Genomic DNA, 52,702 nt, shown 5'->3' with positions numbered 1-52,702 from the left:
GCGGGCCTTTCCGTTCGACTTGCATGTGTTAAGCACGCCGCCAGCGTTCGTCCTGAGCCAGGATCAAACTCTCCATGAAAAAACACTGAAACACAAAAGGTTTCAACACAATCAGGAAAGCAAAACCTGACAAAAACAATCCAAAAAAACTGGCAAAAAAAATGTCCGACACCAACCATAAAAGCTGGTGTCACAAAATCAATGCCACAAAAAATATGGCATCAAACAATCCACCAATACACTATCGAGTTCTCAACGAACACACACCTACCGATACCTCCTCAATCAAGAGGCGTTCATCAGCAAGCTGTTCTGTAGAAGTTGTTGCGTCCGTCTCCGGGGCAACTCTTCCAAGCTACCAGACCTGGTTTCCGTCAGCAACTCTGTCGCTTTCGGATATCAGACCCGGCTTCCGCAGCGTCCTCGACCTCTCGATCTTGGGCACTTCGCTTCGCCCGGTCCGTGTCGGCCCCGGGGTCTTGCTCTCTGCGGTGCGTCGATTAAGTTACACAGACGCGAACAACGCGTCAAATCGCCTGGTCAGAGCGTTACCTTTGCGCCGGCGAAGGACTTCTTCCCACGTCGCACGACCAGCCATCGTCCGTGCAGCAGGTCCGAGTCGGCCGGCTGCCATTCCGGATCACTGATCTTCACGTTGTTGACGTACGCGCCACCGTCACCGATCGCCCGTCGTGCGGCTTTGTTGCTCTCGGACAGTCCGGTGTCGACCAAGAGCTGAACCAGGGTCGGGCGGGCCTCGTCGTACTCCGCAACCGAGGTTTCGCCGACGGCCGCGGCGAGTGTCCCCTCGTCGAGCCCGGACAGTTCGGCCCGACCGAACAGGGCCTGACTGGCCAGCTCGGCAGCCGCCGTGTGCTCGGCACCATGGATGAGCGTCGTCATCTCGGCGGCCAGACGTTTTTGTGCGATGCGCAGGTGCGGCGTCTCTGTGGTGGCCGTCTCGAGCTCGGCGATCTCGTCGCGCCCGAGGAAGGTGAACCACTTGAGGTAACGCACCACATCCGCGTCGGCGGTGTTCACGAAGTACTGGTACCAGGCGTAGGGACTGGTCAGTTCGGGATTGAGCCAGAGGCTTCCGCCACCGGTCGACTTACCGAACTTCTTGCCGTCGGACGACGTCACGAGCGGCACGGTCATCGCGTGCAGGGTGCTGCCGTCGATGCGTCGGGCCAGGTCGACACCACCGACGATGTTCCCCCACTGATCGGATCCGCCGATCTGCAGAACGCAGCCGTATCGGCGATTGAGCTGTACGAAGTCGTTGGACTGCAGCAGGAGGTAACTGAACTCGGTGTAGCTGATGCCGTCGGATTCGAGTCGTCGTCGGACGGTCTCGCGCGCGAGCATCACGTTCACCGAGAAGTGTTTGCCGATGTCACGGAGAAACTCGATGGCCGAAAGGTCTCGCGTCCACTCCATGTTGTTCGCCATCACCGCACCGTTGGCCGAGTCGTCGATGGTGACGAAGCGTCGTAGCTGGTCGACGATGCCGTCGGCCCATTCGGCGACGGTGTCGGCGGAGTTCATGGTGCGTTCTCCGACGTCGCGCGGGTCTCCGATGAGTCCGGTTGCGCCGCCGGCCAACACGATCGGGCGGTGCCCGGCGAGCTGGAATCGGCGCAGCGTCAGTAGTGGGACGAGATGGCCGGCGTGCAGGCTCGCGGCGGTCGGATCGAACCCGGCGTAGAGAGTGATGGGTCCGCGGGCGAGTTCTGCGCGGAGTTCGCCGAGGTCAGTGGACTGGGCGATGAGGCCACGCCACTCGAGTTCGGCGAGGATGCCGGCGGTGTCAGACGTCTCGGTGCTCACGCAACCGATCTTGTCACCCTCGCATCAACCGCGGTCGGCCAGGCGTGCGTGCTCGGCCTCGTCGACCGATCGTGCCTCGTCGGCGAGCATCACCGGGATGCCGTCTTCGTCGATTCGGTAGGCGACTCGCAGTCGCGGGTTGTAGAGCTCGTCGCCGGCATCGAGCAGCGGACCGTGATCTTGCGGGCAGACGAGTCGCTCGCGGGTGATGGGATCGATGGCCTCGGCGCGTGATGTCACGGTGTCAGTCTAAGTGGTCCGTCAGCTCTGCGACGACACGGTCTCGAGCGCCGCCTGAACATCCCAATTCACTTCTGCGGCAGCTGTTCTGGTGTACCGGCGATACCTGCCGTCGCTGTCCCGGAACCATACGCGGGCGCCGGGGTGCGGCAATCCGCGACGGGCTAGAGCGGTGACGAGCGGCCGGTAGGAGTCCGAGACCGGTATCTCGTCGACCACCCACACCAGGTGCGGGCGCAATTCGGCGGGCAACAGGCCGAGACCGATCCGCAGGGACGACACGGTCAGTGACTCGGCGCGTCCGTCGCCGCGGCGGAGTGTGACAGCGGCGACGGCGACCTGGTGTCCCGGTTCGCCGATGCCGTAAACCACCACCTGGTCGATGGCTTTGACCTGGGACAACGCGAACTCGATCGGTGGTACGTAGACAGGTCCGCCGGCGCTGTGGACGACAGTGTCGATGGAGCCGAAGTACCACAGATCACCGTTGAGGTCGCGCCGGAACATGTGCCGGGACACCTCCCAGCGATCCTTGGCGGTGAAGACGTCGCGGAGCACGGTCGCCGAGGTCTCGGTCCGGTGCCGCGCCTTGGTGAGCAGCAACCCGACCTCGTCGAGGCCGGCCTTGCGGACATACCCGCGCTCGTCGACGATGAGCCGATCTTCGTCGACGTCGTAGGCGGCGATCTCGACCGGATTGGTCTCGGGCAATGCGCGGCCCATGGAACCGATCTTGTCGCCGGAGACGTTCGCCAGCATCGCCGACCCGTCCGCCGTGGCGAAGAACTCGAGTACTCGGGCTCGTGGGAAGGATTCGGCGACCTCGGTCCAGAGGCCGGCCGGCATGCCCGACCCCATGAACAGCCGGATCGGGTTGTACTGACTGATCTGCAGTTGTTCACCGCGGACGATCTCGCGCAGCATCGTCCACGTGTAGGAGACGACGGTGACGCCGTAGCGGTGCACCTCGGTGGCGAAGTTCGCCGCGTCGATCCGCTCGGACAGCGCGATGCGGGAACGCCCGACGACGGTCGCGCCGAGCGTGGTGAGCAGGCCTGACGCGTGATGTAGCGGCGGCAGGCAGTAGACAGTGTCCCGATCGGTGAGGCCGGCGGCCGATGCGGCGCCGAACGCCGACATGGCGAATCGGTGATTGGTGACCGGCCACGGTGCGAGGCTGGAGAGCCCGACCCCTGAGCGGGTGAACAGGATGAACGCCAGGTCGCCGGCGAGGCCTGGGTCCCGCCGGTACCACGTGGGGAACTCGACGGCCTCGGGATCGATCTGTTCCATGTCCACGATCGTGGTGCCGTCCGCGTCGATGTCGCGGCCGTCTTCGTGCGAGCCGCCGAGCACCAGCACCCGTTCGCAGTGCTTGGCCGCGGCGTCGACGTGAGTGGGATCGGCGACGACGACCGCGGTGTCGGAGAGTCGCAGCATCTCGGGGACGTCGGCGTCGGTGGCCAGCAAGACGGCCACCGCACCCAGCCGCGAGAGTGCCGCCACCACGACCAGTGCGCTGGGGCGGGTGTCCATCATGACGCCGACGTGCACGCCGGGTCGGATGCCGCAGTCGATGAGGCCGGCGACCACGTTGTCGATGCGGGTGTTGACCTGGGCGTGGGTCAGCACCCGGTTCTCGAACAGGAACAGCTCGCCGTCGGGTGTGCGCTTGCAGTTCTCCGACATCAGTTTGCCCAGCGAGATGCGGGTACCCGACTGGATCTGCCCGAGTCGCAGCAGTCGCGGTACGGTGCGCACCGATTCCTGTGCGACCGCACGTGAGGTGCGCTGCAGCGAATTGGCCGCGCCCAAGATCTCGCGGGACACTCCTGCACCCGCGTCGGTCACCGAGCTGAGGCCATGGGTGATCCGGGAGGACAGACTCACGCCGGTACCGCGGTCGAAGTTCTCTGCCATCTGCTCGATGGCCGCGGGACGGTCGCCCGCACCCGCTTGCCACCGGATCCATTGCGCGGTGGTCGGCCACGTCTGCGTTCCCGACGTGCTGCCGACGACCAGTCCGAAATGTCCTACCGGGACACGTGCTTCGTAGACGTCGGCGCGGGGGGCCGCGCGCACGATGCCGCGCACCGCCAGCGGTTGGCCGATGTCGTCTGCCTCTCCGAGGAAAGCCAGGATGGGGCAGGTGATTTCGGCCAATGACACGAGGTCACCGTTGATCACGAAGCCGCCGGACATCATCCGGTTGTGCACCACGAACTGACGCAGCAACTCGGCGACGGCCGGCCCCGACCAGGCCACCCATCCCTCGGCCTCGATGAAGCGACGCTGGTCCTCGCGCGGGAGCAGCGCGTCGCGGTCGTGGAGTTTGCGGAGGAAGTCGATGCGGCTGCGCGCGGTCTTGACGGGGTCGACGAGTTGGAAGCCGGCGCGGGCCATCCAGCCGGGCACCCAGAGTCGGTTGAAAACCTTGTCCGCCAACAGTTCCGCGCCGGGAACGACGAGTCCGGCCGGCAGTCCGAGCGGTAACGCGGCGAGCACGTCGACTGGGCTGCCGAAGGTCACCAGACTCGCGATGCCTTTCGAATGCCGGTAGGCCGCGGCCTGGTAGGCGAACATGCCGCCTTGCGAGTAGCCGCCGAGGTGCACGTCCTTGCCGGTGTGCTCGATGACCAGGTCGATCGCACGACTGATCGCCGTCACGTGGTCGGCGAGGTCACGTTCCATCCCGCCTTCTTCGGAGTCGGGAGACCCGAAGTCGATGACCCAGGGGGTGATGCCTTGACGGTGCAGTACCGACACCGCACCGTTGTGCTCGGTGACGTCGTAGACGTTCGCCGAGACCATCATCGGTGGGATGAGAACGACCTGCGGTCCGTCGGCGGGGCTGTCGGGAAAGTAGCGCCGCAGCCGGAACATCTTCTCGTTCTCGACGACGGTGAACGAGGCGGGCTTGGTGCCGGTGTCGAGGCCGCCGAAGCGCAGTACCTCGAGCCCGTTCTGCGCAGTGGCGACCACCCGTTCCACGGCCGCCGGTATATCGGGCAGACCTGGGAGTCCGACCATGACGCGCTATCCCCCTCCGACCATGTCGATCTGGCACATCCCCCCGCGATGGAGACACTGTACCGGCTTCGTCGCGGACCAACCGGTGGAGTGGGTCACATGTCTAGGACCACCGGGCCCGACGCTCCGCCACCTCGTCGGCGAGGACCGCCAGTTGTCGCTGCACCTGGACCGAGGCGGTACCGCCGTGCGCGTTGCGCGACTCGATGGAGCCCCGGACGGTGAGCACGTCGCGGACCTCCGGGGTGAGGTTCGGGTCGATCTGGGCCAGCGTCTCGTCGTCGAGGTCGGCGAGACCGATGCCGCGCTCCTCCGCCGCACGCACACTCGCGCCGGCGACCTCATGCGCCACCCGGAACGGAACACCTTGCCGGACAAGCCATTCCGCAATGTCAGTGGCCAAGGTGAAGCCGGCGGGCGCGAGTTCGGCCATGCGGTCCTCGTGGAACTCCAGCGTCGCGACCAGCCCGGTGATCGCCGGGAGCAGCAGTTCGAGCTGGGCGACCGAATCGAAGACCGGTTCCTTGTCCTCCTGCAGGTCACGGTTGTAGGCCAGCGGCTGCGCCTTGAGGGTGGCCAACAGTCCGGTGAGGTTGCCGATGAGCCGGCCTGCCTTGCCGCGGGAGAGTTCGGCCACGTCGGGGTTTTTCTTCTGCGGCATGATCGAGCTGCCGGTGGACCACGCGTCGGCCAGGGTGACGTACCCGAACTCGGGCGTGCTCCAGACGATGATCTCCTCCGACAGTCGGGAGAGGTCGACGCCGATCATCGCGAGGACGAAGGCCCCCTCGGCGGCGAAGTCCCGCGACGACGTCGCGTCGATGGAGTTCTCCGCGGGCCGGTCGAAGCCGAGGTCGGCGGCGATGGCCGCCGGGTCCAGACCGAGCGACGACCCGGCCAGCGCTCCCGAACCGTACGGCGACACCGCGGTTCGACGATCCGCGTCGGCGAGCCGGTCGATGTCGCGGATCAGCGGCTGCGCGTGTGCGAGCAGATGGTGCGCGAGCAGAACGGGTTGCGCCGCCTGCAGGTGGGTCTTACCCGGCATCACCGCATCGGGGTGGGCCGTGGCCTGGGCGATCAGCGCGTCGACGACGTCGAGCAGGCCGACGGCGATGCGCCGCATCGCCGCGCGCAACCACATCCGGAAGAGGGTGGCGACCTGGTCGTTGCGGGACCGGCCGGCGCGGAGCCGGCCACCGAGTTCGGGGCCGACCCGTTCGATCAGTCCGCGTTCGAGCGCACCGTGCACATCCTCGTCGGATTCCGCCGGGCCGAAGGAGCCGTCGGCGACGTCGGCCGCGAGGCGTCCGAGGCCGTCGAGCATGGCGGTCAGATCGTCGTCGGTGAGTAGGCCCGCCCCGTTGAGGACCCGCGCATGCGCCATCGAGGCCTCGATGTCGTACGGCGCGAGTACCCAGTCGAAGTGCGTGGACTTGCTCAGGGCGGCCATGGCGGCGGCCGGTCCGCCGGCGAACCGGCCGCCCCAGAGTGAACCCTCGTTGGTGCCGTGGGAGGTCACAGGTTCAGGTCACGCTTGGCGGCGATCTTCGACGAGAGGCCATGGAGCTCGACGAAACCGCGTGCCGCGGACTGGTCGAAGCTGTCGCCCTCGTCGTAGGTGGCGAGGTTGAAGTCGTAGAGCGACTCGTTGCTGCGGCGGCCGTTGACGGTGATGTGTCCGCCGTGCAGGACGAGCCGGATGTCGCCGGAGACGTGCTCCTGGGTGGAGTCGATGAAGGCGTCGAGCGACCGCTTCAGCGGCGAGAACCACAGGCCGTCGTAGATCAGCTCGCCCCACTTCTGGTCGGTACGCCGCTTGAAGCGGCCGAGTTCGCGTTCGAGGGTGACGTGCTCGAGTTCCTCGTGCGCGGTGATGAGCACCATCGCGCCGGGTGCCTCGTAGACCTCACGGCTCTTGATGCCGACGAGGCGGTCCTCGACGACGTCGAGGCGACCCACGCCCTGCGCACCGGCGCGGCGGTTAAGTTCCTCGATGGCCTGCAGGACGCTGACGGGGCGGCCGTCGATGGCGACCGGACGGCCCTTGTCGAAGCTGATGATGACCTCGTCGGGCGTTTGGAAGTGGACGGTCGGGTCCTCGGTGTAGGAGTACACGTCCTTGGTGGGCGCGTTCCACAGGTCCTCGAGGAAACCGGTCTCCACCGCGCGGCCCCACACGTTCTGGTCGATCGAGAACGGCGACTTCTTGGTCACGTTGATCGGGATGTTGTTCTCTTCGGCGAAGGCGATGGCCTTCTCCCGGGTCCAGGCGTAGTCGCGGACCGGGGCGATGACCTCGAGTTCGGGTGCCAGCGAGGCGAATCCGACCTCGAAGCGAACCTGGTCGTTGCCCTTGCCGGTGCAGCCGTGGGCGACGACGGTGCCACCGTGGTCACGGGCCGCGGTAACGAGATGCTTGGCGATCAGCGGCCGCGAGAGCGCCGAGACCAGCGGGTAGCGGTCCATGTAGAGGGCGTTGGAGGTGATGGCCGGCAGGCAGTAGTCATCGGCGAACTCGTCGCGCGCGTCCACCAGGACGGCCTCGACCGCACCGCAGTCGATGGCGCGCTGGCGCACGACCTCCATGTCCTCGCCACCCTGGCCGAGGTCGAGCGCCACCGCGACGACCTCCTTGCCGGTTTCCTTGCCGATCCAGCTGATCGCGACCGAGGTGTCGAGTCCGCCCGAGTACGCGAGTACGACGCGTTCCGCCATGTCTGTTCTTCTCCTGTGTGCTGCCGGTCGGAAAACCGGTCTTGTTCAGATTGTGTCGTGTTGGCTGTGGGTTTGGGGCCGCGTTTACACGAGGCCCTCGATTCGTCGAGAGAGTTCCGCGCCGTCGGCGGGTTCGCGGGCCACGACGAAGATCGTGTCATCCCCCGCGATGGTGCCCACCACGTCGGGCAGGTTGGCCCGATCGATGGCGCTGGCCAGGTAGTGTGCGGCGCCCGGCGGGGTCCGCAGTACGGCGAGGTTGCCGCTGCTGTCGGAGGAGACCAGCAGTTCCGACAGCAGTCGGGCGAGGCGGTCGGTGCCGCCGAACACACCGCGCACCGGGGAGCCGTCCTCGGGGACCACGTAAACCCCCGCGCCACCGTCGGCAGACCGCAGCTTCACCGCACCGAGCTCGTCGAGATCGCGCGACAACGTCGCCTGCGTGGCGTCGATTCCCTGTGTGGCCAGCAGACGCTGCAACTCCGACTGGCTGCGCACCTGGTTGACCGAGAGCAGCTCGATGATGCGGGCGTGCCGGCCCGCTTTGGTGGCCGCGAGCCGGGTCTCCGAGTGTTCGGGCGACGCGGTCACGACTGCCTCAGCAGCCAGATGAGCAGCGCCTTCTGCGCGTGCAGCCGGTTCTCGGCCTCGTCGAGCACGACGCTGGCCGGGCCATCGATCACCTCGTCGGTGATCTCTTCCCCGCGATGCGCCGGAAGACAGTGCAGCACAATCGCTTCCGGATCGGCGACGGCGAGGAGGTCGGCGTTGATCTGATACGGCCGAAACGGCGCCTGCCGGTCCTTGCCGTCACTCTCCTGCCCCATCGAGACCCAGGTGTCGGTCACCAGGACGTCGACGCCGCGCGACGCCTCGACCGGGTCGGACACAATGCGCAGTGATCCACCCGTGAACTCGGCGCGAGCGTTGATGGCTTCCACCACCGCCGGGTCCGGTTCGAAACCCGTTGGTGCGCTGATGGTGACGTGCATGCCGGCGGTCACGCCGCCCAGTCCGAGCGAATGCGCCATGTTGTTCGCGCCGTCGCCGAGGTACGTCATCGACAGGCCCTGGGTTCGGCCCTTGCGTTCGATGATCGTCTGCAGATCGGCGAGGACCTGACACGGGTGGAAGGTGTCGGAGAGGGCGTTGACGATCGGGATCGTCGCCGTCGATGCCATCGCCTCGAGGCGGTCCTGTCCGAAGGTGCGCCAGACAACGGCGTCGACGAAGCGAGAGAGCACCCGTCCGGTGTCCTCGATGGTCTCATCTCGACCCAACTGTGTGGTCGTGCCGTCGACGACGACCGCGTGGCCGCCCATCTGCGCGATGCCCATCTCGAAGGAGAACCGGGTGCGCGTGGAGTTCTTGTCGAAGATCACGCCGACGCCGCGGGGGCCGTCCAGCGGCCGGTGTTTGAACGGCTCGGCCTTGACCTCCGCGGCGAGCGCGAGTACCTCGGCCTGCTCGTCGGGGGTGAGGTCGTCGTCACGCAGGAAGTGCCGGGTCATGAGTTCCCTTCCTGGGCAGCTGCGGTCGCGGTGTCGAGGATGCCGGGCAGAGCGGTCACGAAACCCGTTGCCTGCTCCTCGGTGAGGATGAGCGGCGGAGCCAGTCGTAGCACGTCCGGCGCGGGCGCGTTGATGAGGAAGCCCGAGTCCCGCGCGGCCGCTTCGGCTTTGGCGGCGATCGGACTGTTCAGCGCGATACCGAGCAGCAGGCCCGCGCCGCGGACATGGGAGATCTGCGGGTGGTTGAGTTCCTCGACCCCGGCGGTGATCGACTTACCCAGCGCGGCAACATGATCGACGAGTCCATCGCTGTCGATCACGTTGAGCACCGCGAGTGCGGCGGCCGCGCAGGTGGGGTTGCCACCGAAGGTGGTGCCGTGCTGGCCGGGCTGGAACAGGTCGGCGGCCGGGCCGGTCGCGATGCACGCGCCGATCGGCAGTCCGCCGGCCAGGCCCTTGGCCAGGGTCATCACGTCGGGCACCACACCGGCCTGCCGATGGGCGAAAAAGGTTCCGGTGCGGGCGATCCCGGTCTGCACCTCGTCGAAGACGAGGAGCGCGCCCCGTTCGCTCGTGATCCGCCGAGCGGCCGCGAGATACCCCTCGGGGGGCACCACGACCCCGCTCTCGCCGAGGATCGGTTCGAGGATGACCGCGGCGGTGTTCTCGGTCACCGCGGCGTCGAGCGCATCGACGTCGCCGTAGGGCACGAACCGAACACCGGGCGGCATCGGTTCGAAGGGTTCACGTTTCGCGGGTTGCCCGGTCATCGCGAGCGATCCCATGGTGCGGCCGTGGAACGCCTTCTCGGCGGCGACGATCTCGGGTCGTCCGGTGCGGCGGGCGAGTTTGAACGCGGCTTCGTTTGCCTCGGCGCCGGAGTTGCAGAAGAACACGCGGCCCGGGTGGCCGAACTTGTCGAGCAGCTTCTCGGCGAGTTCCACTGCGGGCGGACTGATGTAGAGGTTCGAGACGTGGCCGAGTGTCTGCAACTGGGTGGACACTGCCTCGACGATCGCCGGATGGCCGTGGCCCAGGGCGTTGACAGCGATGCCGCCGAGCAGGTCGAGGTACTGCTTGCCGTCGGCGTCGGTGACCATCGCGCCGTCGCCGGCGACCAGTGCGAGCGCGGGGGTGCCGTAGTTGTTCATCATGGCGGCCGACCACCGCTGCTGTAAGGGCTGAGTCATACTGTGCCACTTTCGGAGTCGTCGACGACGGTGGTGCCCGTCGAGGCGCTGGTGAGCAGTTGGGCGAGGACAGAGTGCGGGATGCGGCCGTCGATCACGTCGGCCTGCGCCACGCCGCCGGTGACCGCACGCAGGCAGGCCTCCATCTTGGGGACCATGCCGGCGTCGAGCGAGCCGAGCAGGCCGGTCAGTTCAGTGCTGCCGATCCGCGACACCAGCGAGGTCTTGTCCGGCCAATCGGTGTAGAGGCCTTCGACATCGGTGAGCATGACCAACCGCGACGCGCCCAGCGCTTCGGCGAGCGCACCGGCGGCGGTGTCCGCATTGATGTTGTGCACCACTCCATCTCGATCGGGAGCGATCGTCGAGACGACGGGAATGCGGCCGGCGCCGACCAGGTCGAGCACGGCGGAGGTGTTGACCGACGTGATGTCGCCGACGAGTCCGATGTCGGTGGCGACGCCGTCGACGAGCACAGTGCGCCGGCTCGCGGTGAACAGATGCGCGTCCTCGCCGGTGATGCCGACCGCGTAGGGGCCGTGCGCGTTGATCAGTCCGACTAGTTCCCGGCCGACCTGCCCGAACAGCACCATGCGGGCCACGTCCATCACCTCGGGGGTGGTGACGCGGAAACCGCCACGGAATTCGCCTTGCAGACCAAGCTTTTTCAGCATCGCCGAGATCTGCGGACCGCCACCGTGCACGACGACCGGGTGGAGGCCGCACGCTCGCAGGAACACCATGTCGGCGGCGAAGGCACTTTTCAGGTCATCGTCGATCATGGCGTTACCGCCGTACTTCACCACGATCGTCGCACCGTGCAACGCCTGCAGCGCAGGGAGCGACTCTGCAAGGACCGCAGCCTTTTCCAAGGCGCCGAGTTCGGTACCCGTCATGACGAATACGCCGAGTTCTCTTCGACATATGCGTGCGAGAGATCCGTCGTCCGGATACTTGCCGACGCGTCCCCCAGACCGAGGTCGATGTCGACGGCGATGTCGGCGCCGGACAGATCCACGTCGCGGGCACCGGGCGCCCCGCAGCCGTTGACGCACACCGGGGACCCGTTGAAGGAGACGGTGATCCGGTCGGGATCGATGGTCACCGGCGCAATCCCGACGGCGGCGAGTACCCGGCCCCAGTTGGGGTCGGAACCGAACAGTGCAGTCTTGACCAGCGAGTCACGCGCGACCACGCGGGCGACGGTGACGGCGTCGTCCTCGGTGTGCGCGCCGGACACGGTGATCACCACGCGCTTGGTGACGCCTTCGGCGTCGGCCATGAGTTGGGCGGCGAGGTCGTCGCAGACCGCGAACACCGCGGCGTCGAGGTCAGCTTGCTCGACGGGGATCTGGCTGGCACCCGAACTCAGCAGCAGCACAGTGTCATTGGTGGACGACGACCCGTCGACGTCCAGCCGATCGAAGGTGGTGGCGGTGGCCTTGCGCAGCGCCTCGTCAAGCTGTTCGGCACTGGCCCGCGCGTCGGTGGTGAGCACGACGAGCATGGTCGCCAATGATGGCGCCAGCATGCCCGCGCCCTTGGCCATGCCGCCGACGTTCCAGCCCTGCGGATGATGCAGCGCAGCCTGTTTCGGCACGGTGTCGGTGGTCATGATGGCGTAGGCGGCGTCGGTGCCGCCGGAGAGTCCGCCACCCATCTCGTGGACGATCTCGGTGACACCGGCGAGGACCTTGTCCATGGGGAGTCGGTCGCCGATGAGGCCGGTGGAGCAGACGGCGACCTCGACGGCGCCGGTCTCGGTGCCCCAGTTGCTCAGTTCCTCGGCGACCTTCTCCGCGGTGGCGTGGGTGTCCTGGAACCCGCCCGGGCCGGTGCAGGCGTTGGCTCCGCCGGAGTTGAGGACAACGGCGCGCAGTCGGCCGGTGGTCAGCACCTGTTGGCTCCACAACACTGGTGCCGCCTTCACCTGGTTACGGGTGAAGACGCCGGCGGCGGCGTAGTCGGGTCCCTCGTTGAATACGAGTGCGAGGTCTTCCTTGCCCGACGCTTTGATGCCGGCGGCGATACCTGCGGCGCGGAAGCCGAGCGGTGCGGTCACACCCTGTTCACGCAGCAGCCGCGGCGCGTCGAGCGGAGCTCCCGGGGTGATCCGGTCGTCGGCGGTGGAATCCTGAGAGGTCGTCACGGCGCGACTCCTACGGTGCTCAGTCCTTCGGCCTCGTCCCAGCCGAGTGCCAGATTCATCGATTGCACGGCGGCTCCGCCGGTGCCCTTGGTCAGGTTGTCGATCGCGCCGACCGCGACCATGGTGCCGGCCCGTTCATCGACGGTGACGGCGATCTGCACGGCATTGCTGCCCAGCACCGAACCGGTGGTCGGCAGCACCCCCTCGGGGAGCAGGTGCACGAAAGTTTCGTCGCCGTAAGCCTTTTCATAGGCAGATCGGATCTCGGCGGCCGTCGCGGTGGTGCGCGCGGTGCAGGTGGCGAGGATGCCCCGTGACATCGGCACCAGGACGGGGGTGAAGGACACGGTGACCGGTGCGTCGGCGGCGGCTGACAGCGCCTGGGAGATCTCCGGGGTGTGCCGGTGGACCCCGCCGACCCCGTACGCGCGCGACGACCCGATGACCTCGGCGGCCAGCAGGTCGACCTTCGGTGCGCGGCCCGCGCCCGAGGTGCCGCTGACCGCGACGACCGTCACGTGCGGCTCGATGAGTCCGGCGGCCATCGCCGGCCGCAGCGAGAGGACGGACACCGTCGGATAGCAGCCCGGGACCGCGATCCGACTCGCGTCACGCAGCACGTCACGGTTGCCGGGGAGTTCGGGAAGTCCATAGGGCCAGGTGCCTGCGTGGTCGCTGCCGTAGTAGTCGACCCAGTCCTGCGCGTTCTGCAGCCGGTGGTCGGCACCGCAGTCGATGATGAGGGTGGCCGGCGGCAGAGCGTCGGCGATGGCACCGGAGGTGCCGTGCGGCAGACCGAGGAACACCACGTCGTGACCGGCGAGAATCTCCGGGGTGGTGTCCTCGAGTACTCGATCGGCCAGCGGCAACAGGTGCGGATGCAGCGATCCGAGGGTGCTGCCCGCATTGCCGCCTGCGGTCAGCGCACCGATCTCGAGGTCACCGGATCGCAGACGTGGGTGATTGCACAGGAGTCGTAGGATCTCACCGCCCGCGTAGCCGCTCGCACCGGCCACCGCCACCTTGGTCGTCATGCAATCATTATGCACGACGATGCAAATAGATTCATAGATGCCCCGGTGAGCGGGAGCTTGCTCAGCGCAGCCGTGCTCCGATGACCGCATCGGCGTGGGCGACGGCCGCCATCTTCGCTTCGTTGGCCTCTTCCTCGGTCAGCGTGCGGTCGCTCGCACGGAACCGCAGCGCGAAGGTCAGCGACTTGCTCCCCTCGCCGACCTGCGCCCCGGTGAACACGTCGAACAGCTCGATCGACTCGAGGAGCTCACCGGCACCCTCACGCAACGCCGCAGCCACATCCGCGGCGGACGCGGTCTCCGCGACGACGACCGCAACGTCCTGCAGCACGGCCGGGAACACCGACACGCGGGGTGCCGGCAGGTTCTCGGTCAGCGGCAGCGCATCGACCTCGAGTTCCACCGCGCACAGCCGTTTCGGCAGGCCTGCGCGCTCGAGCACCGCCGGGTGCAGCTCACCCGCGTACCCGACGGTGACGCCGTCGACGGTGACCGCGGCGCAGCGGCCGGGATGCCACGGACGGTGCTCGGCGGCGGTGAAGGTGACCTCGACGCCGGCGGCGCGCCCGATGCTGCGGGCCGCCTCGAACGCGTCGAGGTAGTCGGCGGCGCGCCCAGGCCCCCACGGACCGGCCGGCTCGTAGAGTCCGGTGACGACCACCGCGACGTGCAGCGGCTGACGCGGGAGCGACGCGTCGAGTGCGGCGATTTCCTCGTCGGTGGGTCGTCGGGTGACGTCGAGAGCGGCCATCGCGGTGACGTTATCGCCGGCGAACTCCACCTGCCCGATCGTGTACAGCGACAGATCTCGTTGTCCGCGTGCGATATTGCGCGATGCCATCTCGAACAGGCCGGGCAGCAGTGTGGTGTTGAGCTCGGGTCGCTCGGCGTCGAGCGGGTTGAGGACCTTCACCGTGTGGCGGCGCGGGTCGTCGGCCGGAAGGTCCCACTGGTCGAAGACGCCGGCCGGCATGAACGGGTACGGCAGCACCTCGACGAATCCGTCCAGGGCCAGGGTCCGGCCGATGGCGCGACGACGACGCTGCGCTGGGGTGAGTCCGGTGCCCGCGGGCGCACTGGGCACGATGGCCGGGATGCCCTCGAGACCTTCGAGTCGCAGCACCTCTTCCACCAAGTCGGCGCGCTGCTTGAGGTCCGGGCGCCACGACGGCGGGGTGACGGTCAGCGGGTCGGTGCCGGTCACCGTACAACCGACTTCGTCGAGGCGGCGGGCGGTGGTGCCGGCGGGATACCCGATGCCCGCGGTGCGATCGGGTTCGTCGGCGGGGATCTCGATGTTCGGCGTCGGCGGTACCTCGACACGAGCTTCGGACAGCGGCGACGCGATGGTGCCGCCGGCGATCTCCACGATCAGCTGTGCCGCGCGATCCGAGGCGACGGCCGTGATCTCCGGGTCGACGATGCGCTCGAACCGCTTACTGGCCTCCGACGTCAGCTTGTGGCGCTTGCCGGTGCGGAACACGCGCACCTGGTCGAAGGTCGCCGATTCCAGCAGCACGGTGGTGGTGGCATCGCTGACCTCGCTGCTGCCGCCGCCCATGACGCCGGCGAGTGCGATGGGTCCACTGTTGTCGGCGATCACGACGTCTTCGGGATCGAGGACGCGGTCGACGCCGTCGAGGGTCGTGAGCTTCTCCCCCGCCGTGGCCGAGCGGACGGTGATGGTGCCCGACAGTTTGTCGGCGTCGAAGGCGTGCAGCGGCTGACCGAGTTCGATCATCACGTAGTTGGTGATGTCGACGATCGCGGAGATCGGGCGGATGCCGGCGACCATGAGCCGCTTCTGCAGCCACCACGGCGACACCGCGGTCGCGTCGACGCCGGTGATGGTCCGGGCGGTGTAGCGGGTGGCCTGCGAGTCGTCGTCGATGGCGACGGGCCAGCCGTCGCCGGTGGCGGCGGCCGGGGGCTCGGACTGGGCGGGCGCGGTCAACGCGGCCGTCGCGAGGCCCGGATCGACGAACGGTACGCCGAAGCTGCCGGCGAGCTCACGTCCGAGTCCGCGCACGGAGAACGCGTAGCCGCGGTCCGGGGTGACGTTGACGTCGATGGCGGCGTCGTCGAGGCCGAGCACCTCCCGCGCGTCGGCACCCGGTTCGGCGGTACCCGGCGCGAGCACCAGGATGCCGCTGTGGTCGTGACCGATGCCGAGTTCGGACACCGAGCAGATCATGCCGTCGGAGACCCGCCCGTACGTCTTGCGCGAGGCGATCTCGAACGGACCGGGCAACACGACACCGGGCAGCGCGGCGACGATCAGGTCGCCCTCGGCGAAGTTCCGTGCGCCGCAGACGATGCCGCGTGGCTCGGCCTCGCCGACCTCGACGGTGCAGAACCGGATCGGCTTCTTGAACTCGGTGAGTTCTTCGATGGTGGCGACGCGGCCGATGACGAGTGGTCCGGTGATCGTCGGGAACGGTTCGATGTCCTCGATCTCGAAGCCGACCCGGACAAAGCCCGCGTCGATCTCCTCGGTGGTCGCCGACCACTGCGGATCTCCCTGCCGGAGCACCTCGGTGTACCAGGATTGTGGGGCACGCACGTCAACCATCTACTTTCATCGGATCAGGTTTGCGGGCAAGGCAAGTGGCGCCTGCGGTCAGGCCGCGGGGCCGAACGGCAGGGTGAAGCGGATGTCACCTTCGACCATGTCACGCATGTCGGAGATGTCATTGCGGAACATCAGGGTGCGTTCCAGACCCATTCCGAAGGCGAAGCCGGAGTACACGTCGGGGTCGATTCCGCTGGCGCGCAACACATTCGGATTCACCATGCCGCAGCCGCCCCACTCGACCCAGCCCGGTCCGCCCTTCTTGCCGGGGAACCAGACGTCCACCTCGGCCGAGGGTTCGGTGAACGGGAAGTAGCTCGCACGCATGCGGGTGGTGGTCTCCGGGCCGAACAGTGCGCGGGCGAAGACCTCCAGGGTTCCGCGCAGATTGGCCAGGGTCAGGCCCTTGTCGACGGCGATGCCCTCGATCTGGTGGAACACCGGGGTGTGGGTGGCGTCGAGTTCGTCGGTGCGAAAGGTGCGGCCCGGGCAGGCGACGTAGATCGGCAGGTCGCGCGAGAGCATCGAGCGCACCTGGACCGGTGAGGTGTGCGTGCGCAGCACCTGCCTCGACCCCTCGGGTGCGATGTAGAAGGTGTCCTGCATCGAGCGGGCCGGATGGTCGGGCAGGAAGTTGAGGGCGTCGAAGTTGTGGTGCTCGGTCTCGACCTCGGGCCCCTCGGCGATCTCCCATCCCATGCCGACGAAAACATCGGCGACCTGCTCGGCGATCACGGTGATCGGATGCCGGGCGCCGACCCGCCGGCGACCGCTGGGCAGGGTGACGTCGACCGACTCGGCGACGAGAACCGCGGCGTCGCGTTCGGCGTGCAGGGTCGCGGTGCGCAGATCCAGCGCCGCACTGACCCGGCCACGCACCTCGTTGACGAGTTTGCCGCCGGCCGACCGCTGATCCTTGGGGAGACTGCCCAGCGCGCGGCGGGCGAGCGCGATCGGTGAGCGATCACCGAGGTGGGCGGTCTTGGCCACCGCGAGCGCGTCGAGATCGGCGGCCGCGTCGAAGGCCGTGACCGCGGCGGCTGCCGCGGCGTCGAGTTCGGCGGGTTCGGGGAACGTCGGCGGCGTCGCTGGGGCGTCGTCGTCTGAGTTGGCCATCCTCGGCGGTCTCCTCGGTCGGGTGGGACTGTCGGTCCGGCCGTGAGCACGGCGGACACTCGACGTTCTAGGGTAGTCGACCGCTCTGACGTGGTGGATTGCGCCTCGCGCAGTCAGTCCGGGACGGCAGCCCCGTCCCCGACCACGACGGCGAACAGATCGGCCATCGCCGCGAGGCTGGCTGCCTGCATGTCGGCGGAGGCGACCTGTGTGCCGAGCGACGGTAGCGGCCTGGTCGCAGTCGCGGCAGCCACCACGGTCGGTGCGTAGCCGAGGTTGAAGGCGCCGCGCGCGGTCGAGTTCACGCACATGTGCGTCATGAATCCGGCCAGCACGACGTTGCTCGTCTCGGATTCCTTGAGCAGCCGATCGAGTTCGGTGTGGACGAAGGAGTTCGGGAAGTTCTTCACCACCACGGGTTCGGAGTCGCGTGGGGCGACGCGGTCGACGATCTGCCCGTTCTCGGCGGTCAGATCGTAGGGCGAGCCCTCACCGGCGTCGTGCTGGATGTGAATGACCGGGATCCCAGCGGTCCGGGCGCGGTCGAGCAGCAACGCCGCCTCGTCGAGCGCCGGCTGGACGCCGTCGAGTTCCATCACGCCTTGCGTGTAGGTGTTCTGGCAGTCGATGAGGATCAGCGTGGAGTCGGCGAGGCCGGCGGGTTCGACGGGAAGCCCGCTGAGCGCACGCAGCGTTGGGTGCTCGGTCATGGGTTCAAGGTAGCGAGGAACGTCGAATGGGAGGTGAGGTTTGCCCGAACTGCGCGACGACAGTCCGCGCGCCGAGGGCAGCAGCCATGGCGAGCAACAACCACCAGCGACCGTCGCCGACCAGTCCATGGCGAGCGACCATCAGCGTCGAGATCGCGACGACCACGAGCAGTGTCAGCACAAGGAAGTCGCGGGCGCGCTGGGTGTGACGTGCGACGGGCGCGTCCCACCACGGGATCGGGCGATTCTCGAGCGGCGACAGCGCGAGCACGACCGGTACCATCGCAGCGAGCAGCAACGCGGTCTCGATGACGATGACCAGCGGGTAGCCTGCGGACTGAGGGCTTCGGTCGACTCCGATTGCGTGTCCCCCAACGATGATCAACGCCAGCACCGGCAGATGCCAGAGATAGAGCGTCATGGCGCCACGGTTCCCCATCGCCACCCACCACCAGACACGCGGTCGTTCGACGATGGCGGCCAGCGCTCGACGCAACGCAATGGCAAGCCCGCACAACACGATTGCATGTCCGGCCAGTAGCAGACTGGGCGGCGACATGTTGGACAGATGCTGTCCTGGCACGGTGACCAGCGACATCTCATAAGGGCCGACGGCGACGAGTAGCACGTTGACGACGAAGGCCGCGACGGCCATGAGGGCCGCGGCCCGCGTGGTGAGAAGCCTTTTCGCATAGGCGATTCCGAGCCCCGCCGGAATGGACCACACCGTCAGGAAATTGATGTTGCCGAGGGCTGCGGGGCCGATCGTCAGCCGGAGCGCATCGATGACCGCGGTGGCGCCCCAACAGGCGGCGAGCGCGACCACCACCTCGCGCGCCGTCGAGATCCGTTGCAGGAACGGCACGACCGCCAGCACCAACAGGTACGCGCCGAGGAACCACAGCAGTTGCACCGACAGTCGAGCGACGACGTCGGCGGCGGCACCCTGACCGGTGTACGCCAGCACCGCAAGCGCCACCACGCCGACGAGGAGATACCACGCGACCGGTCGCAGCAGCCGTTGGCTGCGGGCGAACAACCACTGGCCGGGTGTGTGCCCGTCCGCACCGGAGCGCCAGCCCAACGTCGCGGCGGCCGCCCCGGCAAAGAAGAACAGCGGCAGGATCTGCAGCAGCCAGGTGACCGGTTGCAGCGCCGGGACGTCGCCGAGCATGTTGCCCAACCGGATTCCCGACGCACTGTGCAGATCGTCGATGGCGACGGTGAGCATGATCGAGTGGCCGGCCACCACGACGATCAGCGAAACGATGCGCAACAGGTCGATGACGCGATCGCGCCCTTCGCTGAGGGCGTCGAGTTCGGCCGCGGACACGCCGCGGCGTCGTTCGGTCGTCGGAATCGTGCGAGATGTCAACGAGTGCATGCCGTTTAGTCTGGCCGGATCACGCGCGAGGCGACTGAGCGAATCTACTCAGATCGTGCAGGTGTTACTCACTCCGGTGCTGTGCCACCGCACTCTGATATAGACAAATCGATGCTGCGGCAGCAAGATTCAGGCTCTCCGCGCGACCGTGGATGGGGATCGACACCCGGTGGTCGGCGGCCGCGAGCACATCGTCGGACAGCCCGTGGGCCTCGTTGCCGAACAGCCATGCGGTCGGCCGGGTCAGTAGGTCAGCGGCGTCGTCGAGCGAGACCTCACCGTCGGCGGCAGTGGCGAGCACGCTGACGCCGGCGTCCTTGACCGCGGTGAGGCCGTCGTCGATCGACCTTTCCCGGACCAGCGGCAGATGGAACACGCTGCCCGCGCTGGATCGCACGCACTTTCCGTTGTGCGGGTCCACCGAATCTCCGAGCAGCAGAACGGCATCGGCGCCCATGGCGTCGGCGGTGCGGATCAGGGTGCCGGCGTTGCCGGGTTCACGTGGCTCCACCGCGACGGCGAGCAGTCGGGGGCCGGCGGCCAGCACGTCGTCGAGGCGGGCATCGAGCAGTGAGCTCACCGCGAAAATGCCCGGCGCCGTCGTGGTTTCGGAGAGTTTGTCGGCCGCCCGGTCGGACAACTCGAGGATCTCGATACCGTCGGCGGCCGCGCGGGCGACGGTCGCGCTGTGTCGCTCGGCATCGGAGCCGCGCACCAGCACGACCTGGGCTCGACCTGTATCCAGGGCGGCGACAACCGAATTGGCGCCCTCGACCAAGAAGCGTCCCTCGGCACGTCGCACGGACGCGCGGTGCAGCTTTGCATACGAAACAACCCGCGATGAGCGTTCGGTCAGAACGTCCACCACGGGTCGTTTCGTAGGTCGGGTCGTCGTCAGGCCGCGGGGGCGTTGACGTCGGCCGGCAGCGACTTGCGGGCCACCTCGACCAGGCCGGTGAAGGCCTCGGGGTCGGTGACGGCGATGTCGGCGAGCACCTTGCGGTCCACCTCGACACCAGCGGCCTTGAGGCCCTGGATGAAGCGGTTGTAGGTGATGTCGTTGGCGCGGGCCGCGGCGTTGATACGCGCGATCCACAGCTTCCGGAACTCACCCTTGCGGGCGCGACGGTCCCGGTAGGCGTAGGTCAGCGAGTGGAGCTGCTGCTCCTTGGCCTTGCGGTACAGGCGCGAGCGCTGCCCGCGGTACCCCTTGGAAGCCTCCAGCGTCGAACGACGCTTCTTCTGGGCGTTTACCGCCCTTTTCACGCGTGCCATGTGTCAGTCCTCTTCGTTCGTCAGATGTCGGGGGCGATCAGCGGTTGAGCAGTCGCTTGATGCGCGGGGCGTCGTTCTCGCTCACCACGGCGATGCCGTCGAGACGGCGGGTGCGGCGCGACGACTTGTGCTCCAACAGGTGGCGGCGGTTGGCCTTCTGGCGAACGATCTTGCCGCTGCCGGTCACCTTGAATCGCTTCGCGGTGCCCTTGTGGGTCTTGCTCTTCGGCATGTCTTTCCTTCAGTCGAGCGAGCGGGACCCACCCGCCGGTCACGGGTTGTCTCGCACGCTGTTGTTCAGTGCAGTACCAGTGGCTACTGGTTGGTCTCTTCGGTCTGCGCGGGCGCGTCTGCCTTCGAACCACGGTCGTCGCGGCTCTGCTGAGCCTTCTGCCGCGTCTTCGCGCCCTTGTGCGGGGCGAGCACCATGGTCATGTTGCGGCCGTCCTGCTTTGCCGAGGTCTCGATGAAGCCGTAGTCGGCGACGTCGTTGCCCAGACGCTGCAGCAGGCGGTAACCGAGTTCCGGGCGCGACTGCTCGCGGCCGCGGAACATGATGGTCACCTTCACCTTGGACCCGGCCTCGAGGAACCGGACGACGTGACCCTTCTTGGTCTCGTAGTCATGGTCGTCGATCTTCGGGCGGAGCTTCTGCTCCTTGATGACGGTCATCTGCTGGTTGCGACGCGATTCGCGCTGCTTCTGGGCGGCTTCGTACTTGAACTTGCCGTAATCCATGATCTTGCACACGGGTGGCCGCGCGTCGGGCGCAACCTCGACCAGGTCCAAGTCTGCTTCTTCGGCCAGACGGAGCGCATTTTCAACACGCACGATGCCCACCTGCTCACCGTTCGGTCCGACGAGTCGAACCTCAGGGACGCGGATGCGCTCATTGATGCGGGTCTCAGTGCTGCTGATGGGGCCTCCTTGATCAAATCTTCTGTTCGGACCGCCGGATGTGTCGCGAGCGGCGAGCAGAGTGCCCTCAGCAGAAGAGCCCCGCGATGCTGATACGCATCCACAGGGCTCCGATACCGACCGGCTCAACAACAGACATCGCAGGTCACCGACACAATTGTGTCGGTGATGCGACCATCGGCGTGAGCCGGACCGTGCAACTACGATCACCGTTGGGTGGTCGCGTCGCGACGGTGGGAGCGGAACTCCACTTGCTACCCCGGCGCTAACCGGGGCGGTCGTGCTATGGAAGTCTAACAGCCATGACCGAGAACTCCTATTCGTCACCTGCGCAGATGCCCCCGGAGGGCGCAACGACGAGCGACGACGGAGCAGTCGGCGGACCGCAGACCGATATGGAGAACGTGCGTGACCTGGGCGATATTCCGGCGATCGAGGTGGTTACCAAGGCGATCGTGATGCTGATGAGTGCGGCTGCGGAAAAGCTGGGTCTGGCCGAGGACGCGTCGCCGGATGCCGTCGATCTCGACGAGGCTCGACGCCTCATCACGTCGTTGGCCGGCCTGGTCACGGCATCGACCGAGTACCTCGGCATTCACGCCGCACCGATCCGGGACGGTCTCAAGGGGCTGCAGCTCGCGTTCCGTGAAGCGAGCGCGCACCCGGACGCGCCCGGCGAAGGTCCGGGCGAGAAGTACACCGGGCCAGTGCGGGGATAGCCGCGGGAATCGGTTGCGATGTTGTTCGGTAGCCGATGAAAACCGCAACCACATCGCGATACCGCGCACGTACCCTTTTCGGTATGAGCAGCGAGCAGCCCGATCAACCGGGTTCCGAGGTCGTCGAGGGCGAGATCGTCACCAACACCACTCCCGCACCACCGCCCGGATATACGCCGCCACTCCCCGACCCCAACTACACCGACTCCGGTGTGCCGACCTTCGACTTCGTCCGCGACAAGATCGAGGGCCGAATAACGACGTCGATCGGTGCCCGCGAACTCGCCGAGGAGAGCCCGGAAGGTCAGCGGGTCGACGAGATGATGCGCAAGCGCGACGAGGCGGCCAAGAAGAAGCTCGACGAGATCCGTAAGTCGATGGGCAAGTAGGCCGGCGATCAGTCCTCGGCGAACCGGCCCAGCAGATCCACGGGAACGATTCGTACCGGAAACGGCCGCACTGCGTCGTATGAGTCGGCTCCTGCGACGGATGCCACCTCCGCATACCGATCATCGGCATCGAGTTCGTACACGGTGAGGCGGATCTGCTGCGGGTCGATGATCCAATAACTCGGCACCCCTAGCCGCTCGTAGACCGCCTTCTTGGTGTTCAGGTCCATGAGCGCGGTGCTCGGCGACAGGATTTCGACGGTCAGTACTGGAGGTTTCGGCAGATCTTTGGCGGTGAAGTCCGCGTACCGACCCACCAACACATCTGGCTGCAGTTCCACATCATCACCGTCGTGGACCGCGAAGGGCGCCGCCATGACGACGAGGTCTGATGGGCATGCCGCCAGTAGCTGCGCCGACAGTTTGACAACCATGGCCTGGTGAAGCGTGCCCTGTACCGGACTCACGACGAGCATCCCGTCAATGAGTTCGTATCGACGGCCGTCTTCGGGCACCGCCTCCAGATCACGCACGGTCAACGGACCTGATCCGGGTGGCGGGAACCCGACGGTCGCGCTCATAAGTCCCATGGTGCACCTCCTCGGTGATCAGTGACCACAGGAAAGCAGACGCCACCGACAATCTCAGCCCGCCGACGCGACCGCCTGATCGACATCGAGAATCTCCGACAGGAATTTCCCGGTGTGCGAACCCGGCTCCAGCGCGATGTCCTCCGGAGTGCCCTCGGCAACGACCATGCCACCACCGGTACCGCCCTCGGGACCCATGTCGATGATCCAGTCGGCCGTCTTGATGACGTCGAGGTTGTGCTCGATGACGATGACGGTGTTGCCCTTGTCCACGAGGCCGTTGATGACGCCGAGAAGCTTCTTGATGTCCTCGAAATGCAGACCGGTGGTCGGTTCGTCGAGGATGTAGACGGTCCGACCCGTCGACCGCTTCTGCAGTTCGGCGGCCAGCTTCACACGCTGGGCCTCACCACCGGAGAGCGTCGGCGCCGGCTGACCCAGCCGCACATAGCCGAGCCCGACGTCGACGAGGGTTTTGAGGTAACGGTGGATCGACGTGACCGGCTCGAAGAACTCGGCGGCCTCCTCGATCGGCATGTCGAGGACCTCGGAGATGGTCTTGCCCTTGTAGTGCACCTCGAGGGTTTCCCGGTTGTAGCGGGCGCCGTGGCAGACCTCGCACGGAACGTAGACGTCGGGCAGGAAGTTCATCTCGATCTTGATGGTGCCCTCGCCGGCGCACGCCTCGCATCGTCCGCCCTTGACGTTGAACGAGAATCGGCCGGGCTGGTAGCCGCGGACCTTCGCCTCGGTGGTCGCGGCGAACAGGGTGCGGATCTTGTCGAACACGCCGGTGTAGGTCGCCGGGTTGGACCGCGGCGTGCGACCGATCGGCGACTGGTCGACTTGCACGAGCTTGTCGAGGTTGTCGAGACCCTTGACCCGGGTGTGCCGTCCGGGAACCTGCCGCGCACCGTTGAGCTTGTTGGCCAGCACGGTCGCGAGGATGTCGTTGACGAGCGTCGACTTGCCGGATCCGGACACGCCGGTGACCGCGGTGAGCACGCCGAGCGGGAAGGAGACCTCGATGCCGCGCAGGTTGTGTTCCCGCGCGCCGACGACGGTCAGCAACTTCTTCCGCGAGATCGGTCGGCGGATCGCCGGGATCGGCAGTTCGTCGCGGCCGGACAGGTAGGCACCGGTCAGTGAGCGGCGGTTCTTCAGCAGGTCCTTGTAGCTGCCGCTGTGCACCACTTCCCCGCCGTGCTCTCCGGCGCGCGGGCCGATGTCGACGATCCAGTCGGCCGAGCGGATGGTGTCCTCGTCGTGCTCGACGACGATGAGCGTGTTGCCGAGGTCGCGCAGGCGGGTGAGGGTCTCGATGAGCCGACGGTTGTCGCGCTGGTGTAGGCCGATCGACGGTTCGTCGAGGACGTAGAGCACACCGGCGAGCCCGGAACCGATCTGGGTGGCGAGCCGGATGCGCTGGGCCTCACCACCGGACAGCGATCCGGCCGCGCGGGACAGCGACAGGTACTCCAGGCCGACGTCGAGCAGGAACCGGATGCGGGCCTGGACCTCTTTGAGGACCCGACCGGCAATCGCGCGCTGCCGTTCGTCGAGCTCGAGGCCGTTGAGGTAATCGGCGCATTCGGCCACCGACAACGCGCACACCTCGGCGATCGACATCTCACCGTGAGTCGGGTGGTCGAGGGTGACCGACAGGATTTCCGGCCGCAGGCGCGCGCCCTGGCAGGCGGGGCACGGCACGTCGCGCATGTACCCCTCGTAGCGTTCCTTCATCTGCTCGGACTCGGTCTGGTCCATCCGCCGTGCGAGGAACGACATGACGCCCTCGAACTCGGTGTAGTACGAGCGGGTACGGCCGTAGCGGTTACGGAACTTCACGTGGACCTGGTGGTCACTGCCGTTGAGGATGGCGTTGCGGGCCTTGGCAGGCAGCTTCTTCCACGGGGTGTCGACGTCGAAGCCCATCTGGTCGGCGAGGCCGCCCATCAGACGGAGGAAGTAGTCGGCGTTGTGGCCGCCCGACCACGGCGCGATCGCACCGTCGGCGAGGGACAGGTCCGGGTCGGGGACGACGAGCTCTTCGTCGACCTCCTTGCGGATCCCGAGGCCGTCGCATTCCGGGCAGGCGCCGTACGGCGAGTTGAAGGAGAAGGATCGCGGTTCGAGGTCGTCGATGGCGATCGGATGTCCGTTGGGGCAGGCCATCTTCTCCGAGAAGCGGCGTTCCCGGTTCGGGTCGTCTTCCTCGAGGTCGACGAAGTCCAGGACGACGATGCCGTCGGCCAGCCGCAGGGCGGTTTCGACGGAATCGGTCAGCCGCTGCTTGGCCGAGGCCTTCACCGACAGTCGGTCGACGACGACCTCGATGTCGTGCTTCTCCTGCTTCTTGAGCTTCGGCGGATCCGTCAACTGATGGACGACGCCGTCGATCCGGGCACGCGAGTACCCCTGGGTCTGCAGTTCGCCGAAGAGGTCGACGAACTCACCCTTGCGGGTCCGTACCACCGGCGCCAGGACCTGGAACCGGATGCCCGCTTCCATCGCGAGTACCTGGTCGACGATCTGCTGCGGCGTCTGCTTGGCGATCAGCGCACCGCACTCGGGGCAGTGGGCCTTACCGGCCCGGGCATAGAGCAGGCGCAGGTAGTCGTAGACCTCGGTGATGGTGCCGACCGTCGATCGCGGGTTGCGGTTGGTCGACTTCTGGTCGATGGACACCGCAGGGGACAGACCCTCGATGAAGTCGACGTCGGGTTTGTCCATCTGCCCCAGGAACTGACGCGCGTACGCGGACAATGATTCGACGTAGCGGCGCTGGCCCTCGGCGAAGATCGTGTCAAAGGCCAGCGACGATTTGCCCGACCCGGACAATCCGGTGAACACGATGAGACTGTCCCTCGGCAAATCCACATCGATTCCGCGGAGATTGTGCTCGCGGGCGCCGCGGACGATCAGACGGTCAACCAACTTCAAGTCCTCATTCGTTACCGACCCGGCTCAACACCGGTGTGCGTGGGTTGTGTATCGGTGTGCTTGCATCCGGGCGCGTTTCCGTGGCTGGACGGTATGTACCGCACCCGCGGACACCGTACTGGCGACCACCGACAAGACCAGACAACAACGATACGCTCGTCCGTTCTCGCGCGACCCGGGCGACGGCCGTCGCCGAACCCGATAGCGTGACTCCCATGACCTCCTCGGATGTTTCCATCAGCGACACCTACACCGGCGACCTCTCGGAGTCCCCGCAACCGCAGCGCCGCACCCTCGGCACCGCGTCGATCGTCAAGTTGTCCGTCGGTCCGATGGACAACAACGTCTATGTGATCACCTCGACCGCGACCGGCGATCAGCTGATCATCGACGCAGCCAACGACGCCGACCGCATTCTCGACCTGGTCGACGCCGTTCCGGGCACCCCTCGGCTCATCTTCACGACCCACCGTCATTTCGATCACTGGCAGGCGCTCGAGGCGGTCGCCGCCAAGCTCGGCGTACCGACCGCCGCCGGCCGCTTCGATGCCGAGGAACTGCCCGTCACCCCCGACCGGCTCGTCGAGGACGGCGACACCATCGAGGTGGGTGACCTCACGTTCGACGCGATCCACCTTGTCGGCCACACGCCCGGCTCCATCGCGCTGGCCCTGACCGACGGTGACGTCGTGCATCTGTTCACCGGCGACTGCCTGTTCCCCGGCGGAATCGGTAAGACCTGGGAGCCGGGCGACTTCGAGAAACTCCTCGACGACGTCGAGACCAAGGTATTCGCGCGATACCCGGACTCGACCGTCGTCTATCCGGGGCACGGCAAGGACACCACGCTCGGTGCGGAGCGTCCGTCGGTGGCCGAGTGGCGCGACCGCGGGTGGTGACGGTTCGGTCAGGTCGACTCGGCACGCCACCGTGACTGCGCCCGACCTCCGCTACCGGTAACCTCGATAAGGTTCACCCTCCAGAGACGGGGGTGATTCCCCGAGCCATACGAGGAGGCCGTCAGTGTTGATCCGCCGAATTGCCCGACCCATGCTCGCCAGTGTTTTCGTCTACGCGGGAATCGATTCCCTGCGCAACCCGCACAAGCGGGCGGAGATGGCCACTCCACTCATCGACAAGTCCGTGGACGTCCTGCCCAACTCGGTGACCGACAGCGTTCCCACCGAGCCCCTCACACTCGTTCGGGCCAACGGTGCCGTGCAGGTGGGCGGCGGCGTGCTGCTGGCCACCGGCAAGTTCCCGCGCGTCGCATCGCTCGCGCTCGCCGGCTCGCTGATCCCGACGACCATTGCCGGACACGCCTTCTGGGAGGAGACAGATCCGGTCAAGAAGTCGATGCAGCGCACCCAGTTCCTCAAGAACACGAGCCTGCTCGGGGGTCTGCTGATCGCCGCTGTCGACACCGAGGCCAAGCCGTCGCTCGCCTGGCGCGGCCGTCGTAAGGCTGCCGCGGCAACCGCGGCCGTCTCCGCGGCCATCCCGCTGGCCTCGTCCGGCTCGGATTCCGCCTGGGACACCATCCGCGAGAAGTCCGCCGAGGGCGCCCACAGCCTGAGCGCGTTGTCGGCCGACGCCGCCGAGACCGTCAAGCACCGCGCTCCGGAGCTCGCTGCCGCCGCCCGGGACCGGTCGATCGACGCCGCCGAGGTCATCAAGCAGCGCGGCCCGGAACTCGCGGAGGTGACCAAGGATCGGTCGGCCGAGATCGCCGAGGTCATCCGGCAGCGCGCACCCGAACTGGGTGCCGAGATCGCCGGACTGGCGACGGTCGCAAAGGAGAAGGCCGAAGAGGGCGCCGAGGAGGGCCGGCGGCGCTGGCGGAAGGCGACCTCATAGTTCCGATCGACCCAGCTGATCAGCGTGCGTCGGGTCCCGGACCCGACGCACGCGGCATCTGCGCATTTCCCGCCCACGACTATCCGTGGACCGCGGCGGACACTCTCCTACCTACCCTGCCCGGCATCGGCGATCCCGATCGACGCCACCTGGTGGTCGCCGTCGGATCGAACGCCGCACCCGCGGTCATGCGTGCGAAGCTGGCCGGCGTGGTCGCAGTGAGCGACGTGATCTTCCGCCGCATCCGGCTGCGCGACATCGCCGTCGGGCACTCCGCCCATGTCGCATCCCGCGGTTACGTTCCCGCTGCGCCCTTTCGATCGCCGGGTGCCACCCTGGATACCACGGCCTGTTTCCTGACCGACGACGAACTGATCACCCTGGACACCACCGAACCGAATTATCACCGCATGACACTCTCCACCGCAGAACTTCTGGGCGACCCCACAACTGTTGCCGCGCAATCATATTCGCTCTACACCTCGAAGCACGGTGTACTCGCCGACCCCACCTCCGGAATGCCCGTGCCACTGGGTACGCAGCAACGCATCCTCTCCTGGCTCGGCGATCGCGTGACCGACGAGGTCCTCCAAGGTCCCGCCGCGGAGGTGTGCGCGCGACTGTCCGAAACCACAGTGGCGGCCCGGATCTTCGCGGCCATGCACCGCAACGGACTCGTCGTCGACGCAAGAATGTCCGAACTCGCTCAACCGGCGGTCGCGGGCCGATGAGTTCCACCGACATCGACTCCACCCCCGCCGAGCAGTCGGGCGCCGACCCGCAGGTCGCCGAGGAACAAGCCCACCTCGACCAGGTCTACGGTCGCCTCGACCGGATGCGGGCCAACACCGAACGCCGCCTGAAATCGACGCTACGAGAGAGCGGCGGCACCCCCCAGGCACGATCCGAACGTGAGTCGTACGAACGGATGTACACCGACGACCTCACCAAATTCGATGCGGCCGAACACAATCTGTATTTCGGACGCCTCGATCTGACCGACGGCGAGGTCCGGCGGATCGGCCGCATCGGCATCCTCGACGACGATGCCGCCGACACCACCTTGCTGCTCGACTGGCGCGCACCGTTGTCCCGGCCGTTCTATCTCGCCACGCCCGCTGCACCGGAGGACGTCGATCGTCGGCGCCATGTTCGGACCCGCAGCCGGCGGGTGCGGGCGGTGAGCGACGAATACCTGACGCTCGGCGACGCGTCGCCCGACGACGTCGGACACGGTGACGTCGTCAACGAGAACGCTTTGGTGGCCGCGCTCAACGCCGCGCGTACCGGCGAGATGACCGACATCGTCGAAACCATTCAGCGCGAACAGGATCTGATCATCCGGTCGCCGCATCGGGGCGTGACGGTCATCCAGGGTGGGCCCGGCACCGGCAAGACGGCGGTGGCCCTCCACCGTGCCGCCTATCTGCTGTACACGCATCGGGACATCCTGTCGCGCAGCGGGATTCTGATCATCGGACCCAACGACGACTTCCTCACCTACATAGGACAGGTGTTGCCGTCGCTCGGCGAGTCCGGTGTCCTCCTGTCCACCGTCGGCGATCTGTTTCCCGGGGTGCATGCCCGGGCGAGCGAGTCGCGTGAGGGCGTCGCGATCAAGGGCGACCTGCGGATGGTCGATGTGTGCAAACGCGCGGTCCGCGCGAAGGAGTCGTTGCCGTCGAAGCCGGTTCCGGTCGATTTCGACACCTACCAGGTGATGATCGACTCGACGTTGATCAAGGCGGCCCGCGCGAAGGCCCGCAGTTCCCGACGGGCGCACAACCTTGCGCAGTCGATCTTCTTGCGTGCGGCGCTCGATGGCCTCGCCGAGGCCCATGCACGCTCGATCGGATCGAGCCTCCTGGACGGATCGCAACTTCTCAGCGGTGCCGACATCGCCGACATCCGTGACGAGATGAGCCAGGACATCGACATACGTCGAGCGCTGCTGCACTACTGGCCCACGCTGACCCCGCAGCATCTGCTGCGCGAGCTCTATGCCGACCCGGCGGCGATCCGCAAGGCGACCACCGGTTGGTCGGACACTGATCGTGCCGCCCTGCACCGGGTTTCCGCGCCCGCACCGGACAACGCCGATCTGACTCCGGCGGACGTGCCCTTGCTCGACGAGTTGGCCGAGCTGATCGGCTACGGCACCGACGAAGCGGAACGGGCCGAACGCGCGCGGTGGCGGCGGCAACTCGCCGACGCGCAGGACGCCTTGGACATTCTGACCGGCTCGGCACCACAGGACCTCGAGGACGAGCTCGATCCCGAGATCCTGATGGCCTACGACCTGATCGACGCCGAGCAGCTGGCCGCCCGGCAGACCGAGACCCAGCGCCTGACGACCGCCGAACGTGCTCACGGGGACCGCAATTGGGCCTTTGGCCATGTCATCGTCGATGAGGCGCAGGAACTCTCGGCGATGGCGTGGCGAATGGTCATGCGGCGCATTCCGAATCGCTGGATGACGATCATCGGCGACACCGCGCAGACCGGCGACCTCGCCGGCACCCGATCCTGGGGTGACGCGCTCACGCCGTACGTCGCCGATCGCTGGCATCTGCGCGAGTTGACCGTCAATTACCGGACACCGGCCGAGATCATGCAGTACGCGACGCGCGCACTGGCCCATATCAATTCGCACCAGTCGGCGCCGACGTCTTTGCGCAGCAACGGGATCGAACCGGTGGCGATCCGCACCTTCGAGGCGGACCTGGCGGACACCGCGATTCGCACCGCCCTGCGAACCGACCTCGATGGCCTCACCGCGGTCATCGTGCCCGACCGGTACCACCAGGCCATCGCCAGACGAGCACAGGAGGTCGACGGTGCACCGCGGGTGCTCACCGTCGGCGGGTGCAAGGGCCTCGAGTTCGACAACACCATCGTCGTCGAACCGGCCGAGATGATCGATGCGTCACCGCTGGGGTATTCGGATCTGTATGTCGCGCTGACCCGGGCGACCCAGCGACTGCTGGTGGTCCACGCGGCCGCGTTGCCCGCCGAACTCGCCGACATGAACGACGAAACCCTCGACGCCTGAGTTCGGCGCCGAGGGTTTCGGAATGTTCTCTGGCTGCTACGTGGTGTGCACGATCAGCACGTCGCAGGCCGCTTTGCGGGCGACGTCGGCGGGCACCGAGCCCAGCAGTCGGCCGGCGATCGAGTTGAGTCCGCGATTGCCGACGACCAACAGGTCGGCCTTCACGTCGGTCACCAACTGCAGCAGTGCATCGACGGGTGCACCCTTGATCGGGCGAGCGTCGATCTTGGACGCACCGCCCTTGAGCGCACGTTCCTTTGCGGTACGCAGGATCTCGTCGGTGGGTGCCGACCCGGTGACCTGATAGGCGTCCTCCTTGAGGACATCCGCAGCACCGCCGGCGCCGCGATCATTCGGGAAGTACGCGCAGGAAATCACCAGGTCAGCCGTGTCCCCGGCCAGCGCGCCCGCCTTCTCGACCGCCCGCAACGACGACTCCGAACCGTCCGTGCCGACGACGATCGTCTGATATCCGCTCATTCATCCTCCACGAGTCTCCGCCGCCCCGACATCTGCGAGGCGGGTGCCATCCCCTGAACTGTAGTGCCCGCGACGACGAGTACTGCGTCAACGGACACGAACCCCTGTCTCGGCAGGTTAGTGGGCGCACCACCGATTTGTCCGCACTTCGTGTGGATCGGCACACAGCTCACACCGTTGCCCCGCGGGTCACTTGATGCCGGCGGCATCCATGCCGCGCAACTCCTTCTTGAGGTCGGCGATCTCGTCGCGCAGGCGCCCGGCGAGCTCGAACTGCAAATCCCGTGCCGCGCTCATCATCTGCTCGGTGAGCTGAGCCACCAGGTCGGCGAGTTCGGCCCGCGGCATCGTCGACGTGTCCCGCTTCTCGAGGACCCCGGCGCTGCCGCCCTTCGACTTCGACACCTCGCCCTGGGCGCGTCGTCCGCGGCTGGAGTTGCGGCCGGACCCACCGACCGACACCGGCTCGTCGTCGGCCTCGCGATACACCTGATCGAGAATGTCAGCGATCTTCTTGCGCAACGGCTTCGGGTCGATGCCCTTCTCGGTGTTGTAGGCGACCTGCTTGGCCCGCCGACGATCGGTCTCGTCGATGGCGTTGCGCATCGAGTCGGTGATCTTATCGGCGTACATGTGCACTTCGCCGGACACGTTGCGCGCGGCGCGGCCGATCGTCTGGATGAGTGATGTGGTGGACCGGAGGAAACCTTCCTTGTCGGCGTCGAGGATCGCCACCAGCGACACCTCCGGCAGGTCCAGGCCCTCACGCAGCAGGTTGATGCCGACCAGTACGTCGTATTCGCCGCTGCGCAGCTGGCGCAGCAATTCCACGCGGCGCAGCGTGTCGACCTCGGAGTGCAGATATCGCACCCGGATCCCGTGCTCCAGCAGATAGTCGGTGAGGTCTTCGGCCATCTTCTTGGTCAGCGTGGTCACCAGGACACGTTCGTCGCGTTCGGTCCGTTCCCGGATCTCGTGGACGAGATCGTCGATCTGCCCCTTGGTCGGTTTGACCACCACCTGCGGGTCGACCAGGCCGGTCGGCCGGATGACCTGCTCGACGAATTCGCCGTTGGACTGCCCCAGCTCGTAGGGCCCCGGCGTCGCAGAGAGATACACCGTCTGTCCGATGCGATCGACGAACTCGTCCCAGGTCAGCGGGCGGTTGTCCACGGCCGACGGCAGCCGGAAGCCGTAGTCGACAAGATTGCGCTTGCGCGACATGTCGCCCTCATACATGCCTCCGATCTGCGGCACCGTCACGTGGGATTCGTCGATGACGAGGAGGAAGTCGTCCGGGAAGTAGTCGATCAGCGTCGCCGGCGCTGTGCCCGCGGCACGACCATCGATGTGTCGCGAGTAGTTCTCGATACCGGAACAGAAACCGACCTGCCGCATCATCTCGAGGTCGTAGTTGGTGCGCATCCGCAGTCGTTGCGCCTCGAGGAGCTTGTTCTTGCCCTCGAGCTCGGCCAGACGTTGCTCGAGTTCCTCCTCGATCGAGCTCATCGCCCGTGCCATTCGCTCGGGTCCGGCCACATAGTGGGTGGCCGGGAAGATTCGCACCGAATCCACTTGTCGCACAATATCTCCGGTAAGAGGGTGGAGATAGTACAACGCCTCGACCTCGTCGCCGAAGAACTCGATACGCACGGCGAGTTCCTCGTAGGACGGGATGATCTCGACGGTGTCGCCCCGCACGCGGAAACCGCCCCGGGTGAAGGCGACGTCGTTGCGGGTGTACTGCACGTCGACCAGGAGGCGGAGCAGCGCGTCGCGGTCGATGTCGTCGCCCACCTGGATCTCGACGGACCGATCGAGATACGACTGCGGGGTGCCGAGGCCGTAGATGCACGACACCGACGCCACCACGACCACGTCCCGCCGGGACAGCAGGTTCGACGTCGCCGAGTGCCGCAGCCGCTCGACGTCGTCGTTGATCGACGAGTCCTTCTCGATGTAGGTGTCGGTCTGCGCGATGTACGCCTCGGGTTGGTAGTAGTCGTAGTACGACACGAAGTACTCGACGGCATTGTTCGGCAGCATCTCGCGGAGCTCATTGGCGAGCTGGGCCGCGAGTGTCTTGTTGGGTGCCATCACCAGCGTCGGACGCTGGACTCGCTCGATGAGCCAGGCGGTCGTCGCCGATTTACCGGTGCCGGTCGCGCCGAGCAGGACGATGTCCTTCTCCCCGGCCGCGATACGTTTCTCCAGGTCATTGATGGCGGCAGGCTGATCGCCCGCCGGCTCGTACTCGCTGACGACTTCGAAGTTGCCCTCGGTGCGCTCCACGTCGCCGACGGCGCGATACTCCGAGTGCGCGAGGACCGGGTGTTCCGCTGCGAATGCCATAACGCCAGGGTAAACGCGGGGTATGACAAGTATGTTCCGCGGCGTTCGAGGCAGGCGATCTGTCGGGGTCGACGGTTATGGTTTGGCCATGAGCGACACCGTGCATCCCCCGAAGCGCGAGGTGTTCGACGTGCCCGCGATGACCAACACCGACAACAAGGGATTCCTGCGACCGGTGGAGCACTACGAGGTCACTCCGCACGGACTGTACATGTCGCGACCGGCCGATCATCCGCGCTTTTTTCACCTCGAATCCTGGCTACTCCCAGGACTCGGGCTGCGCGCGAACATCTTCCACTTCGTGGCCGGTCACCGTGACGGACAGCGACTCTACCTCGACGTCGGGAAGTTCAGCGGCCCCGACGACGACGGCAGATGGCACGCAGAGGACTGGTATCTCGACCTCGTCGACGTGCCCGGCCGGCCCCTCGAGTTGATCGACGTCGACGAACTCTTCGAGGCGCACGCCGCCGGACTGCTGGGGACCGCCGAGAGTGAAGAGGCGGTCCTGATCGCGACGCGCGCCCTCGTGGGCGCCGCCGAACACCAGCACGACGTGCAGGAGTGGCTCGACGTCGCAACCGGCGCCCGGATCAGTTGGCGCGAAGACCGGTGACGACCCCACGCGTCACCGGTCTCGCCGACAATCAGTAATAGGGAGGGAACACCACGCACGCACCGTCGCGCATGTTTGCGGGGAGTTGAATGCCGTAGCCGACCTTGGCTGTCGTTCGCTTGGTCACGCCGTCGAGCGACGCGGTGATCGTGTAGATACCCGGCCCGGCCGGCTGCCACTTCGAACGGACCAGGGTCTTGCCCGGCTTGCGGTTGTACAGCGTGACCGACCGCGCACCGTTGGACACGGTGATCTTCAGCGGCGTCTTTGCGGCGGAGTAGTTCTTCATGATGGCGTCGACGTCGTAGGTGCAGCCGGCGCCATAGACATAGTTGGAAGAACCGGTCGCCGATGACCCGTAACCAGGCGCGGTCGAGATGACGACACCCTGCAGATAGGCAGGTTCGGCGGCCGCGGCCGGCGCGACGAGCGCAACGGTTGCCGCACCAACACCGGCGATCGCGGCCACCCCCACGGCCATTCGATTGGACTTACCCGAACACTGAACTGACATTGGTCCCCGACTCCTTCGACATGTTCACGACAACAACGCCCTGACGGGCGGTTTCGTCAGGCTAACAGCGCGTGATCACGTTTCGTGGGACATTTGGATACATTCGTATCCAGATTTTGTTGACGTGGGACACCCAAGTTGCGACGGTATCCGGGTGACACCCACTGAAGACCTGAGCCGCGTCGTCCAGCGGTCAGTTGTGGACGCACCGATCGACGTCGTGTGGGACCGTGTCGCGAGTATGGCCGGCATCAATGACGAGTTGATGCCCTACATGAAGATGGTGCTGCCGCGCCGGCACCGGGGTAAGTCGATCGCCGACATCGAGGTCGGCGTGCCGGTCGGCAAGGTGTGGCTGCTCTACGGCGGTCTACTGCCGCTCGACTGGGACGACCTGACGATCGTCGAGCTGACGCCGGGCGTCGGATTCCGCGATGAGTCGTCGATGGCGACGATGAAGGTGTGGCGGCACACGCGACGGTTGACGCCGATGTCGGAGGGGGCGACCGAGGTCAGTGACGTTCTCGAGTTCGCGCCGCGGTTGCTGTTGCGGCCGGTGACACCCCTACTCGTGTGGTTCGTTGGGCACTTGTTTCGGCATAGGCATGGGAGGTTGGTGGGCCGCCTCACGCTGTAGGCGTGCTGAGCAGCAGTCAGGGTGCCACGGATTGAGTCCGCGGCACCCTGATCATGATCTGTCGGTCACCCCATCACGGGATGACAACGAGGCATGCTCCGCTTGAGGACAAGTTCACCGAACCGGTGTCAGGAAGGCTGATGCCCGTCCCGACCTTGGCCGTCGTTGACTGTGGGTCCGATCCCGCCTGACGCGCGGTAATCGTGTATGTGCCACGCGCCGTAGGCGTAAAGGTGGTGGTGGCCGTGCTACCCGTGGGCGTCTTCGAGGAGGGCGAAAGCACAGTCGACGTCACGTTCTGATTGTTGAGCGTTGCGGTGAACTCAACATCCAGCCGTGGCGAGGTGTTGTTGATCGTCGCCGTGACCGTATAGCTACAACCCGTCCCGTACGTCCCTGACACCGACCCGTAGCCCGACGGCGACGTAATACTCACTCCAGTGACAGCCGCATTCGCAGGCGCAGCCATCGCCAGCCCCATCGCACCGGCTCCGGCGATCGCTACGGCACCCGTCATAAAGCGTCGACCCTTGCTTACAGCCATGTGGTGTTCTCCCTTGAGTCTTCGTTTGTAGTCGCACCTCCCGCGGGTGCGACACAAGCCACGTTAGGCGAAACAATTCAATCCAGCGGTGTTTCCGCTCCCGAATATCAATTTGAGCAAATTAACACCTGGTGAACTGGGAAGTTGCCCCAAAGGAATAGCTCCTAATTAGAAATCCTAAAGTCCGGAATAGCAACCAGAAATATCTTCGCCATACTAAGGACTCCGGTCTCCGTCACCCCCGTTTCCACACCCCAACCCGGCGATACGCGTCGTCGAACCACGGCTCCTTCGCCTCGACGTACGCATCGACACTCCCACCGGCTGCCGCCAACGCCGCCCGCTTGACCTCCGCGTACTCTGCGCGGGCCGCCTCGTCAGTGCGCAACCAATCACGGAAGTCGACGGCGAATCGTCCACCCGGTGACCCCGCCGCTCGGAGGTGCACATTCACCGGGCGCCCGGGATCGGCCGAGCCGTGCAGCCGTTTGCCCCATGCACCGTCGTCGACCGAACCGGTGGCCGGGTCGGCCTTGGGCCGGTCGCCCTCGATCCCGTCGACGCGCGGGAATCCGCCATCGGCGAGCAGGTCGCGCAGATCGTCGGCCACCCCGAGATCGGCGACAGTGATCTGGATGTCGATGGTCGGTTTGGCGATCAGCCCGGGGACCGCTGTGGAACCGATGTGATCGATCGCCGACGCCTTGTCGCCGACGATCGCCCAGAGCCTGTTGACCAGGCGACTCCCCTGCTCAGTCCAGTCCGGGTCCGGATCAACCAGGTTTAGCGGCCCGCGTACGACCGTCCGGGACCGCACGTTGCTCTCGAAGGGCGCCAACCGGTCGTCCCACAGGGCGGCCGACGCGGCAGCCAGTTCCTCAGGGGTGCCCGAGTTGTCCAGCCACACATCGGCGACCGCACGACGCTGTTCATCGGTCGCCTGCGCCTTGATCCGCGCGCGGGCGTCGGCCTCGGGCATGCCGCGCAGCGTCGTCAGCCGCTCGATGCGGAGTTCTTCGTCGGCACCGACGATCACCACAATGTGGAAGAACGGCGCCATCCCACCCTCGACGAGTAGCGGAATATCTTGCACGACAACGGCATCCGCAGGCGCCTCAGCCAGCATCTCCTGGGTGCGCGCACCGACGAGCGGATGGGTGATGGAGTTCAAGGTCTGCCGAGACTCGTCGTCGACGAAGGCCTTCGCGGCCAGTGCCGGCCGGTCCAGGGACCCGTCGTCGGCCAGGATGTCGACGCCGAAGGCCTCCACCAGTTTGGCGAGGCCTTCGGTGCCCGGCTCGACCACCTCGCGGGCGATCTTGTCCGCGTCCACGTGGTAGCCGCCGCGCTCGATGAAGGTCTTCGCCACTGTCGATTTACCGGCGCCGATGCCGCCGGAGAGCCCCAATCTGATCACGTCGACCAGTCTCGCAGACTTGCCAACACCCGTTCCCGCGACCTCAGCCGCTGACTCCGGTCAGCTCGATGGTCGAGTGCGGGAGATCCGCCTGCGCCTCCGTCTCGCCGGTCGCCAGATTGACCGCCGTGATCGTCTTGGCGGAGGGGTCCGTGACGTAAGCAACGCCTTCCTGCACATACACGTTCGGCATGGGCGACTGCCACTCCTCCGGTTCGGTCCAGTCGGGGATCACCGGGATAGTGCGGGTTTCCTCGGCGGTCGCTGGGTCGTAGACATGCAGCGCACCGTCGGTGCCGAGAATGACGGCCGAACCTCCGGGACCCCGCTCGATCGACCGGAAGCTGTAGCTCGCGGGGAACTGCACAACCCGAAGTTGCCCGGTTCTGGTGTCGGTGAGGGTGAATCGGTTGGGGCGTTCGAGTTCGGCGTCGGCGTCGGTCTTGTAGTCGCCGAGCACATACGGCGAGTCCAGCGCACCCGCCTGGTTACCGATCCGCCCGTAGGGGTCGGGACTCTGGACTTTCTGAATCTCGTTGCCGCGCACGATCAGTATGCCGTCCTGACAACCGAACGTCAGAACGCCCTCCGCCGCGGCCGCCTCTCCATGGACGCCCGGGCACTGCGTGTTGCGAGCGATCTCGTTGCGTTGCTTGTCCAGGATGACGATCCCGGTGCGCTCATCCTCGTCGCCCTGAGTGACGACCAACGTGCCGTCGCCTCGCGCGACCGCGACACCGTGGTGCGGTTCCGGCACCGTATACGTGGCCGATTTCCCATTGCCGCGCAGCATTTCTGCGGGCTCGACGATGTCGACACCACCGGTGCCGTCGCTGAACAGCGTGATCCGTGAGTCGTGCGGCACGACGTGCCCGGGCTCGACGCCGCCGAACCGCATGTCGGTCATCGCCGGTGCCGCGGTGTAGTAGTGCCCGTGGTCGCCGTGCCGGCGGGTCCAGGTGCCCATGTCGAGCACCCGGAATCCGTCACTCGTCGACACGAAGACGTTGCGGCCGTTATCGGCGGTGTTCAGACGAATGAAACCGTCCACCGGGAGGTCGGCGACCTGCTGCAGGTTGTCCGCGTCGAGGACGAGAATGCCGCCGTCGTAGCTCAGCGCCAACCGGGGCGTCGCGCTCTGCTGCTCAACTGAGGCCGTCCCGGAGGCTGCGCGACTGCTGCCGGCGGTGGTGGATGCGGTGTCGGTGCCGCAGGCGGTCAGGGCGAAGGTCGACGCGACGAGCGTTGCGACAGCCCCTGTCAGATATGTCCGTGTTGAATGCACGCGGACCAGTAAAGACGTTAATGAAAATTATTGTCAACAAGGCATATGTTGGGGCTCACCTCCCGATCCGCCGCGTGAGATCGCGCATCACCACGGGAAGCTTCGACGCGGACATGAGCACCCGGAACAGCCGGCTGTCATCGCGCGGCAAGATGCCCGCACGCTGGGTGGCGTCGAGGAAGTCGTAAAGCGTCTCCCCCTCTGCCATCAGATGGTCTGCGTTGAAGTGATACCGGTCCACCGCGGTGCACTGAATGAAGCGGCCGTCGCCGTAGAGCGTGGGCGCTGAATCGTCGTAGGGGTAGAGCCGCAGCGCCCCCGAGAAGTGGCCGCTGCCGATATAGCGGATGACGATGCGTACGGTGCCGTCGGGTGTGACGTCGACGTAGACCTGGTCGGGCAGCGGGTCGTAGCGCCAGTCCGGGATGGCGTCGAAGAACGCGAAGTTGTACTTCACGAACTCGTCGATCCCCACGATGGTGCGACCGAAGGTGGTGACATCGGTGTAGCGGATGTCGGGTGCGTACAGCTCGTCGTTGATGCTCATGTCGCGGACCAGAAAGCTCCACCAGTACTTCTTGGCCCAGGTCATCAACCAGGTGAGATCCGCGTCGTGCCGGCGACCGAGGTAGTCGAGCTTCTTGTCGAACATCTCGAACCACTCGAGCGTGGTCTGCTGCAGTTCGGATTCGGAGAGCGCGCGGATCGGCACCGCCCGATTGGAGTCGAGAAACTCCGGCGCCGGGCGCGACAAACGCGGCTTCCCCAATGCCTCCTGGAACGCTTCTTCACTGAACATCCGAGCTCCCTCCCGACGAACTGCCCCGCGCATGACCTGGCGTGAATCACATGATTCATGTTGAATCAGATGATGTCAATGCCGGGCGCGAGATGGGAGGATGGGTCGATGACGACGCCGAAACTGTGGCGCGGACAAACTTTGAGTGACCGTGCCACTGCGCGCCGCGAGGAGTTCGTGGCCGTCGCCGAGGACATGCTCGGCGAACAGGGAGCAGCCGCAGTCACGATGCGAGCGGTGGTCCGCACGGCCAACCTGAGTCCGCGGTACTTCTACGAGAGTTTCGCCTCGCGGGAGGAACTCCTCAGGGCCGTCTACGACCGCGCTGAAGCGGCCATGATCGATCGGCTCGCGACCATCGACACCTCCACGGACACGCGAACCACGATCCTCACCGCACTCGAGGAGTTGCGGGATTTCTTCACCGAAGACCCACGTCGTGCACGGATTCTGCTGCGCGAACCGCTCGCCGATGATGTGCTGCGCGAACACAGTTCAGCGCAGGTGCCGATTTTCACCGCATTGATGGCGCCACTGCTCGCGAATGCCGCGCCGACCCCTGGCGAGGAAGCCGCATGGGCGATCACCTCGACTGCGCTGTCCGGCGCCCTCGTCGCGTTGTATCTCGATTACATCGACGACCGACTAGCGGTCGCGCCGGATCGGCTCGTGGACTCCGCCGTCGATCTGGTCTTCGCAATCTGCGGACTGCCCCGCACGGACAGCGGTAGCAGATAGCAGAACTCCCCGACCCAAGATCTGGGCCGGGGAGTTCCGTTGACTTACGCCAGCGCACTATCAGGCGTTGCCCGACAGCTTCTCGCGCAGTGCGGCGAGCTGCTCGTCGCTGGCGAGCGAACCGCCGGCAGACGAACCGGTGCTGCTGCTGGTCGAGCTTGACGCCGAACCGCCACCGCGGTTCTCCGACGATGCGGACGAGTAATCCGACGGGGCGTTGGCGGCCTCGGCGGCGGCAGCGGCGAACTTCTCCATCTGCGCGGTGTGCATCTTGTGACGACGCTCGGCCTCGGCGTAGCGGGCTTCCCATTCCTTCTGCTGGGTTTCGAAGCCTTCGAGCCATTCGTTGGTCTCGGCGTCGAAGCCCTCGGGGAAGATGTAGTTGCCCTGCTCGTCGTAGCTGTCGGCCATGCCGTACTTCGACGGGTCGAACTCTTCGGTGTAGTCCTCGTTGGCCTGCTTGAGGCTCAGCGAGATCCGGCGACGCTCTAGGTCGATGTCGATGACCTTGACCATCGCGTCGTCACCGACGGCGACAACCTGATCCGGCACCTCGACGTGGCGCTCGGCCAGCTCGGAGATGTGGACCAGACCCTCGATGCCCTCGTCGACGCGGACGAACGCACCGAACGGCACCAGCTTGGTGACCTTGCCCGGCACGATCTGACCGATCGCGTGGGTGCGGGCGAACTGACGCCACGGATCTTCCTGAGTTGCCTTGAGCGACAACGAAACCCGCTCGCGGTCCAGATCGACGTCGAGAACCTCGACGGTGACCTCGTCGCCCACGGCGACAACCTCGGACGGATGATCGATGTGCTTCCAGGAGAGCTCGGAAACGTGCACCAGACCGTCGACGCCGCCGAGATCGACGAACGCACCGAAGTTGACGATCGAGGACACGACGCCCTTGCGGACCTGGCCCTTCTGCAGCTGGTGCAGGAACTCGCTGCGGACCTCGGACTGGGTCTGCTCGAGCCATGCGCGACGCGACAGGACCACGTTGTTGCGGTTCTTGTCGAGCTCGATGATCTTGGCCTCGATCTCCTTGCCGATGTACGGCTGGAGGTCGCGGACGCGGCGCATCTCCACCAGCGACGCCGGGAGGAAGCCACGCAGACCGATGTCCAGGATCAGGCCGCCCTTGACGACCTCGATGACGGTGCCCTTGACGGCCTCGTCCTTCTCCTTGAGCTCCTCGATGGTGCCCCACGCGCGCTCGTACTGGGCACGCTTCTTGGACAGGATCAGGCGGCCTTCCTTGTCCTCCTTGGTGAGGACCAGGGCCTCGACCTCGTCACCGACGTTGACGACCTCAGAGGGGTCGACGTCGTGCTTGATCGACAGTTCGCGGGAAGGGATGACGCCTTCGGTCTTGTAACCGATGTCGAGCAGAACCTCGTCGCGATCGACCTTGACGATGGTGCCCTCGACGATGTCGCCATCGTTGAAGTACTTGATCGTGGAGTCGATGGCAGCAAGGAAGTCCTCGGCCGAGCCAATGTCATTGATGGCTACTTGCGGCGAGGTAATCGTGGGGGACGACATATGTTGAGTTGCTCCGGACAGGTGTGTAGTAGGTACAGTTTGTTCAAGTCTGGATCGGCACGGACCACCGGATGAAGTACCTCCGATGAAGGCATGCGCGAACCGCGCGTAATCGAGCACACGCGCGTGAGCCAGCGTACTCCAGTGGCGTTGTACTGGGCAAATGAGCCTCCGGGGAGTCCCGCCGCCATGACGCGACGGAAGGGCCGACGATGGTGCATTCGCTCGAACTTCTCCTCGACGACGACGCTGACCAGCGGGTTCGTACCGAATGGGCGCAGTTGGCGGCCGCGGGACTGCCGCACCAGGGGACGGTCCGGTCCGGGACGAACCGTCCGCACGCGACCTTGCTGGTCGCCGAGCACATCGCCGACTCCGTGCACCCGGCCCTCGCCCCGGCTGCCATGAGCCTGCCGATCGCGCTCCGACTCGGTGCACCGCTGCTGTTCGGGCAGGGGTCGAAGGTCACCCTTGCGCGCCTCGTCGTGCCGTCGTCCGACCTGCTGTCGGTGCATGCGACGGTCGGCCGGCTGGCCGCCGATCACCTCGGCGACGATCCGCACCTGTTCCCCCACGGCGCGCCGGGACAGTGGACGCCGCACGTCACCCTCGCCCGCCGGCTCACTCCCGAGCAGGTGGCCGAGGCGATCGGGGTGCTCGATCTGCGTTCGGAGATCGCCGGCACGTTCAGCGCGCTGCGCCACTGGAACGGCGACGACAAGACCGAGCGCGTGCTGCCCGGACGCGCCTGCTGACGCTCCACAAGCGCGAGATCCGTGTGAGATCGGACTGAGAGGCACGCGGCGCATCGTCGGAGCATGACCGCCACACACACCACCCCAGCCACGCCCACCGCCGACGCGTTCGCCGAACGGATCTTCACCTCCGCCCTGGCGACCGCCGAGTTCATGAGCATCTACCTCGGCGAGCGCCTCGGCTGGTACCGCACGCTCGCCGACGACGGACCGCTGACCGCCGACGACCTCGCCGCCCGCACCGGCACCGCGGCGCGCTACGCCCGCGAATGGCTGGAGATGCAGGCCGCCTATGGGATTCTGGACGTCGACGCCGCGGACGACCCCGCGCGATTCGGCATCGCGCCGGGCGTCGCCGAGGTCCTGACCGACGGTTCGAGCCTCAACTATCTCGGAGAACTCCCGCGGATCTTCGCCGCGCCGTTCACCCGTCTCCCGCAGTTACTCGAGGCGTATCGGCGGGGCGGGGGTGTCGGATGGGGCGACCTCGGCGACGACGCCCGCGAGGCGCAGGCCGCGTTGAATCGTCCGTGGTTCGAGCAGCGGCTCGCCGCCGACCTGGCGCGCGTCGACCATCTGCATCGCCGGATGAGCTTGCCCCGCGCTCGGATTCTCGACATCGGCTGCGGTGGAGGTCATTCCACCGTGGCGCTGGCGCGCGCCTACCCAGACGCCACGGTAGTGGGCGTGGACATCGACGAGCAGTCAGTGCAGATGGCGCGCCGACATGCGGCCGCTGCCGGGGTGGCCGATCGGGTCAGGTTGCGGTGCGGTGATGCCGCGCAGGTGGCCGCGGACGGACCCTTCGACGCGGCGTTTGCGTTCGAGTGCCTGCACGACCTCCCGCGTCCGGTGGAGGTGCTGGGTGCGGTCCGGGCAGCGTTGCACCCGGGGTGTTCGCTGATCGTGATGGATGAGGCGGTTTCCAGCGAGTTCACCTCCCCGGCAGGCGAAGTCGACCGACTGATGTATGGCTTCTCGGTGTTCGTCTGCCTCCCCGATTCGATGTCGACCGCCGGGTCTGCGGCGACCGGAACCGTAATGCGGCCCGCGACCGTGGCAGAGTATGCGCACGCGGCTGGTTTCGGCGAGGTACGGGCGCTGCCGATCGACGGCTTCGCCTTCTTCCGGTTCTACGAGTTGTCCACCCACTGGCACATTCCCGGGTCTATCGCTCTGCGACAGTTCGCAACTCAGTGATGACCAGGTCGATCAGCTCCGCCCGCGCCATCCGCGAACCGTGCGACATCAGGTCATCGGTGACGCGGTCGCCGAGGCGGTCACGGAGTGCGCACTCATAGTCGGCGAGGCGGGTCGCGTCGTCGCCGAGTGCATCGGGTCCGGTGGCTTGCACGGTATTTCGCACCGCGCCAAGGAGTATGGCCGCGGTGCGCGCACGTTCGGTGTGGGCCAGCACGGAGATCACCGCACGCAACGACACCCACTGATGGGTCCAGTTTCCGGCATCCCGCCAGTGCGCGACCGTGTCGGCCAGATATGTTGCCGCGGAGACGATATCGCCATGCCGGGTCTCCACAGACGCACGCGAGGTCAGCGACACGCCGAGCAGGTACCGATCGCCGTGCTCACGGGCGGCGTCGATGGCGCTGTCGAACAGGCGACGCGCCAGATCGGGTTCCTCGTCGAAGATGCATTCCGCGGCGATGTATCGACACCAGGCGGCAACCCCGGTTTCACCGGCGGCGGTACACGTCTGATCGAGAGAGATTGCCGCCGAGTGACATTCGCGACGATCCGGATCCTCCGGTGCCGACCGGTAGGCAGACAACAACACGGTCATCGCCTCGGCCATATGTCCGGCACCCGACATCCCGGCGGCGATCGACGCCGACCGCAGATCGGCGGCATGAGCGAGCGCATCGCCGAGGTCTCCGCGGAACAGCGCGACCTCGACACGCATCAACCGCAGGTAGACGGTGACCGGCAGGCTCGGAGCCCGGGTCAGACCGATCTCCGTCCACTGCTGCGCGGCAGCGAGATCACCGTCGAATCGGGCGCACGCCGCCGACACCGCCCAGGCGGAGGCGCCGGCGTCGGCGGACTGCCCCGGACGCTGGTGGGCCTCGCGAACACGCCTCGCCCAGCCGGCCACCTCGCTGCTCATCGTGAGTTCGAGAAACGGGATGACCCCGCACAGGATCTCGTCGGCCAGTGCCAGATCGTCCACCGAACCGGAGTCGACGGCGTAGGTGATCGCCTGTCGCAGATCGTCGAACCGCTCCGCAACCGCTGCCGCGGCGTGTGCCTGTCCGGGTGCGTACAACTCCGTCGCCAGTGGTGCGATCCGTTCGGCGACGGTTCGCACGTGGGCGCGACGCGAATCCGCCAGCGCCCCAGCCGTGTCCAGCCGGTTGATTCCGTAGTCGCGCAACGTCTCCAGCATGCGGTATCCCGCGCCGGTGACGCTCAGCATGCTGGCGTCGACGAGCGCGACAACGGCCGCGGCGACCTGTGTCGGATCGACGCGGCCGGTCGATGCCGCGAGGTCCTCGGCGTCGTCGAGGGCAAACTGCGACGGGAAGATCGCGACGATGTCGAAGAGTGCCGCGGCGGCTGGGTCGAGCAGACCGTACGACCAGTCGATCAGTGCCTGCAGACTGCGGTGCCGCGGGTCGGCGTCACGCGGGCCACGCAACACGCGGAAGCGCCACTGCAGTCGGTCCACGAGGGCCGACGGCGAGATCGCCGCCGATGTCGCAGCGGCCAGTTCGATCGCGAGGGGTAGACCGTCGAGGCGCCGGCAGATCTCGGCCACCGCGGCGATGTCGTCGTCGCTCGGCGCCCAGCGCGAGTTACGCGCGGCTGCGCGAATCATGAAGAGCTGCACCGATTCCGTCGACGAGGCTGCGGTACCTGTCGACCTGACGGGCGGCACCGGCAGCGGCTCGATGGGAACTACCTGTTCGACGGAGATACCGAGCGGCGTTCGTGAGGTGGCGACGATCGCCAGACCCGGGGCATCCGCGACGAGCCGATCCGCCAGCCGGGCGGCGGCGTCGACGACGTGCTCGCAGTTGTCGAGGACAAGGAGTCCCCGGCGCCCGCCGAAGGCGTCGATCAGCGCCTCGATCGGTTCGGCGTCGCGACGCGGGGTCGCACCGGATGCGGCGATCACGGCGTGGGTGACGGCATCGGGCGTCGTGACCGCGGCGAGATCGGCCCACCGCACCGACTCGCGCCGGAGTCCGGCGACGTACGCACGGACGAGTGCCGTCTTGCCCACTCCCCCCGGCCCGACGACGGTCACGCACCGTCCCGCGGCCGTTTGACGTGCCAGATCCGCGAGATCGTCGCGGCGACCGACGAGCATGGTCGCCGGACGTGGCACCGGTCGATCGATACGCGGATGCGCGGTGTCCGGCGGCGTCGGCGCGCCGGCGAGGATCATCGCGTGCAGGCGCTGCACGGTGGGTGCGGGATCGGTCCCCAGGTCGGCCGAGAGTCGTTGGCGCAGTTGTTGGTACGTCTCCAACGCGGCAGCTCGGCGATCGTCGCGCCACAACGCGTCCATGAGTCGACGGTGCAGGCCCTCCCGGTAGGGCTCGGCGTCAGCGACCGGGCCGAGCCGGATCACCGCGTCGGCGGGACTACCGATGGCGACGAGGGCGTCGGCGGTAGCCTCGATTCCGTTCAGTCGGAGTTCGCTCAGCTCGTCGACATCGCTTCGCGCCCAATCCCGGTCGGCGAACTCACCGAACGGGGCTCCGGTCCACAGGTCGCGGGCGGCGTCGAGGATGTCGATCGCGGCGCGCGGATCGTGGTCGAGGAGGGCGCATCCCTCACGGATGCGGTCGGTGAACAGGAGTGTGTCGATCTCGGTGCGCTCGGCGATCAAGGCATAACCGCCCGCGCGGGTGACGATGCGCAGACGTTGGTCGGCGCCACGGTCCCGTAGCCGGGAGCGCAACCGGAAGACCAGATTGTGCAGCGCCGCATCGGGAGTTGCCGGCTCATCGGTCGGCCACAGGATCTCGATCAGCCAATCGGTTGGGGCGAATGCGTTGGCGCGCAGCGACAGCGCCGCGAGCAGACACCGAAGACGTGGGCTGCCGAACTGGTCGGCGACCGACGGCACCGCACTGTCGGCCGGGACATCGACCGACCCCAGGAGCACCAGGCTGACCACGAAAAAGTCTATCATCGCCACGTGACGACGAGCGGCGACCAATCCGACGACGCGGCCGGCGAACATCGCCCACCGCGCGTGCTCACCAACCTCGATTCGGCGACCAGCGAGCGCGCCAACCGGTGGTGGTGGGATCACGACGCCGAGCACTATCACTCCGAACACGGCCAGTTCCTCGGGACCTACACCGACGGCGGCGACTTCATCTGGTGCCCTGAGGGATTGCGCGAGGAGGACGCGCAGCTGCTCGGACCGGTCGACGGGCGCGACATTCTGGAGATCGGGTGTGGGTCGGCGCCATGTTCGCGGTGGCTGGCCGCGCACGGAGCCCGGGCCGTCGGTATCGACCTGTCGCGCCGCATGCTGGGCATCGGACTGGCCGCGATGGCCACCGACCGACGGCGAGTGCCGCTGGTACAGGCCACCGCCGAGGCGCTTCCGTTCGCCGACGCCTCCTTCGACATCGTCTGTTCGTCGTTCGGCGCGGTGCCGTTCGTCGCGGACTCCGCGGCGGTGATGGCCGAGGTCGCCCGGGTACTCCGCCCCGGTGGGCGCTGGGTGTTCTCCATCAATCACCCGATGCGCTGGATGTTTCTCGACGACCCCGGTCCCGACGGGCTGACCGTGCAGATCCCCTACTTCGACCGCACCCCCTACAGCGAGGTCGACGCGGCCGGCACCATCACCTACGTCGAGCACCACCGCACCCTCGGCGACCGGGTCCGCGAGATCCGTTCGGCCGGTTTGATTCTCGACGACATCGTGGAGCCCGAATGGCCCGAGGGGTTCGAAGAGGTGTGGGGACAGTGGAGTCCCCTACGCGGACAGTACTTTCCGGGGACTGCGATCTTCTGCAGTCACAAGCCCGAGGACTGAACGCGACCCTTCGTGGCTCGTCACTAGCGCTCCTCACACCTCAGGGAGCGAGTTGCTCACAACAACTTCGACAGGAAACCCTGCGTCCGTTCGTGCTGCGGGTTGGACAGCACCTCCCGCGGGTCCCCCTTCTCGACGACCACCCCACCGTCCATGAAGACGAGTTGGTCGGCGACCTCGCGGGCGAAACCCATCTCGTGGGTGACGACCACCATCGTCATGCCGCTGGCGGCGAGTTCCCGCATGACACCGAGTACTTCGCCGACGAGTTCGGGATCCAGCGCCGAGGTCGGTTCGTCGAACAACATCAGCTTCGGTTCCATGGCGAGCGCGCGGGCGATCGCGACGCGCTGCTGCTGTCCACCGGACAACTGCGCCGGATACGTATCGGCTTTGTCGGCCAACCCGACCCGGTCCAACAGATACCGTGCGCGCTCGACGGCGTCCTTCTTCTTCTGTTTCTTCACCTGCGTGGGCGCCTCGATGACGTTCTCCAGCGTGGTGCGGTGCGGAAACAGGTTGAAGTGCTGGAACACCATGCCGATGTCGCGACGTTGCTTGGCGGCGTCCTTGGCGCTCATCTCGTAGAGTTTGTCGCCGCGTTCGCGATACCCGATGAGGTCGCCGTCGACGTAGAGCCGTCCGGCGTTGACCACCTCGAGGTGATTCACACAGCGCAGGAACGTGGATTTGCCCGACCCCGACGGCCCGATCAGGCACATCACCTCCCCGCGACCGACGTCGAGGGTGATGCCCTTGAGTACCTCGAGCGTGCCGAAGTTCTTGCATACCCGATCGGCGCGCACCATCGGGACTTCGGTGGCCGCGGACTCAGCGGGCATCCTCGCCTCCCTCGGTCATCGCGGGCGCATTCTGTGCCGCGGCCATCGCCTTGAGCTGACGCGCCGTCATCTGTCGGCTCGCTCCCTTCGAGTAATAGCGTTCGAGATAGAACTGGCCGACCATCAGGATGCTGGTGATGATCAGGTACCAGGTCGAGGCGACCACGAGTAGCGGGATCGGCTGGAAGTTGACGCCCGAGATGTCGCGGGCCCGGCCATAGAGTTCCAAACTGAACGGCACGGCCGCCACGAGGCTGGTCGTCTTGAGCATGCTGATCAACTCGTTGCCGGTCGGCGGGATGATCACCCGCATCGCCTGCGGCAACACCGTGCGGGTCATGGTCTGTCGCCACGACATGCCGAGCGCCACCGACGCCTCGCTCTGCCCCTCACCCACCGACGACACGCCCGCACGCACGATCTCGGCCATGTACGCGGCCTCGTTGAGTCCGAGACCGATCACCGCGAACAGGAACGCCGCGTTCCATGCCTGAATGTCGAAGTGGGCGAACTGCACGACGAACGGGATACCGAGGTCGATGCGCTTGTAGATCGACGGGAACAGACCCCAGAACACCAACTGCACATAGACCGGGGTCCCGCGGAAGATCCACAGATACACCCACGCGACGGAGCGCAGCACGGGGTTCGGCGACAGCCGCATGATCGCGAGCAGCACGCCGAGCACGATCGCGATGATCATTGCGAGGATGGTCAGGGCCAGCGTGTATCCGACGCCGGACAGGATCCGGGTGTCGAACAGGTACTTCGCGTACGTGTCCCAGCCGTACGCCTTGTTGGTGGCCGCGCCCCAGAGGAACAGACCGACAAGGACGAGCACGATCGCGGCGGCGATCCACTGGCCGGGATGGCGCAGCGGGACCGCCTTGATCGGCGCGGGTTCGTTCGGATCGAGCCCGATGGGCCCGGTCGATGGCGTCGTCACGTCAGCTGACAGCGCCGTTGATGACCGACGTCGGGATCGTGCCGGCCTCGACGCCCCAGTTCTCGGCGATCTGCTTGTACTGCCCGTTGTCGATCAGGTGCTGTACCGCCTGCTGCAGCGCCTTGCCCAGCGGGGAGCCCTTGGCGATCGGGTAGCCGTACGGGGCCGACTCGAAGATGGTGCCGGCCGGTTCCAGCGCACCATTGGAGCGCTTGATCGCGTAGGCGGTCACCGGCGAATCCGCCGACATGGCATCGACCTTGCCCAGCACGAGCGCATTGACGGCCTCGTCCTGCGAATCGAACTTGACCTTCTCGATCGCGGGCTTGCCGGCGTCGGTGCACGCCTTGCTCTTCGCGGGGACCTCGTCGGTGTCCTCGACGGTGGTCGACTGGACCGCGACGCGCTTACCGCACGCGTTGTTCGGGTCGATGTCGGCGCCCTTCTGCTTGGCCCACTGGATGCCCGCGCTGTAGTAGGTGACGAAGTCGACCTGCTGCTCGCGTTCCTTCGAATCGGTGAACGACGACATGCCGACGTCGTAGGTGCCCTGCTGGATGGCCGGGATGATCTTGTCGAAGTCGGCTTCCTTGTAGACGGGGGTCACGCCGAGCACCTGACTGATCGCGTTCATCAGGTCGACGTCGAAGCCGATGATCTTGCCGCTCGGGTCCTTGAACTCGTTGGGCTGGTACGGGACGTTGACGCCGACGATCAACTGACCGGACTGCTTGATCTTGTCCGGCAGGAGCGCGGCGATCTCCGCGACCTTCTCCGCCGTCACCGCGGTGGTGGACGTCGAGGGACCCGACGACGATTCGGACTCGTCGTTCGAGCATCCGGCCAGCATCAACACCAAGACCGCAAACAGCGCGGACACCACCGCGACTGGCCGGGTCGATCGCAGAAAACGCATCACACACCCCATCTGTTCGGTTCCCCCATGCCTGACGCATGGTGAGCGCACACGACGACGGCAGGACGTCGTCGCCCACGGTGTGAACTTACTGGGTCGCAAGCCTTCCCACACGGCGGTTACCAGAGATTAACCGTCGGCGAGCCGTGCGAGGACCGCGTCGGTGAACTCTGCGCAGCTCGCCGTGCCACCCAGGTCTGCGGTGGCGGTCGATGCGGCCAGCGTGTCGGCGACCGCAGCCTCGATCCGACCACCGGTGGCCACCTCCGCGGTGTCCTCGCGGATGGTGCCGTGACGTCGAAATGCCATCGCCACCGACAGCATCATGGCGACCGGGTTCGCGATCCCGCGGCCGGCGATGTCGGGCGCGGCGCCATGCGCGGCCTGCGCCATCACCTTGGCGTCGGAGCAGTTCACCGATGCCGCGATGCCCAACGACCCGGCCAGCTCTGCGGCGAGGTCACTGAGCACATCCCCGAAGAGGTTTTCGGTCACCACCACGTCGAAGTCGCCGGGTCGCCGAACGAGATGGGCGGCCATCGCGTCGACGTGCTGTTCGTCGACGACGAGGTCGGGATACTCCGCGGCGACCTCGCGACACACATCCCGGAACAGTCCCGTCGTCAGTGTCAGCACATTCGCCTTGTGCACGATCGTCAGGTGACCGCGCCGATCACGCGCGGCCGCACAGGCCACCCGCGCGATGCGTTCCGATGCCGCCCGGGTGATCAGGCCGACCGCCAGGGCGACATCGGGGGTCGGCATGAACTCGCCGCTGCCGGCGTACATGTTGCGGTCGGCGTAGAGGCCTTCGGTGTTCTCCCGGACGATCAGTACATCGATATCCGGGGTCGTGGCCCGCACACCCGGAAATGCCTGGGCGGGGCGAAGATTGGCGAACAAGCCAAACCTGGTGCGAATCACCGCGCCCGGTGTGCGACGACGATGCTCGGCCGGATAGCTCGCCGAATCGTGCGGTCCGAGCACCCAGAGATCGAGGTCGTCGAGAGCCCGCAGCGTCGACTCGGGCACGGGATCGCCGTGCGTGTCGATGGCGCCCCGCCCGAACGGCAGCTCCACCCGGTCGAGGGTCAGCTCCTCGAGCCGGGCAGCCGCATCGGCCACGGCCATCGCGGCAGGCACGATCTCCGGACCGATGCCGTCGCCGACGAGGACACCGATCGGGAGCGACGTCGTCGTCGACTGGTTCATGTCGACGATCCTGCCATTCACGGACCTCTTGACAACGCGGGTGACCTGGCTCATATTTGTTACCGAATCAGATTCGGTAACAAATCACGAGCTACGGCCTCCTCCCGAAAGACCTGACATGAACAGTCCCCTCACGTCCGCCCCCGAAGGCGTCGACACCCCGCCGCCCGCGGGGCTGGATCTCAAACAGAACGCGCTCGGCGCACCGGCGATCGCCTTCATGGTGGTCGCGGCGGCCGCACCGCTGACGGTGATGGCCGGGGTCGCGCCGCTGGCGCTCTCGATCGGCGGGGTCGGCGCCCCGGTGGCCTACCTGGCAGCGGGCGCGGCGTTCGCGATCTTCGCGGTCGCGTTCATGGCCATGACCCGCTCGACCGGCGGCAAAGGCGCGTTCTACTCGTACATCACCCTCGGCCTCGGTCGCACGGCCGGCCTGGCCTGCGGTTTGTTGGCCGTGGTGGCCTACAACGCGCTGCAGATCGGCGTGTACGGGCTGATGGCCATCCAGACACAGGACGCCATCGCGCGCCTATTCGGCATCACCATCGACTGGCCGTATCTGGCGATCGCCGCCATCGCGATCGTCTGGTACGTCGGACGGCGAGGGATCGACGTCGGCGCCCGCTTCCTCGGCGTGCTACTCGCCCTGGAAACCGGCATCCTGCTCGTCCTGGCCTTCGCGGTGCTGTTCCAGGGCGGTGCACACGGCATCGGTTTCGAATCCTTCACCCCGTCGGCGATGTTCGCTCCCGGCATGGGCGGCATCCTCGCGTTCGCATTCGCCGCCTTCATGGGCTTCGAGTCCACCGCGCTCTACCGGTCTGAGGCACGCGATCCCGACCGGACCATTC

46 protein-coding genes and 1 rRNA gene (1 of these 47 running past the window's edge) are annotated in these 52,702 nt (G+C 66.6%); 13 read left to right on the top strand and 34 right to left on the bottom strand.

Annotated features, from left to right (window positions below; all coding sequences use genetic code 11):
- The 20 genes from AAFP30_RS04535 to infC form a co-directional block, all read right to left on the bottom strand.
- A 16S ribosomal RNA gene (locus AAFP30_RS04535) occupies positions 1-79 on the bottom strand; the annotation flags it as partial.
- Positions 80-540: 461 nt separating this feature from the next.
- Positions 541-1,830: a tyrosine--tRNA ligase gene (gene tyrS, locus AAFP30_RS04530; protein ID WP_419228616.1), complete on the bottom strand. Its 1,290-nt coding sequence runs from the start codon at positions 1,828-1,830 to the stop codon at positions 541-543.
- Positions 1,831-1,854: 24 nt separating this feature from the next.
- Positions 1,855-2,070, bottom strand: coding sequence for a Trm112 family protein (locus tag AAFP30_RS04525; RefSeq protein ID WP_419228615.1), 216 nt, complete (start codon positions 2,068-2,070; stop codon positions 1,855-1,857).
- 21 nt (positions 2,071-2,091) lie between these two features.
- Positions 2,092-5,100 carry an AMP-binding protein gene (locus tag AAFP30_RS04520; protein WP_419228614.1) on the bottom strand — a complete coding sequence of 1,003 codons (3,009 nt, stop codon included), beginning with the start codon at positions 5,098-5,100 and terminating at the stop codon, positions 2,092-2,094.
- A 103-nt stretch (positions 5,101-5,203) separates the two neighbouring features.
- Entirely contained in the window at positions 5,204-6,622 is a 1,419-nt protein-coding gene (argH, locus tag AAFP30_RS04515) for an argininosuccinate lyase (RefSeq protein WP_419228613.1), read from the bottom strand.
- Entirely contained in the window at positions 6,619-7,818 is a 1,200-nt protein-coding gene (locus tag AAFP30_RS04510) for an argininosuccinate synthase (protein ID WP_419228612.1), read from the bottom strand. The genes argH and AAFP30_RS04510 overlap by 4 nt, the downstream gene beginning before the upstream one ends.
- 84 nt (positions 7,819-7,902) lie before the next feature.
- Complete coding sequence (locus tag AAFP30_RS04505) at positions 7,903-8,409, bottom strand: arginine repressor (RefSeq protein ID WP_419228611.1); 507 nt, start codon at positions 8,407-8,409, stop codon at positions 7,903-7,905.
- On the bottom strand, positions 8,406-9,329 hold the full coding sequence (gene argF / locus AAFP30_RS04500) for an ornithine carbamoyltransferase (RefSeq protein ID WP_419228610.1): 924 nt from the start codon (positions 9,327-9,329) through the stop codon (positions 8,406-8,408). Before argF ends, AAFP30_RS04505 begins: the two co-directional genes overlap by 4 nt.
- Entirely contained in the window at positions 9,326-10,519 is a 1,194-nt protein-coding gene (locus AAFP30_RS04495) for an acetylornithine transaminase (protein ID WP_419228609.1), read from the bottom strand. Before AAFP30_RS04495 ends, argF begins: the two co-directional genes overlap by 4 nt.
- Entirely contained in the window at positions 10,516-11,415 is a 900-nt protein-coding gene (argB, locus tag AAFP30_RS04490; protein ID WP_419228608.1) for an acetylglutamate kinase, read from the bottom strand. The genes AAFP30_RS04495 and argB overlap by 4 nt, the downstream gene beginning before the upstream one ends.
- Positions 11,412-12,668: a bifunctional glutamate N-acetyltransferase/amino-acid acetyltransferase ArgJ gene (gene argJ / locus AAFP30_RS04485; protein ID WP_419228607.1), complete on the bottom strand. Its 1,257-nt coding sequence runs from the start codon at positions 12,666-12,668 to the stop codon at positions 11,412-11,414. Before argJ ends, argB begins: the two co-directional genes overlap by 4 nt.
- Complete coding sequence (gene argC, locus AAFP30_RS04480; protein WP_419228606.1) at positions 12,665-13,702, bottom strand: N-acetyl-gamma-glutamyl-phosphate reductase; 1,038 nt, start codon at positions 13,700-13,702, stop codon at positions 12,665-12,667. The genes argJ and argC overlap by 4 nt, the downstream gene beginning before the upstream one ends.
- Positions 13,703-13,763: 61 nt before the next feature.
- The gene (gene pheT, locus AAFP30_RS04475) at positions 13,764-16,265 is read right to left on the bottom strand and encodes a phenylalanine--tRNA ligase subunit beta (RefSeq protein WP_419228678.1); all 2,502 of its coding nucleotides are present in this window, start codon (positions 16,263-16,265) and stop codon (positions 13,764-13,766) included.
- Between the two features lie 57 nt (positions 16,266-16,322).
- The gene (gene pheS / locus AAFP30_RS04470) at positions 16,323-17,390 is read right to left on the bottom strand and encodes a phenylalanine--tRNA ligase subunit alpha (RefSeq protein ID WP_419228605.1); all 1,068 of its coding nucleotides are present in this window, start codon (positions 17,388-17,390) and stop codon (positions 16,323-16,325) included.
- 113 nt (positions 17,391-17,503) lie between these two features.
- Positions 17,504-18,100 (bottom strand): cysteine hydrolase family protein, encoded by a 597-nt coding sequence (locus AAFP30_RS04465; RefSeq protein WP_419228604.1) that lies wholly within the window; start codon positions 18,098-18,100, stop codon positions 17,504-17,506.
- 4 nt (positions 18,101-18,104) lie between these two features.
- The gene (locus tag AAFP30_RS04460) at positions 18,105-19,484 is read right to left on the bottom strand and encodes an acyltransferase family protein (protein WP_419228603.1); all 1,380 of its coding nucleotides are present in this window, start codon (positions 19,482-19,484) and stop codon (positions 18,105-18,107) included.
- A 64-nt stretch (positions 19,485-19,548) separates the two neighbouring features.
- Positions 19,549-20,349: a TrmH family RNA methyltransferase gene (locus AAFP30_RS04455; RefSeq protein WP_419228677.1), complete on the bottom strand. Its 801-nt coding sequence runs from the start codon at positions 20,347-20,349 to the stop codon at positions 19,549-19,551.
- Between the two features lie 29 nt (positions 20,350-20,378).
- Complete coding sequence (rplT, locus tag AAFP30_RS04450) at positions 20,379-20,759, bottom strand: 50S ribosomal protein L20 (RefSeq protein ID WP_419228602.1); 381 nt, start codon at positions 20,757-20,759, stop codon at positions 20,379-20,381.
- Between the two features lie 37 nt (positions 20,760-20,796).
- Complete coding sequence (gene rpmI, locus AAFP30_RS04445) at positions 20,797-20,991, bottom strand: 50S ribosomal protein L35 (RefSeq protein ID WP_005208912.1); 195 nt, start codon at positions 20,989-20,991, stop codon at positions 20,797-20,799.
- 83 nt (positions 20,992-21,074) lie between these two features.
- Positions 21,075-21,737, bottom strand: a complete 663-nt coding sequence (gene infC / locus AAFP30_RS04440; RefSeq protein WP_419228676.1) for a translation initiation factor IF-3 — start codon at positions 21,735-21,737, stop codon at positions 21,075-21,077.
- A gap of 242 nt (positions 21,738-21,979) precedes the next feature.
- Here infC and AAFP30_RS04435 point away from each other — a divergent pair, with 242 nt between their 5' ends.
- Together AAFP30_RS04435 and AAFP30_RS04430 are read left to right on the top strand one after the other, a co-directional pair.
- Positions 21,980-22,396, top strand: coding sequence for a DUF1844 domain-containing protein (locus AAFP30_RS04435; RefSeq protein WP_419228601.1), 417 nt, complete (start codon positions 21,980-21,982; stop codon positions 22,394-22,396).
- Between the two features lie 83 nt (positions 22,397-22,479).
- Positions 22,480-22,785 carry a PspA domain-containing protein gene (locus AAFP30_RS04430; RefSeq protein ID WP_419228600.1) on the top strand — a complete coding sequence of 102 codons (306 nt, stop codon included), beginning with the start codon at positions 22,480-22,482 and terminating at the stop codon, positions 22,783-22,785.
- A gap of 8 nt (positions 22,786-22,793) precedes the next feature.
- Here the strand turns inward: AAFP30_RS04430 and AAFP30_RS04425 are convergent, their stop codons facing one another.
- Both AAFP30_RS04425 and uvrA read right to left on the bottom strand, forming a co-directional pair.
- Complete coding sequence (locus tag AAFP30_RS04425; protein WP_419228599.1) at positions 22,794-23,366, bottom strand: Uma2 family endonuclease; 573 nt, start codon at positions 23,364-23,366, stop codon at positions 22,794-22,796.
- Between the two features lie 63 nt (positions 23,367-23,429).
- Positions 23,430-26,312 carry an excinuclease ABC subunit UvrA gene (uvrA, locus tag AAFP30_RS04420; protein ID WP_419228598.1) on the bottom strand — a complete coding sequence of 961 codons (2,883 nt, stop codon included), beginning with the start codon at positions 26,310-26,312 and terminating at the stop codon, positions 23,430-23,432.
- Positions 26,313-26,533: 221 nt separating this feature from the next.
- On the opposite strand from uvrA, the gene AAFP30_RS04415 reads away from it, so the two are divergent.
- The 4 genes from AAFP30_RS04415 to AAFP30_RS04400 all read left to right on the top strand — a co-directional run bounded on the left by AAFP30_RS04415 (position 26,534) and on the right by AAFP30_RS04400 (position 31,227).
- Positions 26,534-27,217, top strand: coding sequence for an MBL fold metallo-hydrolase (locus AAFP30_RS04415; protein ID WP_419228597.1), 684 nt, complete (start codon positions 26,534-26,536; stop codon positions 27,215-27,217).
- A 124-nt stretch (positions 27,218-27,341) separates the two neighbouring features.
- Positions 27,342-28,175, top strand: a complete 834-nt coding sequence (locus AAFP30_RS04410; RefSeq protein ID WP_419228596.1) for a DoxX family protein — start codon at positions 27,342-27,344, stop codon at positions 28,173-28,175.
- A gap of 188 nt (positions 28,176-28,363) precedes the next feature.
- On the top strand, positions 28,364-28,906 hold the full coding sequence (locus AAFP30_RS04405; protein WP_419228595.1) for a hypothetical protein: 543 nt from the start codon (positions 28,364-28,366) through the stop codon (positions 28,904-28,906).
- Positions 28,903-31,227 carry a HelD family protein gene (locus AAFP30_RS04400; protein WP_419228594.1) on the top strand — a complete coding sequence of 775 codons (2,325 nt, stop codon included), beginning with the start codon at positions 28,903-28,905 and terminating at the stop codon, positions 31,225-31,227. Before AAFP30_RS04405 ends, AAFP30_RS04400 begins: the two co-directional genes overlap by 4 nt.
- 36 nt (positions 31,228-31,263) lie before the next feature.
- Here the strand turns inward: AAFP30_RS04400 and AAFP30_RS04395 are convergent, their stop codons facing one another.
- Both AAFP30_RS04395 and uvrB read right to left on the bottom strand, forming a co-directional pair.
- Positions 31,264-31,707, bottom strand: coding sequence for a universal stress protein (locus AAFP30_RS04395; protein ID WP_419228593.1), 444 nt, complete (start codon positions 31,705-31,707; stop codon positions 31,264-31,266).
- A 189-nt stretch (positions 31,708-31,896) separates the two neighbouring features.
- Positions 31,897-34,059: an excinuclease ABC subunit UvrB gene (gene uvrB / locus AAFP30_RS04390; RefSeq protein ID WP_419228592.1), complete on the bottom strand. Its 2,163-nt coding sequence runs from the start codon at positions 34,057-34,059 to the stop codon at positions 31,897-31,899.
- A gap of 88 nt (positions 34,060-34,147) precedes the next feature.
- Here uvrB and AAFP30_RS04385 point away from each other — a divergent pair, with 88 nt between their 5' ends.
- The gene (locus AAFP30_RS04385) at positions 34,148-34,675 is read left to right on the top strand and encodes a DUF402 domain-containing protein (protein WP_419228591.1); all 528 of its coding nucleotides are present in this window, start codon (positions 34,148-34,150) and stop codon (positions 34,673-34,675) included.
- Between the two features lie 31 nt (positions 34,676-34,706).
- On the opposite strand, the gene AAFP30_RS04380 is transcribed toward AAFP30_RS04385, so the two are convergent.
- Complete coding sequence (locus AAFP30_RS04380; protein ID WP_419228590.1) at positions 34,707-35,189, bottom strand: hypothetical protein; 483 nt, start codon at positions 35,187-35,189, stop codon at positions 34,707-34,709.
- 154 nt (positions 35,190-35,343) lie between these two features.
- Between AAFP30_RS04380 and AAFP30_RS04375 the strand changes: the two genes are divergently transcribed.
- On the top strand, positions 35,344-35,826 hold the full coding sequence (locus AAFP30_RS04375) for a hypothetical protein (RefSeq protein WP_419228589.1): 483 nt from the start codon (positions 35,344-35,346) through the stop codon (positions 35,824-35,826).
- Positions 35,827-36,605: 779 nt separating this feature from the next.
- On the opposite strand, the gene coaE is transcribed toward AAFP30_RS04375, so the two are convergent.
- From coaE to AAFP30_RS04360, 3 genes are read right to left on the bottom strand one after another with little or no spacing between them, the layout of a single operon-like run.
- Positions 36,606-37,787, bottom strand: a complete 1,182-nt coding sequence (coaE, locus tag AAFP30_RS04370; RefSeq protein WP_419228588.1) for a dephospho-CoA kinase — start codon at positions 37,785-37,787, stop codon at positions 36,606-36,608.
- 43 nt (positions 37,788-37,830) lie between these two features.
- Entirely contained in the window at positions 37,831-39,072 is a 1,242-nt protein-coding gene (gene aztD, locus AAFP30_RS04365; RefSeq protein WP_419228587.1) for a zinc metallochaperone AztD, read from the bottom strand.
- Between the two features lie 55 nt (positions 39,073-39,127).
- Positions 39,128-39,871 carry a nuclear transport factor 2 family protein gene (locus AAFP30_RS04360; RefSeq protein WP_419228586.1) on the bottom strand — a complete coding sequence of 248 codons (744 nt, stop codon included), beginning with the start codon at positions 39,869-39,871 and terminating at the stop codon, positions 39,128-39,130.
- Between the two features lie 108 nt (positions 39,872-39,979).
- Between AAFP30_RS04360 and AAFP30_RS04355 the strand changes: the two genes are divergently transcribed.
- Positions 39,980-40,609: a TetR/AcrR family transcriptional regulator gene (locus AAFP30_RS04355; RefSeq protein WP_419228585.1), complete on the top strand. Its 630-nt coding sequence runs from the start codon at positions 39,980-39,982 to the stop codon at positions 40,607-40,609.
- Between the two features lie 60 nt (positions 40,610-40,669).
- Here the strand turns inward: AAFP30_RS04355 and rpsA are convergent, their stop codons facing one another.
- Positions 40,670-42,157 carry a 30S ribosomal protein S1 gene (rpsA, locus tag AAFP30_RS04350; protein WP_419228584.1) on the bottom strand — a complete coding sequence of 496 codons (1,488 nt, stop codon included), beginning with the start codon at positions 42,155-42,157 and terminating at the stop codon, positions 40,670-40,672.
- A gap of 212 nt (positions 42,158-42,369) precedes the next feature.
- Here rpsA and AAFP30_RS04345 point away from each other — a divergent pair, with 212 nt between their 5' ends.
- Together AAFP30_RS04345 and AAFP30_RS04340 are read left to right on the top strand one after the other, a co-directional pair.
- Positions 42,370-42,912, top strand: coding sequence for a 2'-5' RNA ligase family protein (locus AAFP30_RS04345; RefSeq protein ID WP_419228583.1), 543 nt, complete (start codon positions 42,370-42,372; stop codon positions 42,910-42,912).
- Between the two features lie 63 nt (positions 42,913-42,975).
- Complete coding sequence (locus tag AAFP30_RS04340) at positions 42,976-44,112, top strand: class I SAM-dependent methyltransferase (protein WP_419228582.1); 1,137 nt, start codon at positions 42,976-42,978, stop codon at positions 44,110-44,112.
- Here the strand turns inward: AAFP30_RS04340 and AAFP30_RS04335 are convergent.
- The gene (locus AAFP30_RS04335; protein WP_419228581.1) at positions 44,081-47,074 is read right to left on the bottom strand and encodes a BTAD domain-containing putative transcriptional regulator; all 2,994 of its coding nucleotides are present in this window, start codon (positions 47,072-47,074) and stop codon (positions 44,081-44,083) included. The two genes, AAFP30_RS04340 and AAFP30_RS04335, sit on opposite strands and share 32 nt — an antisense overlap.
- A gap of 6 nt (positions 47,075-47,080) precedes the next feature.
- Here AAFP30_RS04335 and AAFP30_RS04330 point away from each other — a divergent pair, with 6 nt between their 5' ends.
- Positions 47,081-47,935 (top strand): class I SAM-dependent methyltransferase, encoded by an 855-nt coding sequence (locus AAFP30_RS04330; protein WP_419228580.1) that lies wholly within the window; start codon positions 47,081-47,083, stop codon positions 47,933-47,935.
- A gap of 56 nt (positions 47,936-47,991) precedes the next feature.
- Here AAFP30_RS04330 and AAFP30_RS04325 read toward each other — a convergent pair whose 3' ends face one another.
- From AAFP30_RS04325 to AAFP30_RS04310, 4 genes are all read right to left on the bottom strand, one after another.
- On the bottom strand, positions 47,992-48,777 hold the full coding sequence (locus AAFP30_RS04325; RefSeq protein ID WP_419228579.1) for an amino acid ABC transporter ATP-binding protein: 786 nt from the start codon (positions 48,775-48,777) through the stop codon (positions 47,992-47,994).
- Complete coding sequence (locus AAFP30_RS04320; RefSeq protein ID WP_419228578.1) at positions 48,767-49,723, bottom strand: amino acid ABC transporter permease; 957 nt, start codon at positions 49,721-49,723, stop codon at positions 48,767-48,769. The genes AAFP30_RS04325 and AAFP30_RS04320 overlap by 11 nt, the downstream gene beginning before the upstream one ends.
- A gap of 1 nt (position 49,724) precedes the next feature.
- A complete protein-coding gene (locus AAFP30_RS04315) occupies positions 49,725-50,639 on the bottom strand; it encodes an ABC transporter substrate-binding protein (RefSeq protein WP_419228577.1) in 915 nt (304 codons plus the stop codon).
- Positions 50,640-50,768: 129 nt separating this feature from the next.
- Complete coding sequence (locus AAFP30_RS04310) at positions 50,769-51,851, bottom strand: isocitrate/isopropylmalate dehydrogenase family protein (RefSeq protein WP_419228576.1); 1,083 nt, start codon at positions 51,849-51,851, stop codon at positions 50,769-50,771.
- A gap of 118 nt (positions 51,852-51,969) precedes the next feature.
- Between AAFP30_RS04310 and AAFP30_RS04305 the strand changes: the two genes are divergently transcribed.
- On the top strand, positions 51,970-52,702 hold the 5' portion of the coding sequence (locus tag AAFP30_RS04305; RefSeq protein ID WP_419228575.1) for an APC family permease. It continues 755 nt past the right edge of the window; the window shows 733 of its 1,488 coding nt (coding positions 1-733); it begins with the start codon at positions 51,970-51,972; the stop codon falls past the right edge of the window.

Origin of the sequence: Gordonia sp. CPCC 205515 (genome assembly GCF_048537925.1) — a bacterium.
Classification (GTDB): Bacteria; Actinomycetota; Actinomycetes; order Mycobacteriales; family Mycobacteriaceae; genus Gordonia.
Note: the sequence above shows the minus strand (reverse complement) of the source record. Positions and strands in the feature narration are given on the sequence as shown.

Coding starts and splice junctions, on each gene's coding strand:
- AAFP30_RS04520 (WP_419228614.1), bottom strand. CDS start 5,100: ATGGTCGGACTCCCAGGTCTGCCCGATATACCGGCGGCCGTGGAACGG.
- AAFP30_RS04510 (WP_419228612.1), bottom strand. CDS start 7,818: ATGGCGGAACGCGTCGTACTCGCGTACTCGGGCGGACTCGACACCTCG.
- argF (WP_419228610.1), bottom strand. CDS start 9,329: ATGACCCGGCACTTCCTGCGTGACGACGACCTCACCCCCGACGAGCAG.
- AAFP30_RS04495 (WP_419228609.1), bottom strand. CDS start 10,519: ATGACTCAGCCCTTACAGCAGCGGTGGTCGGCCGCCATGATGAACAAC.
- argB (WP_419228608.1), bottom strand. CDS start 11,415: ATGACGGGTACCGAACTCGGCGCCTTGGAAAAGGCTGCGGTCCTTGCA.
- argC (WP_419228606.1), bottom strand. CDS start 13,702: ATGACGACCAAGGTGGCGGTGGCCGGTGCGAGCGGCTACGCGGGCGGT.
- pheS (WP_419228605.1), bottom strand. CDS start 17,390: ATGGCCAACTCAGACGACGACGCCCCAGCGACGCCGCCGACGTTCCCC.
- AAFP30_RS04465 (WP_419228604.1), bottom strand. CDS start 18,100: ATGACCGAGCACCCAACGCTGCGTGCGCTCAGCGGGCTTCCCGTCGAA.
- AAFP30_RS04460 (WP_419228603.1), bottom strand. CDS start 19,484: ATGCACTCGTTGACATCTCGCACGATTCCGACGACCGAACGACGCCGC.
- rplT (WP_419228602.1), bottom strand. CDS start 20,759: ATGGCACGCGTGAAAAGGGCGGTAAACGCCCAGAAGAAGCGTCGTTCG.
- rpmI (WP_005208912.1), bottom strand. CDS start 20,991: ATGCCGAAGAGCAAGACCCACAAGGGCACCGCGAAGCGATTCAAGGTG.
- AAFP30_RS04435 (WP_419228601.1), top strand. CDS start 21,980: ATGACCGAGAACTCCTATTCGTCACCTGCGCAGATGCCCCCGGAGGGC.
- AAFP30_RS04430 (WP_419228600.1), top strand. CDS start 22,480: ATGAGCAGCGAGCAGCCCGATCAACCGGGTTCCGAGGTCGTCGAGGGC.
- AAFP30_RS04425 (WP_419228599.1), bottom strand. CDS start 23,366: ATGAGCGCGACCGTCGGGTTCCCGCCACCCGGATCAGGTCCGTTGACC.
- AAFP30_RS04415 (WP_419228597.1), top strand. CDS start 26,534: ATGACCTCCTCGGATGTTTCCATCAGCGACACCTACACCGGCGACCTC.
- AAFP30_RS04405 (WP_419228595.1), top strand. CDS start 28,364: ATGCGTGCGAAGCTGGCCGGCGTGGTCGCAGTGAGCGACGTGATCTTC.
- AAFP30_RS04400 (WP_419228594.1), top strand. CDS start 28,903: ATGAGTTCCACCGACATCGACTCCACCCCCGCCGAGCAGTCGGGCGCC.
- AAFP30_RS04395 (WP_419228593.1), bottom strand. CDS start 31,707: ATGAGCGGATATCAGACGATCGTCGTCGGCACGGACGGTTCGGAGTCG.
- uvrB (WP_419228592.1), bottom strand. CDS start 34,059: ATGGCATTCGCAGCGGAACACCCGGTCCTCGCGCACTCGGAGTATCGC.
- AAFP30_RS04385 (WP_419228591.1), top strand. CDS start 34,148: ATGAGCGACACCGTGCATCCCCCGAAGCGCGAGGTGTTCGACGTGCCC.
- AAFP30_RS04380 (WP_419228590.1), bottom strand. CDS start 35,189: ATGTCAGTTCAGTGTTCGGGTAAGTCCAATCGAATGGCCGTGGGGGTG.
- AAFP30_RS04360 (WP_419228586.1), bottom strand. CDS start 39,871: ATGTTCAGTGAAGAAGCGTTCCAGGAGGCATTGGGGAAGCCGCGTTTG.
- AAFP30_RS04355 (WP_419228585.1), top strand. CDS start 39,980: ATGACGACGCCGAAACTGTGGCGCGGACAAACTTTGAGTGACCGTGCC.
- rpsA (WP_419228584.1), bottom strand. CDS start 42,157: ATGTCGTCCCCCACGATTACCTCGCCGCAAGTAGCCATCAATGACATT.
- AAFP30_RS04345 (WP_419228583.1), top strand. CDS start 42,370: ATGGTGCATTCGCTCGAACTTCTCCTCGACGACGACGCTGACCAGCGG.
- AAFP30_RS04340 (WP_419228582.1), top strand. CDS start 42,976: ATGACCGCCACACACACCACCCCAGCCACGCCCACCGCCGACGCGTTC.
- AAFP30_RS04335 (WP_419228581.1), bottom strand. CDS start 47,074: ATGATAGACTTTTTCGTGGTCAGCCTGGTGCTCCTGGGGTCGGTCGAT.
- AAFP30_RS04325 (WP_419228579.1), bottom strand. CDS start 48,777: ATGCCCGCTGAGTCCGCGGCCACCGAAGTCCCGATGGTGCGCGCCGAT.
- AAFP30_RS04315 (WP_419228577.1), bottom strand. CDS start 50,639: ATGCGTTTTCTGCGATCGACCCGGCCAGTCGCGGTGGTGTCCGCGCTG.
- AAFP30_RS04310 (WP_419228576.1), bottom strand. CDS start 51,851: ATGAACCAGTCGACGACGACGTCGCTCCCGATCGGTGTCCTCGTCGGC.